A 52,612-nucleotide genomic window follows, 5' to 3' on the forward strand; every position below is an offset into this window, starting at 1 on the left:
CCAGCATGCGGGCGATCCGGTCGGTCGGCTGCGCGCCCTGGTCCAGCCAGTACTGGATGCGCTCCATGTTCATCTTCACGCGCTCTTCGCTGTCTTTCGGCAGCAGCGGGTTGTAGGTGCCCAGCTTCTCGATGAAGCGGCCGTCACGCGGCATGCGGCTGTCCGCTGCAACGATGCGGTAGAAGGGGCGCTTTTTCGAGCCGCCACGGGCCAGACGAATTTTCATTGCCATTGTGGTATCTCCTTTGGATGGCGTTGGCCGGATTGCTCCGGCTATTTCTGGTGTTTGTTGAACCTCGGGTTCACTTCTGGTGTTTCTTGTGGTGTCGGATGACTTCCTGAATGATGAAATTCAGGAAAGCCTTGGCAAAGTCGGGGTCCAGATCCGCCTCTTTCGCCAGGTCTTCAAGCCGTGCGATCTGCGCGGCCTCGCGCGAGGGATCGGACGGGGGAAGGTCGTGTTCGGCCTTGAGCTTGCCAACGGCCTGCGTGTGCTTGAACCGCTCGGCCAGCGTATAGACCAGAATCGCATCCAGCCGGTCGATGCTTTCGCGGTGGTCTTTCAGCAAGGCCGCGGCCCGCGTCACGGGATTGTTCATTGGCCGGTCCTTTCGGTGGTCAGATCGGTCGTTGACGTGTCGAGTTTCGGATGCCGCCAGATCTGTGCGGACTTGCCCAGCACTTCGCCCTCGCGCTCGTAGGTGGCGCCGAGACGCTGTGCCAGAGCGCGCGAGCGGTCATTGGCGTGGGCGATATAGCTGATGACGCCGTTCAGCCCCTGATGGCGCGCCGCATGGTCGCGGGCGGCCTGCGCGGCCTCAAAGCCAAGGCCCTTGCCCTCGGCCTGTTCCATCAGGGTCCAGCCCAGCTCGGGTTCGTCCCAGCCCGGCACATAGATCATGCCGGTCCAGCCCACGAAAGCACCGCTGGCCTTTTCGGTCAGGTGCCACAGGCCAAAGCCACGCAGCGCCCAATGGCCCAGACGGTTCGCCAGTCCGTTCCAGCAGCCCGCCGCATCCCTGGGGCCGCCCACCATGTGGCTGCGCTCGGTCGCGTAGAAGGCCGTCATGGCCGGCAGGTCGTCCGGATGCGGTGCCCGAAGGATCAGGCGCTCGGTCGCAATGGTCGGGATGGCGAAGGTCGTCATGCGTAGGCCTCCATCCCGCCATCGCCGTCGCCGGGCAGGTGGCGATAGACCAGAACCGGCTCGTCGAACCCGGCCTCGGCCTGCAGGTCGCGCTGGGCGCCTAGGCGCTCGGCCACGCTGGCCGAGGCTGCGTTGTTGGGGTCCACATAGCTGACCAGTGACGGCAGCGCCTGCGGCCCCAGCGCAAAGTCACGGGCAGCTTCGGCCGCTTCGGTTGCGATGCCACGCCCTTCGGCGGCTTCGGTCAGCAGATAGCCCAGCTCGTGTTCGCGGTCACCGAATTCCATGCCGATCGTCACGAAGCCCAGAACCTGACCGCCCGCACGGTCCTCGATGGCCCACATTCCCGCCCCGCGCAGCAGCCATCCCGCGACGTATTGCGAGAAATCCAGCCAGGCCGCCTGCCGGTTAAACGGGCCGTCCATGTGTTTGGCACGGTCCGACATCAGGATGTCGGCATAGGTGTCGAAATCCCCGATCCGCGGCGCGCGCAGCACCATCCGCGCGGTCTCCAGCCGCGGCAAGTCCGCAGCCAGCCGCGCCGACAGCGCGGCAGCGGGGCCGGTGGCCGGAGCCTCCCAGGGATATGCGACGGGCGCAGTCACTTACTTTTTCTTTCCGAATCCGCTCAGGCCGGGGGGCAGGGCCATGCCGCCGCCCATGCCGGGCATGCCGCCGGGCATCTTGCCGCCCATCGCCTTGGCCGCGGCTTCCAGCGCCTTGGGGTCCATGCCCGCGGCCATTTCCTCGGGGCTGGGCCCGCCTTTGCCGAACATGCCTTTCATGGCCTGTTTCAGCATCTTGCCTTTGCCCATCTTGCCCATCTTCTTCATCATGTCCGACATCTGTCGGTGCATCTTGAGCAGCTTGTTGATGTCGCTGACTTCCATGCCCGAACCGGCCGCGATGCGTTTCTTGCGGCTGGCCTGCAGCAGCGCGGGGTTGGCGCGTTCCTTCTTGGTCATCGACTGGATCATGGCGATCTGCTGGCGCAGGATCCGGTCGTCCAGCCCGGCCTGATCCATCTGCTTGGCCATCTTGCCCATGCCCGGCATCATGCCCATCATGCCCTGCATGCCGCCCATCTGGATCATCTGTTCCAGCTGCATCTTCAGGTCGTTCATGTTGAACTGACCCTTCATCATGCGCTTCATCATGCGCTCGGTCTGCTCGAGCTCCATGGTCTCCTGGGCCTTTTCGACCAGGGCCACGATGTCGCCCATACCCAGGATTCGGCCCGCGATGCGGTCGGGCTCGAAGGTTTCCAGCGCATCCATCTTCTCGCCCAGACCCACGAAGCGGATGGGCTTGCCGGTGACCGCGCGCATCGACAGGGCCGCGCCGCCGCGCCCGTCGCCGTCCATCCGAGTCAGGACCACGCCCGAGATGCCGACCTTGGCGTCGAACTCCTCGGCCACCTCGACGGCGACCTGACCGGTCAGGCCGTCGACCACCAGCAGGGTCTCGCGCGGGTCGACCACGTTGCGGACCTGCTCGACCTCGTCCATCAGCACTTCGTCGATATGCAGACGGCCCGCGGTATCCAGCATGTAGACGTCATAGCCGCCCAGCGTGGCCTGCTGTTTGGCGCGCTTGGCGATGTCCACCGGTTTCTGCCCCGGTACGATCGGCAGAGTGTCGACTCCGATCTGGGTGCCCAGCACCGCCAGCTGGTCCATTGCCGCCGGGCGGTAGATGTCCAGCGAGGCCATCAGGACCTTCTTGCCCTCTTTTTCTTTCAGGCGTTTCGCCAACTTGCCGGTGGTTGTGGTCTTGCCTGAGCCCTGCAGGCCGACCATCAGGATCGGCGCGGGCGGATTGTCGATCTTCAGCTTGCCGGGGTCTTCCTCGCCGCGCAGGGTATCGACCAGCGCGTCATGCACGATCTTGACGACCTGCTGGCCCGGCGTGATCGACTTGGTCACCGCCTGGCCGGTCGCCTGTTCCTGCACCTTCTTGACGAACGCACGCGCCACCGGCAGCGATACGTCAGCCTCTAGCAACGCCACGCGAACCTCGCGCAGGGCGGTTTTGACGTCTTCCTCGGACAGGGCGCCCTGTTTGGTCAGCCGGTCAAAGACGCCAGAGAGGCGTTCGGATAGATTTTCAAACATGCCTTCGGCCTCCTTCGCCGGTTCTCGGTTGGCGCCCCATAGATAGGGGCGGACGGGTCAATGCACAAACGCCCCCACGGGCGAAACTCGCTGGTGGGGGGCGATCCCTGAACGACTCAAGGGACCGGAAGAACAGACGCTTCCGGATGTTGAGTTGGCGTTTAGGCCCATTGGCTGCCTGAGTCAACCATCCGCGCTTGCCGGGTTGCATCGTCTGGCCCTGTCGGCCATCACTGGCGCGCTATTCAGGAGAAGACCATGGACGCCTCATCCGCCTTTCAGGACACATTGCCGCTCAGTTCGGACGCATTGCTGGCGCAGCTGGACGATTGGGGACTGCCCTATCGCCTGCACAGTCACGTCCCGCTGCGGACGGTCGAAGAGTCGAAGGCGGTCGAGGATCAGTTCATGGTGCCGGGCGAAAACGCGTTGCGGCTCAAGAACCTGTATCTGCGCGACAAGAAAAAGCGGAACTACCTGGTGACGCTGGAACAGAACCGCGAGATCGACCTCAAGGCGCTGGGCGCCGAACTGGGTGTAGGCAACCTGTCCTTCGGGTCGGCGGATCGGCTGATGCAGAACCTTGGCATCCGTCCCGGCGCGGTCAGCCCGCTGGCGATGATCAACGGCGTGGGCAACGATGTGCGGTTCTTCATGGACGACGCGGCGCAGCGCGCGGACGTGATCTATATGCATCCCTTGGTCAACGACCGGACGGTGGCCATGGCGCGCGACGACCTGATGGCCTTCTTCGACCGGATCGGGTGCGAGGTCACCTGGCTGCCGTGATCATTCGCTCAGCGCCTCTTTCAACGCGGCGGCGACATGGGCGGCCGAGGGATTGACGAACAGGTGCCCGTCGGCCTCAAAAACCGGGTCATCAAGATGTTGGGGAAAGGCCAGCGGCAATTCCGTGCAGGCCAGCAGGATCGCGGTTCCGGGGGCGGCGTGCCGATTGCAGAATGCCAGCAGACGGCCGCGGGCATTGGCCGAGGCACCGCCGTAGAACTCGGTGTCGATCATGGCCTGCATTTCCGCGATCTGGTCCTCTGGAAGCCGGTCATTGGCTGTGATGCCTTCAGCCGCCAGCCGTTCCGCATAGTGGCGCGCTTGCATCGTGACCGAGGTTCCCAGCACCAGCGCGCTTTTGGCGCCTGTCGTTTTGGTTGCCACGGCGGTTGCATCAAAGATACTCAGGATCGGGATGGTCACGCCCTGCCGGATCGCATGCAAACGGGCGTGAGGTGTGTTCGAGGCGATGATGCCGAAATCACATCCCGCCTGCTCAAGCGTCAGCAGTGCATCGCGGAAAACGGCATCGAACGCGGCCCAGCTTGCTTCGTCGCCGGCGGTTCCGCGCAGCGCGCGGGTTTTGGCCTGGGTGACGGACTCGATGGTCATCGGAGGAACAGGCAGCGGTGATCCGTGCCCACGGTCTGCAAAATGGCGTCCGGCGCCCTCGGCGATGGCGCGGTAGTAGTCTATTGTCGACGCCCAGCCGACCCCGCCCAGAATTCCGATCTTCTTCATGACAACCGTCCAATCTGCCGATCCCGCTCGGGGACAGATTGGACGGTTTGACCGGGGATGGCCAGTGGCCGGATCAGGCGGCCAGTTCGGCGACGGCTTTCTGGGCGTTGCTCAGAGTTGATTTCGGGTCCAGCGCCATGCGGTCAGCGGCCACCACATCCACGTCATGGATGCCGATGAAGCCCAGAACATGGCGGGCGTATCCGGTTGCAAAGTCGATCTCGGACCCCACTGCGGTACCGCCTGAAGCGATGGCGAGGATGGCGCGCTTGCCCTCCAGCAGGCCTTTGGGGCCATTCTCGGTATACGAGAACGTCAGGCCTGCACGGGCGACCAGATCGATCCAGGCCTTGAAGGCGGCCGGGACCGAGAAATTGTAGATCGGCAACCCGATCACCACCGTGTCAGCCTGCTGCAGTTCCTTGACCAACTCGTCCGACAGGGCCAGCAGGTCGCGCTGGGTGGCGTCGCGTTGATCGGCGGGGGTGAAGTTGGCGGTGATCCAGTCCTCGGTCAGCAGTGGCAGGGGGGTGGCCAGGTCGCGGCGGATGATGCGGCTGGCGCCCAGGTGCTGGACGATGCGGGCCGACAGGTCGCGGGTGGCCGAGCCGGTGCGGCGGGCCGAGGCGTCGATATGCAGGATGGTCTTTGTCATGGCGTGGCTCCTTCTCAGGGTTCGAATTCTGTGTCTGAGCCCAATATGAGTATTGCGTGAGCGAACGAAACAGGGATAAATCAACAGACATTGTTGGAAATTGCACAGAATTGGTTTTGTCATGGACAATTGGGACGAGGTCCGCACCGCCTATCAGGTTGCGCGAATGGGTACGGTCAGCGGCGCGGCCGAGGTTCTGGGGGTGCACCACGCCACGGTGATCCGCCATATCGACGCGATCGAGGCCCGGCTGAAGGTCAAGCTGTTCCAGCGCCACGCGCGCGGCTACACCCCGACCGAGGCGGGCGAGGATCTGCTGCGCGTGGCCCAGGCCACCGAGGATCAGTTCAACCAGCTGGTCGGGCGGCTGAAGGGGCGTGGAGACGATGTCTCGGGCGAGTTGGTGGTGACCTCGCTGGCCTCGCTGGCGCCGCTGGTGGTGCCTACGCTGACCGCGTTCCAGCAGGACCATCCCGACCTGATCGTGCGCTATCTGACCGGCGACCGTCTGTTCCGCCTGGAATATGGTGAGGCGCATGTGGCCATCCGCGCCGGCGCGGCCCCAGATCAACCGGACAACGTGGTGCAGCCCTTCATGACGCAAGAGGTCGGGCTTTATGCCAGTCAGGATTACATCGCACGGCGCGGCCTGCCTGCGGGCGTCGAGGATTTCCCCAACCACGCCTTCGTCGGGGCGGATGATGAAAACAGCCGCGCGCCTTTTTCACGCTGGCTGCGCACCAATGTCCCGGCCGAGGCGATCACCTTCCGCTGTTCCAACAACTTCACCGTGGCCGAGGCGGTTTTGGCCGGGGCGGGGATCGGCTTCATGGCCCGGTGGGAGGCCGCCCGCCATCCGCAGTTGCAGGAGGTGATGGAGCCGCTGCCGGAATGGGCCGGCAATCTGTGGCTGGTAACCCATGTGGATCTGCACCGCACCAACAAGGTGCAGACCTTTCTCAAATTCCTCAAGGAGCAGGCCAAGGACTGGCTGCCATGAGCCCGCAGGCGCGTGGCCACTTGGCCATGCTGGTGTTCTCAGCGCTGGTGGCGGGCAGTTTCTCGCTGGGTTCGATGATTGCCAACGAGATCGCGCCGGCGGCGTTGAACGCCGCGCGGTTTGCGATTGCCGGCGTGGTGATCGGCATCGCGGCGCTGATGACGACCGGTTTGCCGCGCAGCGCGGCGCGCGCGCCGTGGCGCTATCTGGTGCTGGGCGGGCTGTTCTCGGCCTATTTCGTGCTGATGTTCTACGGGCTGAAAACCGCGCCGCCGGTCAGCGCGGCGGCGGTGTTCACCCTGACGCCGATCCTGTCGGCGGTGGCGGGGTGGGTGTTGCTGCGCCAGATCACCACCCCGCACATGGCCCTTGCGCTGAGCGTGGGCGCGGTTGGCGCGCTGTGGGTGGTGTTCCGCGCCGATTGGCTGGCCTTTCGAGCCTTCGAGATCGGGCAGGGCGAGATCATCTATTTCTGGGGCTGCGTGGCCCATGCGATCTATACGCCCATGGTGCGCAAGCTGAACCGGGGCGAGCCGCCGGTCGTTTTCACCTTCGGCACGCTGGTGGCCGGGTGCGCAGTGCTGACGGTGTTCGGCTGGTCCGACATCCGCGCAACGGACTGGGCCAACCTGCCGGCGATCGTCTGGATCGGCCTGTTCTACGTCGCCATCTGCGCCAGCGCGGCCACCTTCGTTCTGTTGCAGTACGCCACGCTGCTGCTGCCGTCGGCCAAGGTCATGGCCTATACCTACCTGACGCCCAGCTGGGTGATCATCTGGCAGATCGCGCTGGGCCAGCCGGCGCCGGGCCTTCTGGTTCTAGTGGGGATCGGGCTGACGATCCTGGCCCTTGTGCTGCTGCTGAAAGGGGATGACCTGGGGGTGGCCCGGCAACAAACCGCGCCGGACTGACCTTTGCCAAAGCGCCCGTTCGTGGCAGGGTGGGGCAAACTCCGAAAGGACCGGAACATGCACAGACTGATTGCCTCGGCCACGCTAATGCTGGTTTTTGGATGTACGCAGGACACCGCCGACAATTCAACCCTTCAAGCCAGCTGCGAGGCATTGGTGGCTGCTGAGGCAAACCGGAGCCCCGCGGATGTCCAGGCTCTGTCGACAACTGCCGAACCGGCGGGAACCGTCACGCAGGTCGCAGTGGCCGGCGCTCAGGCACCCTGGCTGTGCCGCGCCGATCCCAGCGGCGTGGTCACAGGGGTCGAGTACAGCCAGCAAGGCTGATCCTCTTGGGTTGAGCCACATCAAGGGCCGGTTGTGTCAAACCCGCTAAGCTGTCGGCGTGAAAGGAGGGACTGATGTTCAAACACATAATGTTTCCCGTCGATCTGCATCTGCCACCCGAAGTGCGCAAGGCGGCCGAGGTTGCGGCACAAGTCGCCCGGTGGCAGGGGGCGCGGATAACCATCGTCAGCGTGACAAGCAATCAGCCCGGCGACCCCACGCAAACCGAATCCGCGATCAAGGACCATCTGTCCGATCTGGCGGACGAGTTGTCCCAAGCCAGTGGAGCGCAAGTTGATTTCCGCAACATTCATTCGGTGGATGTGGCGGTCGAAGTGGATGGTGACCTGGCCCGCACCGCTGAAGAGATCGGTGCCGACCTGATCGTGGTGGGCACCCATGCGCCGCGGATTACCGACTTTATACTGTCCAGTCATGCCGGATATCTGGCCAAACATGCCAGCATGTCGGTCTTCGTAGTGCGCTAGACCTCGTCCCCCGCGGAAAGCTGGTTTTCCAGGAACCGCTCGAACGCGTCCAGATTCACGGGTTCGAACTGCCCGAACCCTTGCATCCAGACCGAGGCCGCGCGCAACGCGTCGGGTTCCAGCTTGCACCATTTCACCCGGCCGCGCTTTTCCTGGCTGATCAGCCCGGCCCGGGTCAGGATCGTCAAGTGTTTTGAGATCGCCGCCAGTGACATCTCGAACGGCTCGGCCACGTCGGTGACGGCCATGTCATCCTCGAGCAGCATCGCCAGAATGGCGCGCCGCGTGGGGTCGGCCAGGGCCGCAAAGACGGTATCTAGGTCATCGGACATGATCCCGCTGAACCACAGCCGGAAAGTTTGGTCAACCATTTGGTTGAATATGCGGAATCCGGTGCTTCCAGCGGAATGGATTGCCAGTGACCCGATCGGCAGACAACGTACTCCCTTAATATACATTAGAAAACAAAGGTTTAAGCTGCGTCAATTGGAGCCATCAACAGCGTTGACTCTGCGCGCGAGGCCGCATAGCAACTGCGCCAAGACTGTGCGAGGGAAACGCCCGTGACCGATGACGACCCAAAGCAGCGCCTGACGCAGCTTGAGGCCAAGATCGACGCGGCAAAAAAGGCCAAAGCGCCGAAACCTCGTGCGGACGCTGACATATCCGGGGGCGAACTGGCCTGGCGGATGGTCATCGAGATGGTTTCCGGTCTGGGGATCGGATTTGGCATCGGGTACGGGCTGGACAGCCTGTTCGGGACGATCCCGATCTTCCTGGTGCTGTTCACATTGCTGGGCCTTGTCGCGGGCGTGAAGGTCATGCTCCGCAGCGCGCAAGAAGCTCAAGAGAAACAAGCGGCCTCGACACAGGCCGAGAAGGACGAGAGGGACTGAACGTGGCGACCGAGACCACCGCAGCAGAAGGCAGCAGCCTGGTTTTCCATCCGATGGACCAGTTCATCGTCAAGCCGCTTTTCGGCGGTGAGATGGCTTGGTACACGCCCACCAACGTGACCCTGTGGCTGTTCTTCGCGGTTCTGGCCATCATCGGCCTGCTGGTGCTGAGCACCTCGAAGCGCGCAATCGTCCCGACCCGCATGCAGTCGATCGCCGAGCTGGCCTACGGCTTCATCTACAAGATGCTGGAAGACATCTGTGGCAAGGAAGGCGTCAAATACTTCCCCTATGTCATGACCCTGTTCATGTTCATCGTCACCGCGAACTTCCTCGGCCTGATCCCGACCTCGTTTACCACGACATCGCATTTCGCGGTCACCATTCCGCTGGCGCTGGCCGTGTTTCTGACCGTGACCGTTCTGGGCTTTGTCAAGAACGGTGCTGGGTTCCTCAGCCTGTTCTGGGTGTCCAGCGCGCCGCTGGCGCTGCGCCCGATCCTGGCGATCATCGAACTGATCTCGTACTTCGTGCGCCCGGTCAGCCACTCCATTCGTCTTGCAGGTAACGTCATGGCCGGCCACGCCGTGATCAAGGTTTTCGCCGGCTTCGCCGCGGTCGCCGTGATCTCGCCCGTGTCCGTTCTGGCGATCACCGCAATGTACGGCCTCGAGGTCCTGGTGGCCTTCATCCAGGCCTACGTATTCACCATTCTGACCTGTGTTTACCTGAAGGACGCTCTGCATCCGCATCACTGATCAGGGGCGACCCTGAGCACAGGAACGATAACCCAAAATCGAAACTTCCAATTCGTAAGGAGATACATCATGGAAGGCGATCTCGCACACATCGGCGCAGGCCTGGCAGCAATCGGTTCCGGCGCGGCCGCAATCGGGGTGGGTAACGTGGCCGGCAACTTCCTGGCCGGCGCTCTGCGCAACCCTTCGGCGGCTGCTTCGCAGACCGCAACCCTGTTCATCGGTATCGCATTCGCAGAAGCCCTGGGGATCTTCGCATTCCTGGTCTCGCTGCTGCTGATGTTCGCCGTATAATCTGCGGAACCTGATCCTTACGCGCAGGTGGGCCCAAGCCATAGCGGCCCACCTGTTGTAAAGACAACGTTCCGACGGAGGACATCATGGCGACAGAACCCATAGCTGCAGAAGCAGTCGGCAAATGCGTCGATTCCCATGGCTCGGCCATCGGGATGCCGCAGCTCTGCTTCGATTGGTTCCCCAACCAGATCTTCTGGCTGGTCATTACGCTGGTCGTCATCTTTCTGGTCCTGTCCCGCGTGGCCCTGCCGCGCATCGCGGCGATCCTGGCCGAGCGTCAAGGGACCATTACAAATGACCTGGCTGCGGCCGAAGACCTGAAGGCCAAGGCGGTCGAGGCCGAAGAGGCCTACAACAAGGCGCTGGCCGATGCCCGTGCCGAGGCTCAGCGGATCGCAGCCGAAGCGCGCGCCGAAATCCAGGCGGACCTGGATGATGCGATTGCCAAGGCAGATGCGGAAATCGCGGCCAAGGCGGCAGAATCGGAGAAGGCAATTGCCGAAATCCGTGCCGGAGCGCTGGAGAGCATTCAACAGGTTGCCCACGATACGGCGGCCGAACTGGTGACTGCGCTGGGCGGCGAGGCGGATGCCAAAGCCATCGGCAGTGCCGTCAGCGCACAGATGAAAGGATAAGTGACATGCGGAATACACTTGCTCTTATCCTGACCGCAGGCTTCGCCAGCCCGGCGCTGGCCGCAAGCGGTCCGTTCTTCTCGCTGGCGAACACCGACTTCGTCGTGACGCTGGGCTTCATCGTATTCATCGCGGTCCTGTTCTATTTCAAGGTTCCGTCGATGATCGGCGGGGCGCTGGACAACCGCGCCGAAGGCATCAAGGCCGAGCTGGACGAAGCCCGTGCCCTGCATGAAGAAGCGCGCAGCCTGCTGGCCTCATACGAGCGCAAGCAGCGCGAAGTGCAGACTCAGGCCGAAGCCATCGTGGCCGCGGCGAAGGGAGATTCGGTTCTGGCTGCCGAACAGGCAAAGGCGGATCTGGAGAAATCCATCGCGCGTCGTCTGGCTGCCGCACAGGATCAAATCGCATCGGCCGAGGCCTCGGCGGTGAAGGAAGTGCGCGACCAGGCTGTTACTGCGGCCGTTGCGGCGGCCAAGTCCGTGCTGGCCAAGCAGATGACTGCGGCGCAAGCCAACAAGCTGATTGACTCGGCGATCTCCGAGGTCGGTGACAAGCTGCACTGAGCTGTTCGGCGTGAGCCAATCTCAATTTCCAAAACCCGAAAGCTACCTGCTTTCGGGTTTTTTGCTTGTAGCCCGTGTCATTGTCTGTTGATTCAGGGCAGTCAGCCTGTGGCGTTTCGGTGAGGTAAGATGACATCCGTACATACCAAGATTGTTGATCCTGCGCCTGTGTGCGTGTTCGCGTTCAACCGACCCGAACACACGCGGCGGACGTTGGATGCACTGGCCCAATCGCCCTTGGCCGCGTCGACATCCTTGACCGTATTCATCGACGGCCCCCGCAATGATGCCGAGAAGCCGATTGTCGACGCTGTTGCGCAGGTCGCCGAAACGCAGCAGGGCTTCGCCAGTATCGAGCTGCGCCGACGTGACCAGAATGCAGGGCTGGCCGTCTCGATCGAAGAGGGTGTTTCGCAGATGATGGCCGAGCACGGCCGCGCGATCATTCTCGAGGATGATATACTCACGTCGCCAGCCTTTCTGCATTATATGAACCTTGCGCTGGACCGCTACAAGGACGAGCACGCGGTCTGGCATATTGCCGGCTACAATGAGGACGTGCCTGCCTTTCGCCGAGCGAAGGGCGCATATCTGTGGCGTTTCATGAGCTGCTGGGGATGGGCAACCTGGGCGGACCGTTGGGCGTATTACAGCCGCGACCCCGACGCGCTGGTGGATGAGTTTTCAGACGCGGACATCGCCCGCTTCAACCTCGAAGGGGCTCAGGACTATTGGTCACAGGTTCTGGCGAACCAGACCGGCGAGCTAAAAACATGGGCGGTTTTCTGGTACGCAACCATTTTCCGGAATCTCGGATTGTGCCTGTCCCCGTATTTTTCCTATGTTGAGAACATCGGTTTTGATGGAACCGGCAGTCATGGTGTGGTGAACAAATCCTACACGCGCAGCCGCCTGAACACCGAACTGTCGCCGGGCCTACCTGCCCAGATTTCGGAGAATACCGATGCGGTGGAGCTGGCGAAACTGTATTATCTGACCAAACCCGGCAAACTGGAAAAGATTAGGCGGAAGCTGAACAGTTTTGTCGGCAGGCTCATGTCCACGAGGGAAAGATGATAAAGCGTGTAAGAAACTGGCTTCGCGAAAAGCGCTACAAGCGGCACAGGCTGCAGTCGGTTCGGGCCAGGCACGGTTTGCGCCTCGTCACTCTCGGCTCTGACTATGGTGGCTGGACTTTCCTCGAGGACGACAGTCTGCAGGGCTGCACGATCGTCAGCGCTGGTCTTGGGGAGGACTCGTCCTTCGACGTCGAGTTTGCGGACCGCTACAATGCAAGGGTCGTGATTATCGATCCGACACCTCGGGCCGTGGCCCATTTCAGCGCGATGAAAAAGCGTTTCGGTAAAAGGGGTGAAACGGGCTACGTTTCAAGTGGTTCACAGCCGGTTGAAGCCTACGACCTTAGCAACTGCAGTGAAGACAATCTTGTAATGGTCGATCGCGCCCTTTGGTGCCGCAACGAAACACTGCGTTTCTTTCTTCCCGAGAACCCAGAGCATGTTTCACACTCGATCGTGAACTTCCAAAACGATTATCGTCAGAATACCGATCACCTGATGGTCCTGGCCGGTACATTGCGGGAAATACTGCACGATCACGCAATTCCGGTCGAGAAAGTCCAGCTGTTGAAGCTCGACATAGAAGGCGCGGAAGTCGAGGTTATTGAGCAGATTCTCGCAGACGGGTTGCGGCCCCGGCAGATCTGCGTCGAATACGACGAACTCAACCGGCCTAGCAAGAAAGGCTTTCAGCGTGTTGACTCCGCAGACAAGGCACTTAGGGCGGCAGGGTATGTTTGCGTATATGGAAATGGCAGTACCGACTATTTGTACCTGCACGAGGAACAGCCCTGACGTGCTTCTTTCGCGTATTTCATGCGCTAGAAAACAGGTGGAACAAAACGTCGTGACTCTGGGGCTCGCGACGAGATTCTACGCCGGACAAATGGAGTCGCGGTGCTCAAGGTAAATCATATCAGTTTCAGTAGTTTTGAGGGGGGCGCGGCGATTGCGGCGCACAGGCTGCATATGGCCCTAAATGCCAGCGGCGTGAATTCGATCATGACCGTTGCGCGAGGTCAGGAAGGGCCGGGCATCACGACGTTCAAGCCGGCCAAGGGTCTGGGACGAATGATCCAACGGGAAATGGCGCGCAGTATCCGGCGCAGGCATGAAGCGGATTTCTCGGGTTTGATCTCGCTGGGTCAGGTCCGTTCGGGCTTGGCGCAGTACCTGAACCAACAGTCCTCGCAAATTCTGAACCTGCACTGGGTCAATTCGGATCTGATGTCGATCCGCGAGATCGGAAACCTGTCTCATCCGGTTGTATGGACCATGCATGACATGTGGCCGTTCTGTGGGGTGGAGCATTACTCTGAGCGCGATGCCTGGAAAAACGGTTACGCGACCCAGCAGGATAGCCGAGCGAGCAGGCTGAGCCGCCGTGTCTGGAAAAGAAAAGAGCAGTTTTGGACGCGGCCGTTCCATCTTGTTGCGCCCAGCCGCTGGCTGGCGGATTGCGCCCGGCAAAGCACCTTGACTCAGGACTGGCCCGTTTCAGTCATTCCCAACGCAATCGACACCGACGTCTGGCGCCCCACCGACCGAGACGTGGCCAGAGATCGATTGGGTCTGCCACGCGATTCTGCTGTCATCGGTTTTGGGGCCATGGGGGGCGACAGCGATCCGCGCAAAGGATTTCGGCATCTCAAGGAAGCTTTGTCGATTCTGAAACAGGAAAGATCTGATATCCGCGTTCTGATATTCGGCGCGGATGCGCATGAGGTCGATCTGCCCTTTCCGGCTCATTTCACTGGACAACATTCAGTGCCCGAGGAACTGCGGTCTGTTTACGCGTGCGCGGACGTTTTTGCGTTGCCGTCCCGACAAGACAACCTGCCCAACACCGGCGTCGAGGCGCTTTCTTGCGGTATTCCGATCGTCGGGTTCAAGATCGGCGGTTTGCCCGATCTGGTCCCGAACCCCGGGTGCGGGCGGTTGGCCAAGCCGTTTGATGCGCGGGACTTGGCGGATTGCCTAAAGGGGGTGATCGATGATCAGCGTTCCTGCCACGTTCAAGGACAGAAGCGCGACGGGAATGCCGCGCGCAAACATGCCCTGCAGAGCTACGCGATGCCAATCGTGGCCGAGCAGTACAGGCGCCTTTATGAAACGCTGGGGTTGAAGGCACAGTGAGAGGCGGAGGGCCTCAACCGTCCGAGTTGCCAACCTCATGTTCCAGCCGCTGCCGCGCGATCAGTTCGTTGCGCTGGGCCTTCTGCTGGTCTTCCATGCAGCGTTCGACGAAGCTCAGGTGCTGTTCCACCGCCTGCCGAGCGGCCTCGGGGTCGCGGGCCTGAAGGGCTGCGTTGATTGCCCTGTGCTGGTTCAGGATCGCGTCGCGCGTGGTGCGCTGGTGGAACATGATCTGACGGTTGTAGAATACGCCCTGCCGCAGCAGGTCGAACATCGACCGCATCATGTGCAGCATCACCACGTTGTGGCTGGCCTCGATGATCGCCATGTGGAACTGCGCGTCCAGATGGGCCTCGTCATCGGCCGCGTTGCGGGCATGGGCGACCTCCATCTTGTCGAAGATCGCCTGGATCACCTTCAGGTCGCTGTCCGAGCCCAGCCGCGCGGCGCGTTCGGCCGCCAGCCCTTCCATGTCGCGCCGGAACGACAGGTAGTCGAACACGGCCTCGTCATGGCTGCTGAACAGACGGATCAGCGCCGGCGAAAAGGCCGAGCCCAGAACCTCGGCCACATAGATGCCTGACCCGGCCTTGGCGGTCAGCAGGCCCTGCTCCTGCAGTTGCGAGATCGCCTCGCGCAGCGACGGGCGCGACACGCCAAGCCGGTCGGCCAACTCGCGCTCGGACGGTAGGCGCTCACCGGGGCGCAGGATCCCACGCAGGATCAGCAACTCGATCTGTTTGACCACGGCCAGGGACAGTTTCTCGGTCTGGACTTTCTGAAAGGGCATCGGATCATCGCTGAAAATTGGTCAAATCATATGACCACACATGCCCGGCCCGCGCAAGAACGGGCCGCGATCACATTGGCTGAAACACTAGGTCAGCATTATTGACTTTAAGCGCAGAGGTCATAGCGTCAGTCCGACCCAGCGGAGGAGGCTCGGCCCATGCACCAGCTATTTGCACCGCGCGCCGCGCGAATGAAGGCGTCTGAAATCCGCGAATTGCTGAAACTGCTGGATCAACCCGGCATCATTTCCTTTGCCGGCGGCATCCCCGACCCGGCGCTGTTTCCGGCCGAGGCCTTTGCCCAGGCATTCCAACAGGCGCTTGGCGCCGACAGCCGGGCGCAGGCGCTGCAGTATTCCGTATCCGAAGGGTATATGCCGCTGCGGGAATGGATCGCCGGCCACATGCGCCAGATCGGCATCGACTGCGGCCCCGACGACGTTCTGATCACCTCGGGCTCGCAGCAGGCGCTGGACTATCTGGGCAAGCTGTTTCTGTCACCGGGCGACACGGCGCTGGTCGGATGGCCGACCTATCTGGGGGCTTTGGCGGCCTTCAACGCCTATGAACCACGCTTTGACCAGTTGCGCGCAGGCGGCAATGCGGGCGCGGCGCAATACCGGGCCGCCGCGGGGCCGGGGGCGGTCAAATACGCCTATCTGTCCCCCGACTTTGCCAACCCGACCGGCGAGACCGTCGATCGGCAAGGGCGCGAGGCCCTTCTGGATCTGGCCGAAGAGTTGGACTGCGCCCTGATCGAGGACGGCGCCTATCAGGCCCTGCGCTATGACGGGCAGGCGATACCGCCGATCCTCGCGCTGGAACTGGCGCGGAAGGGCGATCTGCAAGCCTGCCGGACGATCTATTGCGGCAGTTTTTCCAAGACCCTGTCGCCCGGGCTGCGGGTGGGGTGGGTCGTGGCGGCGCGGCCCGTCATCGCGCAGCTTGTGCTGATGAAACAGGCCGCCGACCTGCATTCGGCCACCATCAACCAGATGGCCGTGCACCAAGTGGCCCAAACCTGTTTCGACAGCCACATCCCGAAGGTGCGCGCAACCTACCGTGCGCGCCGCGACGCGATGCTGGCGGCGTTGGACCGGCACATGCCCGAAGGTGTGCACTGGACCCGGCCCGAGGGGGGCATGTTCATCTGGCTGACCCTGCCGTCCGGCTCGGATGGCGCGCAACTGCTGGCCCGCGCGCTTGAGACGGTCAAGGTCGCCTTTGTGCCCGGTCAGGCCTTTCACCCCGATGGCAGCGGCGCCAACACGATCCGGCTGAGTTTCTCCAACTCGGACGAGGCTACGATTGCCGAGGGTATTGCCCGGTTGGGCGCGGTCCTGGGCGGCTGAGCGCGGGAAAGCTTTCGTTAACCATTTTGCCGCAAAACTGCGGCATGATCCGGTTCCTCGCCTTGCTGTTGCTGGCCGGCTGCTCGGCCGGCACGCCCCATTTCCGCGACGTGCCTGCGACCCGCGTGGCCGTGAACGGCAGCGTGTTCGACGTGCGCCTGTGCGGTGACCTGGCCGAGGCGGTCCGCGTCAACAGCCAATATGCCCCGCGGCTGGGGCCGATCCGGGATCGGGCCGCATTGGCCATGGCGCAAGTCTCGGGCTGTCCGGTCGCCGACGTGTTGGGCGATGCGGCGGTGACCGTGGGCATCCTCGCCTGCGACCGCAGGGCGTCGGACCGGCTGCTGCTGGCTGCGGTCACGCCGACCAACTATGAATGCATTGACTTCGGAACCTATGACAGCGGGTCGGACACCGGATACCAGGTGTTCGAGTGTTCGCCTTATTGACTCTGCGCAATTCCGCCCAAATCAGCAAGATATTGTGGATAACTCGGCTCAATATCCCATATCCTGCGCAACTGCGTTGACTCGCGGGCCTTCCCTTGTCCAGACTTTCAGGGAACGGGAATCATGGAAATCGGCCTTTGCGCTTTACCAAACTCAAACTCACCGGCTTCAAAAGCTTCGTCGATCCGACCGATCTGATCATCGCGGACGGGTTGACCGGTGTGGTGGGGCCCAACGGCTGCGGCAAGTCCAACCTGCTCGAGGCGCTGCGTTGGGTGATGGGCGAGAACCGCCCCAAATCGATGCGCGGCGGGGCGATGGAGGACGTGATCTTTGCCGGTGCCGCCACCCGTCCGGCGCGCAACTTCGCCGAGGTGGTCCTGACCATGGACAACTCGGAACGTCTGGCCCCGGCCGGGTTCAATGACAGCGATCAGATCGAGATCGTGCGCCGCATCACCCGCGACGTGGGCAGCGCCTACAAGGCCAACGGCAAGGACGTGCGCGCCCGCGACGTGCAGATGCTGTTCGCCGATGCCTCGACCGGCGCGCATTCACCCGCGCTGGTGGGGCAGAACCGGATCGCCGAGCTGATCAACGCCAAACCGCGCGCCCGCCGCCGCATTCTGGAAGAGGCCGCCGGCATCTCGGGTCTGTACCAGCGGCGGCACGAGGCCGAACTGAAGCTCAAGGGCACCGAGGCCAACCTGACCCGTGTCGATGACGTGCTCGAACAGTTGGGCACGCAGCTGGCGCAGTTGGCGCGGCAGGCCCGTCAGGCCGCGCGGTATCGTGAGATCGGCGAGCAATTGCGCCAGGCCGAGGGAATGTTGCTGTATCGCCGCTGGAAAGAGGCCGACATAGCCCGCCAGCAGGCCGAAGAGCGTCTGCGCGACCGCACGACCGAAGCCGCGCGCGCCGAGGCCGAGGCCCGCGCCGCCAGCGCGAAACGCGCCGAGATCGAAGAAACCCTGCCGCCGCTGCGCGAGGAGGAGGCCATCGCCGCTGCCGTCCTGCAGCGCCAGCAGGTGCAGCGCGATCAGCTGTCCGATCAGGAAACCCGCGCGCGCCAGACCATCGAAACCCTGACCGCCCGCATCCAGCAGCTGGGCCGCGACATCGAGCGTGAAACCGGTTTGAACCGCGACGCCGGCGAGATGATCGAACGGCTGGAATGGGAGGCCCGCGAACTGGCCAAGGCTGCCGAGGGCCATGACGACAAGCTGGCCGAAGCCGCCGAAATTGCCCGAGAGGCCGCCGCGGTTCTGCAGGAGCGTGAGGATCTGCTGGCGCAGGAGACCGAGGACACCGCCCGTCTGGTCGCGCGTCACCAATCGGCGCAGCGCCTGGTCGAGGACAGCCGCAAGACGCTGGCACGCTCCGAGGCCGAAGAGGAAAAGGCCCGCGCGGCCGTTGCCGAGGCCCGCGCCGCGCTGACCCGCGCCGACGAAGCGTTCGAGGCCGCGCAAGCCGCCGAGGAAGAGGCGCGCGAGGCCGCCGAAGCCGCCGAAGAATCGCTTGCCGCCGCCGACGAGCTGCGCGGTGAAACGCAGGCGCGCGAGGCCGAGGCCCGCGCTCAACGCTCCGAGGCCGAGGGCGAGTTGGGCGCGATCCGGGCCGAGACCACCGCGCTGGCCAAGCTGGTCGAGCGCGACACCGCCGAGGGCGGGCAGGTGCTGGACCTGCTGCAGGTCGAGCCGGGCTTTGAAAAGGCGCTGGGGGCCGCGCTGGCGGATGACCTCCGCGCCCCGCTGGTCGAAGGCGATGGGCCGTCGGGTTGGGTGCAGGTGCCGGGCTATGACGCCGATCAGCCTTTGCCGGACGGGGCCGAGCCGCTTGCGCTACACGTCTCGGGTCCGGACCGTCTCAGCCGCCGTATCGCGCAGATCGGCCTGATTGACGCCGATCAGGGCGCGCGGCTGCAACCCTTGCTGAAACCCGGCCAACGGTTGGTGTCGCGCTCTGGCGATCTGTGGCGCTGGGACGGGTTCCGCGCCTGGGCCGAGGATGCCCCCAGCGCCGCGGCGCTGCGGCTCGAGCAGCTCAACAAGCTTGAGGCGCTGAAACAGCAACTGGCGCTGGTCGAAGCACAGGCCGACGGCGCCCGCGCCGCGCACGAGGCCCTGTCGCGGCAACTGGCCGAGGTGACCGAGGCCGACCGTCGCGCCCGCGAGGCCCGCCGCGCCGCCGATCAGCGCATGGCCGAAGCGGCCCGCGCGCTCAGCCGGGCCGAGGCCGACCGCAACCTGGCGCAGGGCAAGCTGGAGAACCTGACGCTTGCGGTCGACCGCCACAAGCAGGATGCGATGGCGGCCCGCGCCCAGCTGCGCGAGGCCGAGGCCGCGCTGGCCGAGCTGGGCGATCTGGACACCGCCCGTGCCCGGGTCGAGGACATCAAGCAGACGGTCGAGGCCGCGCGGATCACCATGCTGACGCACCGTTCGACCCATGACGAGCTGCGCCGCGAGGGCGAGGCCCGCACCCGCCGCGCACAGGAGGTGGCCAAGGACCTGAGCGGCTGGAAACACCGTCTGGAAACAGCCGAGAAGCGCATCGCCGAATTGGCCGAGCGCAAAGCCAGTTCCGAGGAAGAGCTGACCGAAGCGATGGCCGCGCCCGCCGAGATCGCCGAGGCACGCGAAGAGCTGAACGAGATGATCGAGGCCGCCGAGGCCCGCCGCGCCGAAGCCGCCGACAAGCTGGCCCAGGCCGAAGCGCTGCAACGCGAGGCCGTGCTTTCCGAGCGCGAGGCCGAGCGCAAGGCCTCGGAGGCGCGCGAAGCCCGCGCCGCGGCTGAGGCGCGGTTCGAGGCGGCCAAGGAAAGTGTCGCCGCCGCTGCCGAGCGCATCGCCGAGGATCAGCAACTGACCCCGAACCAGTTGTTGAACCAATTGGACGTGAACCCTGACGACATGCCCGCCGCCGATGCCCTGGAAGCTGAGGTGAACCGCCACAAGCGCCAGCGCGACGCGATGGGTGCGGTGAACCTGCGGGCCGAGGAAGACGCCAAGGAGGTTCAGGAGGAGTTCGACACGCTCAACAGCGAGAAATCCGATCTGGAAGAGGCGATCAAGGCGCTGCGCAGCGGCATCGCCAGCCTCAACCGTGAGGGCCGCGAGCGCCTGCTGACTGCATTCGAACAGGTCAACGCGAACTTCGCCATGCTGTTCAAGCATCTGTTCGGTGGCGGCGAGGCCAACCTGGTGATGGTCGAGAGCGACGACCCGCTGGATGCGGGGCTCGAGATCATGTGCCAGCCGCCGGGCAAGAAGCTGTCGACCCTCAGCCTGTTGTCGGGCGGGGAACAAACCCTGACCGCCACCGCGCTGATCTTCGGCGTGTTCCTGGCCAACCCGGCGCCGATCTGCGTGCTGGACGAGGTTGATGCGCCGCTGGACGATGCCAACGTGACCCGGTTCTGCGATCTGCTGGACGAGATGTGCCGCCAGACCGACACGCGGTTCCTGATCATCACCCACCACGCGGTGACCATGGCCCGGATGGACCGTCTGTTCGGCGTGACCATGCAGGAACAGGGCGTCAGCCAGCTGGTCTCGGTCGATCTGAAAAAGGCCGAGCAGATGGTCGCCTGACCGCTCACCGCAACGTTATTCCGTGATCGGGCCGGGCCGGGCTAGTCTGGCTGCATGAAACACCTGTTGCTGATTGCCGCGGCCTGCGCCGCCTCGCCGCTCTGGGCTGTCGAATGGGTCACCCGCCCCGGCGATGTCCCCCTGAGCCCCGCTGAACTGGACGCGCTGGCCGGGCGGACGCTGACTTTCTATGACGACGGGCAGTCGAAATACTCGGCCGGTGGGGCCTATTCCTATACTTATTCGGCGGTCAATGGCGGCGGAACGGCCTTCGGAACCTACTCGATCGCCGCTGATGGCAGCATCTGTGTGCAGTACCGCAACGGGTTCGACCGCTGCGATCTGTACGTGCGCAACAATGGCCGGTTGATCCTGATCACCGAAAAAGGTGAACGTTACCCGGTGCGACCCGAGTGATCGGGGCCTCTCCTTCACCCGCCGTGCCCAACCAGGAATCGACCGATGACCCGACCCGCTCCGACCCTGCACATGCTTTGCGGCAAGATCGCCGCGGGAAAATCGACGCTTGCCGCCCAGCTCGCGAGGCAGCCCGGCACAGTTCTGATTTCCGAGGACGCCTGGCTGAAGCCGCTTTTTGCCGATCAGATGGTGACAGGTGCCGACTATCTGCGCTGTTCCACGCGTCTGCGCGCGGCGATGGGTCCGCATGTCACGACTCTGCTTGAGGCGGGCATGTCGGTTGTTCTGGATTTCCCGGCCAACACGGTCGAAACCCGTGCTTGGATGCGCGAAATTCTGGATCAGACCGATGCCGCGCATCAGATGCATGTGCTGACCACGCCCGACGCCGTTTGTCTGGCCCGACTGCAAGCACGTAACGCAGCGGGCGACCACGCCTTTGCCGCGACGGAAGAACAGTTCCGCCGGTTTTCCAAGCATTACGCGGAACCGACGCCTGAGGAAGGATTCACGCTGGTGTTCCACGACCCAACGGATTGAGCGGCTAGAGTCGGTTCAGCAAATCAACCGTCGGCCATGCGTCCGCAGGCAATCCCAGCCGGGCCTGTTCAGCCTGTACTGCAGCGCGCGTTCCGGCCCCCAAGATGCCGTCGATCTTGCCCACGTCATGCCCGCGCGCCTGCAGTTTCGCCTGCAGCTGTTTCATCTGGGCACCGGTCAGGCCCGGATCGGGGTTGCCCGCGGCATAGACTTGCGCGCCCTCGAGGCGCGTTCCGAAATAGGCTGCGGTCAGGACATAGACAAAGCTTTGGTTCCACTCGAAATAGACATCGAAATTCGGATAGGCCAGAAAGGCCGGCCCCTTGCGCCCCTGCGGCAGGATCAGCGAGGCCGGCAGGTTGGCCAATGACCCGCTGCGCGCCTGCACGCCCATCGCCCGCCAGTCCGAGACCGGGCGTGGTTTGCCCGGCCCGCTCAGCGACCAGTCCATCTGTGCGGGCACGGTCACCTCCTGCAGCCAGGGCTGACCCGGTTGCCAGCCCAGATGCGACAGCATCTTGCCCCCGGACATCAGCGCGTCGGGGGCCGACGTTTTCAACCGAACATGCCCGTCGCCATCACCGTCCACGCCGTTTTCCAGAATGTCGCGGGGCAGCATCTGCACCATGCCGATCTCGCCCGCCCATGCGCCCGTGGTGCGGTTCGGGTCGAAATCGCCGTTCCGGAACAGCTCGATCGCGGCGAAGATCTGCGGCCGGAACAGCTCGGGGCGGCGGCAATCATGGGCCAACGTCACCAACGCATTGCGGGTGTTGAAATCGCCTTGGAACGCGCCGTAATCTGTCTCGAACGCCCAGAAGGCCAACAGGACCCCGCGCGACACGCCGTATTCGGCCTCGATCCGGTCGAACACGGCATCGTATTTCTGTGCCATCGCCTGGCCGCGCCTGATCCGATCCTGCGAGATCAGGCGGCGCGAGAATTCGATGAACGGTTTCTGGAATACGCCCTGCGCGCGGTCGGCCTTCAGTACCTTGGGGTCCTGTTGCGCACCGTTGAAGAACGCATCGACCGTGGCCGTATCGAACCCCTGCTGTGCCGCTTCGGCCTTCAGTCCGCGAACGAAGGCGTTGAAGCCGCCGCCGCATTGGGCAAGGGCCGGGGCAGCGAACAGGCAAGCGGCCACAAGGCCCGAGACAAAGCGCATGACGAAAACCATCCTCAGAAAACCGTGTTCAGACCAACCCACACCGTCAGCCCCGCCAACGCAAGCCCCCAAACCTGCCAAAGCATTCCGCATGCGCGGAAAACCTCCGTTGCGCCGATCGTGCGCCGGGCTTCACCATTGACCCAGGCCAGATCGCGCAACTGCCCGTCATAGCTGCGGGGCCCGGCCAGTGCCACGTCCAGCGCGCGGGCCATGGCGGCCTCGGGCCAGCCGGCATTGGGCGAGATGTGGCGCTGCGCGTCTGCGACGATGGCCCGCCATTGGCGCCACTGCCCCGACAGGGCCAGGATCATCAGGCAAGTCAGCCGCGCCGGGATCAGGTTCAGCAGATCGTCCAGCCGGGCGGCGGCCCAGCCGAAGTCTCGGTACGTGTCGTTGCGGTAGCCGATCATGCTGTCGGCGGTGTTCACCGCCTTGTAGACCAGGAGCCCCGGCAAGCCGCCCAGCAGGAACCAGAAGGCCGGGGCGATCACCCCGTCGCTGAGGTTCTCGGCGGCGCTCTCGATGGCCGAGCGCGCCACCTGTGCCTCGGTCATCTGCGAGGTGTCGCGCGACACGATCATTGCCACCGCCGCGCGCCCCTCGGGCAGGGATTGCCGCAGCGCGACGCCCACGGCGCGGACATGCGCCACCAGAGAGTTCTGTGCCAACAGGATCGCGCAGACCACGACATCGACCGCCCAGCCAAGCCACGCCAGCGCCGCACCGATCACCCAGCCGCCCAAGACCAGCAGAAGGGCGACGAACACGCCCTTGGCATGTCGATGTCTGCCGTGGTTCAGATGGCGGTCCAGCAAGCCGATGGCGTTGCCCATCAGCACCGCCGGGTGCCGCAGACGCGACCACAGCCAATCGGGCTCGCCCAATGCCGCGTCCAGCAGCATCGCCAGGGCCAGCGTCAGCGCGATGCTCACAGCGCCGCCTCGAGCCGCGACCAGCCATGCTCGGGCGGCAGGCCCAGCCGCAGGAACCGATCGGAATAGGGGAAGATGCGGCTCCAGATATGGGCCTGTGCCAGCCGGTGCTGCCAGGCGGCGGCATCGTCCACTTCGTACAGGCGGAACAGCGTGGTGCCGCCGACCAAATGCGCGCCCTTGCCGGTTATCAGCGTATCCAGCCGTTCCGTATCACGGGCCAGTCGCGTACGCGTCGCTTCGGCCCAGGCCGTGTCATTCAAGGCCTGCGCGCCGATGCGCAGGGCCGGGCCGGACACGGCCCAGGGGCCGGTCAAATCGTTTAGCCTCGCGATCAGGTCGGGATGCCCGATGGCAAAGCCCAGCCGCAGCCCCGCAAGGCCCCAGAACTTGCCAAAGCTTTTCAGGACGATCACGCCGGGGCGCTCGGACAGGCTAATCAGCGAGGCATCGGGCGTCACGTCGCAAAAGCTTTCGTCGATCACGGTCAGCGGCGCGTCGGCGTCCTCGGCCTGCCAGATTCGGCCGTTGGGATTGTTGGGATGCACGATCACCCGCGCCTGTGCCGGGCCGTCGGGCTGCACCGCCCAGCCCTGCGCGGCAAAGGCGGCGGCATGTTCGTTGTAGGTGGGCGTGGTGATCTGGACCGCACCAACGGGGGCCAGCGCCGGGATCCGCGCGATCAGGGCCGAGGCCCCCGGTGCGGGCAGAATCGCCGCGCCGTCCGGCACACCCCAGAAGCGACGGGCCGTGGCGCTCAGCCGGGCAAAGGCCCCGTGGTCGGGCAGGGCGGTCCAGTCCTCAGACGTAAGGTCCGCCACAGGATAGGGGTTTGGGTTGATACCGGTCGACAGGTCGATCCATTCCGTTCGCGCGCCGCCATGACGGGCAATGGCGTCGTCCAGCCCACCGCCGTGGTCACGCTTGCCGCGTGGGTTCAAGTCGTCAGTGCGGTCAGTCATGCCGGAATCGTCCAAAACGCCGAATTTACCCCGCTTCAAGCGGATTTACGCCGTTTTTACAAGCAAATCCGGTTCATAGAGGAGCGCTGGAGCGACCGTTAACCCTTTGTTAACGAAATAACGTGATCACAGCTTATGGGGGTCGGCACCACTCACCTTATCAAGTGCCGAGGTTGTTGCAAATGAAAGTTCTGATTGTTGAGAGTAACCCCGACCTGGGTCGGGTCTGGCAGCGGCACCTGGAACGGCAGGGGGCTGAGGTTTCTCTGGTCGAAAGCCAGGAGGCAGCGATCCTTGCACTTTACGGCACGCCCTTCGACATCATAATCTTGGACCTGGTTCTGGATTCAGGCAGTGCGTTGGCGGTCGCGGATTTCGCCAGCTATCGCCGCCCGGATGCCCGGGTGATCTTCGTCACCAACACAACGTTCTTTTCCGACGGATCGATCTTTGCGCACAGCCCCAACGCCTGCGCCTATGTCCAGAGCGGAACGCCGCCCGAGGATCTGGCGGCGATGGTCGAACACTACGCCGCGGGGCGTTGATCGCGTCCGTGCGGCTCCCAATAGTCCAGGGTGGGGTTGATCGGGATGATCCGGTGCGGATTGATGCTGTCGTGACTGTAGTGATAGTGCCGCACGATATGGTGCATGTTTACCGTGCCCGCCACGCCCGGCCATTGATACAGTTCGCGCGTGTAGGCCCACAGGTTGGGATAGTCGATCAGCCGCCTGCGGTTGCACTTGAAATGCAGGTGATAGACCGGGTCGAACCGGATCAGGGTCGTGAATAGGCGCCAGTCGGCCTCGGTCAGGCGATCCCCCATCAGGTATCGGTGCGTGGACAGCCGATCTTCCAGCCAATCCAGCGTGTCGAACAGGGGGTGCACGGCCGCGTCATAGGCCTCCTGCGAGGTGGCAAAGCCGGATTTGTAGACGCCGTTGTTCACGTTTGAGTAGACCCTCGCATTGACCTCTTCGATCGCGTCGCGCATCTCGGCGGGCCAGTAGTCGTCGGTGTTGCCAGTGATTTGGTCGAAGGCCGAATTGAACATGCGGATGATTTCCGAGCTTTCATTCGACACGATGGTCTCTTGCACCTTGTCCCACAGGATCGGCACCGTCACCCGGCCCGAGTAGTTCGGGTCGGCGCGTGTGTAGACCTGATAGGCATAGTCCAGCCCATACAAAGCATCGCCGGTGGCGCCGTGATCGTCGGTCTGGAAAGTCCATCCGCGGTCCAGCATGTCCGGATGGACAACCGATACGGTGATCAGGTCCTGAAGTTCCTTGAGCTGGCGGAAGATCAACGTCCGATGCGCCCATGGGCAGGCCAAGCTGACATACAGGTGGTATCGACCGGCTTCAGCCTTGAAACCGTCCTTGCCCGAGGGACCTGCACTGCCATCGGCGGTGATCCAGTTTCGAAACTGGGCCGCCGAACGTTTGAACGCTCCGCCGGTGGATTTCGTGTCGTACCAGGTGTCGTGCCAGGTGCCGTCGACCAACAGGCCCATCTTGGATCCTCCGTTTCCGTGTCCGATTAAACCTTAGTGCGACAGCGCCGCAGTTCACATCGCCGACGGCGCGCAGCATCTCTGCGCAGTCGCACAGTGCCGTGCGGGATGTCTGTGCAACAAATCGCCCACAGGTCCACGGCAACAGTCGGGCTTCACTGGATTTTTACGAAGATACCCCCACAATAGATAGCATAGCTTGGGGGGAATTTTGATGAGTACTTATGTTTCCAAGGAAATTAGCGCCGAATTGGATGCGGCCCGAATCGCATCGCTCAAGAAGTCCAGCCGCCTGCGGGTGGAAATGGGCGACAATACCTACAGAATCCTCAAATTGTGGAAGGATGGATTCGCCGTCGAGGCCGAGACAACACCGCGTCTGCGTGGACTGGTCGATATTTTTGATGGCGCCAACCACCTTTATCAATGCCTGATCGTCGCTGACGAGGAAGACGGCGGCCAGATGCGATACGAGTTCAAGCGCAGCACCGTCGCGGCGGACAAGGCACCACTGGATTTCTATCGCGCGCCGGATGCCCCAATCGCCCTTCTCGGCAAAGACGACTAGGGCAGACCGTCCGCGCGGCCTTATTGAAGGTCGGAAAAAGCTAGTTTCAAACGGGCGCACGCGTCCTCGACTCGCGCCCGCTGAGTGGCGAGATTGAACCGTTCGAAGGTCTCGCCTCCCGTTCCAAAACCCGGGCCGGATGACGTTGCGATCCGGGCATCATCGCGCAAACGGCGCACGAATTCGGCGTGATCCATGCCGGTGCCCGAGAAATCGACCCAGGCCAGGTAGGTTGCCTGCAAGGGCATCGACCACAGACCGGGGATTTCGGAGATCGCTGCATCGAATATCGCGCGGTTGCCCCGCAGGTGGTCGATCTGGGCATCCACCCATTGCGCACCTTCGGGCGTGTAGGCCGCGGTGATCATCGCCACGCCAAGTGCGCTGGGGTCATAGTCCAACGTGTTCAGCCGGTGACGCATCTGCGCCCGCAGCGTGTCGTCGGGAATGATCATGTTGCCAGTGCGCTGGCCTGCGATGTTGAAGGTCTTGGACGCCGCTGTCAGCGTCACCGTCCAGGGCCGCGCATCCGGCGCGGCCACGTCCATCGGCACGAATTTGTGCCCGGGATAGACCAGATCGTGATGGATCTCGTCCGAGATCAGGATCAGCCCGTTGCGTTCGGCAAAGGCCGCCACCGCACGCAGCTCGTCCGGTGTCCAGACCCGCCCCGACGGGTTCTGTGGCGAACACCAGATCAACATCCGTTCCGACCCGTCCAGCCGCGACTGTGCGTCGTCCAGGTCGATCTCATAGGTGTCGCCGGCCCGCACCAGCGGGCATTCCACCACCCGGCGGCCGGTCTTGTTCACCTTGTGCGCAAACTCGTGATAGACGGGCGTGAAGATCACCACCCCGTCCCCCGGCTCGGTCCAGACATCGAGGCTCAGCGCGATGGCGTTGCCCAGACCTTGCGAGGTCAGGATCCAATCGGTGTCGATCGCCCAGTCGTGACGGTTCTGCATCCACCACCGCACCGCCTGCAGATAGGCCGGGTGCTGCCAGGAATAGCCGAACACCCCGTGATCGGCCGCGCGGCGCACCGCCTCGATCACGCAGGGCGCGGTGGCATAGTCGGAATCGGCGGTCCACATGGCCAGCCCGTCCTCGGGCGAGACGCCGAACAGCTGCTCCATCTTGTCCCATTTCGAGCTGAAGGTGCCCCGGCGGTCGATGAGGTCGTTGAAAGTCATGTCTGCTCCATTCGTTGGCCTGAAAGCTATCGGGAAATTCGCCCGGCGCAAGGGGGGCGTTGCGGCCACGCGCGCGATGACCTAAATCAGCCCCATGAAACGCAACATCCTGATCCATCCCGATCCCCGCCTGAAAAAGGTCTGTGCGCCCGTGGACGACCTGTCGGACGAGCTGCGCGCGCTGGCCGACGACATGCTGGAAACCATGTATGATGCGCCGGGCATCGGGCTGGCCGCGCCCCAGATCGGCGTGCTGGAACGGCTGATCGTTCTGGATTGCGTCAAAGAGGAAGGCGCCACCCCCCGCCCGCTGGTGATGTTCAACCCCGAGATCATCTCGGCCTCGGACGAAACCAGCGTCTACGAGGAAGGCTGCCTGTCGATCCCCGATCAGTTCGCCGAGGTCACCCGCCCGGCCGAGGTCGAGGTTGCCTGGATGGACAAGAACGGCAAGGCGCAGCGCGAAACCTTCGACGGGCTCTGGGCCACCTGCGTGCAGCACGAGATCGACCACCTGAACGGCAAGCTGTTCATCGACTATCTCAAGCCGCTGAAACGGCAGATGATCACGCGCAAGATGGTCAAGCTCAAGCGTGAGCTGGCCCGCGCATGACCGTCCGTCCCTGCCTGCCATGGCCCGACAAGCGCCTGCGTACCAAGGCCGAACCGGTGACTGAAATTACCGACGGGATCCGCGCCATCTGGGACGACATGATCGACACGATGGAGGCGATGCCCGGCGTCGGCCTGGCGGCGCCCCAGATCGGCGTGACGCTGCGGCTGGCGGTCGTGGACGGCTCGACCGAGCGTGGCCGCGCGGTGCGCCTGGCCAACCCCGAAATCCTGCACAGCTCGATCGAACTGCGCGAGCATGACGAGGCCAGCCCGAACCTGCCGGGCGTGTCGGCCAAGATCAAACGTCCGCGTGCGGTGACGGTCCGGTTCCTCAATGAAAAAGGCGAGATCGACCGGCGCGATTTCGTCGGCATCGAAGCCACCAGCGTGCAGCACCAGATCGACCATCTGAACGGCCGGATGTATTTTGACCGTCTCAGCAAGGTCAAACGCGACATGCTGCTGCGCAAGGCGAAAAAGGCGGGGTAGGGCGGCATGCGCGTCATCTTCATGGGAACGCCCGAGTTTTCGGTGCCGGTGCTGGATGCGCTGGTGCAGGCCGGGCACGAGATCGCCGCCGTCTATTGCCAGCCCCCGCGCCCGGCCGGTCGCGGCAAGAAGGACCGGCCCACGCCGGTGCATGCCCGCGCCGAGGCGCTGGGCCTGCCGGTGCGCCATCCCACCTCGCTGAAATCGCCCGAGGAACAGGCCGCCTTTGCTGCGCTGAAGGCCGATGTGGCCGTGGTCGTGGCCTATGGGCTGATCCTGCCGCAGCCGATTCTGGACGCACCCCGGCATGGCTGCCTGAACATACACGCCAGCCTGCTACCGCGCTGGCGCGGGGCCGCGCCGATCCACCGGGCGATCATGGCGGGCGATGCCGAGACCGGCGTCTGTATCATGCAGATGGAGGCCGGCCTGGACACCGGCCCCGTCCTGCTGCGTCAGGCCACCCCGATCGGTCCCGAGGAAACCACCGCCCAGCTGCATGACCGCCTGTCGGCGATGGGCGCCGATCTGATCGTGCAGGCTCTGGACCGCCTGCCCGAGCTGACTCCCGAACCGCAGCCCGAGGTCGGCGTGACCTATGCCGCAAAAATCGACAAGGCCGAGGCCCGCGTGGACTGGTCGCGCCCAGCTGTCGAAGTCGATCGCCAGATCCGCGGCCTGTCGCCCTTTCCCGGCGCCTGGACTCAGATTGAGGGCGAGCGCGTCAAGCTGCTCGCCTCGCGCCTGTCGGACGGGCAGGGCATGCCGGGCGAGGTGCTGGACGACGCGCTGCGCGTGGCCTGCGGCACCGGCGCAGTCGAACTGCTGCGCTTGCAACGGGCGGGCAAGGCGACGCAGGATAGGGAAACCTTCCTGCGGGGCTGGCCGATCCCGGCCGGAACCCGCCTCGGCTCGGAGACGTCCTGATGTTCATGGTGATGATGGGTACCGTCGTGATTGCCGGCATCGTCGGCTATCTGTCCGAGGTGACGGGCTTTACCCACAACGGTTATCTGCAATCCATCATCATCTGCGTGGGCGGGGCGTTCCTGTTCTATTTCATCCGCATCATGTTCGGCATCAGCTTTGGACCGCCTGGGCTGGATGCGGTGATCTCGTCGGTGGGGGCCTTGATCATCGTGCCCACGCACTGGAGGAAATGAGATGCCCGTCCTTGCCTTGATCGTCATCGGCGCCGCGGCCGGATTTCTGGCCACCCGCCTGATGCGGATCGAGGCGGACATCCCCACCACCCTGCTGATCGGTATCGCCGGGGCCGTGGTGGGCGGGCTGATCATGCGCGCCTTGCTGACGGTCATGGGCTGGATGCCCGGATTCGTCGGCGCGGTGCTGGGCGCGCTGCTGCTGATCTGGATCTGGAAGACCTATTTCCGGCGTTGATGCGGCAGGCCGCAGGCCACGCTAGACAGTGCTTTGGCAATCAACTAGGCATCGGCAATGAAAAACTATTTTTTCCCACAAGCTTATAACAACGCATGGGCCAACCACCGAATTCTGGAGGCTTGCGCGCAATTGCCCCCCGAAGAACTGGCGAAGCACCGTACTGGTTTCTTCCCGTCCATCATCGAGACTCTCAATCACATTTATACGGTTGATCTTTTCTACGTCACCGCTCTGGAAGGCCGGCCAATGGGATTGGACGCCTTCGACCCGGAAACTCCCTATCCCGACTTGCCCGAGCTTTCGGCGCACCAACGCGCCATCGACCGACGTTTCGTGGATGTTTGCCGCGATGAGAAGGTTTTGGATGAAACTGCACGCGTCAGGATTCCACGTGGGGAATTGGTGCAAGTCGAGCGGTACGACCGCACGATCCTGCACTTGCTGCAGCACCAGATTCACCATCGGGGACAAGTGCATTCGATGCTTTCGGGCACGATGATCGCTCCGCCGCAACTGGATGAATTCTTCATGGAGTGGGAGGCTGACAGATCATTGCGGGCCGAAGATTTCACGTCTCTGAACCTGACCGAGGAAGAGGTGTGGCGCGGCCTCTAGCTCCGCGGCGGGCGTGCCTTGTAGACCGGCAACTGCCAGCCGAACAGCAGCGATCCGGCCCGCAGCGCCCAGCAGGACAGCGCGCACAGGCCCAGTGCCAGCAGCGTCTCAAACCCCAGACGGGTGGCCACCACGGCCACCAGCGCCCCGGTGAAGGCGCACGAGACATAAAGCTCGCCCTGCTTGAGCACTAGCGGTACCTCGTTGCAGACCACGTCGCGCATCAGCCCGCCTAGGCAACCGGTGGTCACACCCATCAACACCACGATCACGCCCGACTGACCCAGCGCCAGCGCCGCGCCCGTTCCCGCGGCCGCGGCGATCGACAGCGCGAAACTGTCCAGCCAGACCAACCAGTTGTAGCGGCTTTCGACCAGATGCGCGGTGAAGAACACGACCACCGCCGCCGCCACCGCGATCAGGATATAGTCAGGTTGGCCCACCCAGAAGACCGGGTGCCTATCCAGCAGCAGATCGCGCACCGTCCCGCCGCCTACCGCCGTCAGGCAGGCGATGAAGGCGAACCCCACAAGGTCCAGCTGCGCCCGGCTGGCCACCAGCGCCCCGGTCAGCGCAAAGACCAGAACCGAGGCATAGTCCAGCAGGGCCAGACCGGTCATGTGCGGGCCTTTTTCGGCTTGAACGGGGCCATGCCCGCGCGCGCCAATTCGTCGGCGCGTTCGTTTTCGGGGTGGCCGGCATGGCCCTTGACCCATTCCCAGGTCACGTCATGGCGCTGTTGGGCTTCGTCCAGCCGCTGCCACAGGTCCACGTTCTTGACGGGCTTCTTGCTGGCGGTCTTCCAGCCGTTGCGCTTCCACCCGTGGATCCAGCCCGTCACCCCGTTTTTCACATAGGCGCTGTCGGTCACGATTGTGATCTTCGAGGGCCGCTCCAATGTTTCGAGCGCGCTGATCGCGGCCAGAAGCTCCATCCGGTTGTTGGTGGTCTCGGCCTCGCCGCCATTTAACTCGCGCTCTTTCAGGACGGTTTCTCCATCCATCGCCCGCAGCAGCACGCCCCAGCCCCCCGGGCCGGGATTGCCGGAACAGGCACCATCGGTATAGGCAAACAGATCAGGCATGGGCCAGCACCAGAATGAAACCGTCATAAGAACCGGCCAGCCCCTTTCCCATACCGGTGGTGACACGGTGAATGACGAACCCGGCCTCGACCAACGCGGTCTCGATCTCGGGGCGCGTGAAATAGGTGTAGTAGCGGTCCAGTTCGTCGCGATGCTCTCCGGTGCCCAGTTTGAGGCCCAGAAAGAACACGCCGCCCGGCTTCAGGGCCCGGTGGATGGCGGCCAGGTGTCGCGGGAATTCGGCGCGCGGGGCGTGCAGCAGGGAAAAGCTGGCATAGACCCCATCGTATTCGGCCGTTTCGGTCACGTCATCGAACGTGCCCAAATGCGCGTCCACGCCATTTGCGCGGGCGTGTTCGACAAAGGCAGGTGTGGCGTCCAGCGCCCGAACCCGCAGCCCCTGGCGCAGAAAGAAACCGCTGTCCGAACCCGGACCCGACCCCAGATCCAGCACCAGCCCGTCGCCGACTGCCTGCGCAAATGCTGCGCGCGCCTCGATCTGTTCGGGCGGCAGCGGCACTTTCAGATAGTCGTCCACACGGGTTGTGTAGGCGTCGATGGTTCGTTTGTCGCTCACAGGACTACTCCGACGGCCAGGCAAGTCAGCACGACGGCGCTCAGCAGCAGCCGCAGTTTCATCCACCAGCGCGGGGTCAGGCCCCAAGACCAGAACAGCGCGTCCAGCACCAGCAGCCCGGCAAAGCCAATCATCAGGTTGGTGCCCGCGTCGACCGGCCCGCCGCCGGTGGTGAAGAACGCCCACAGCGCCGGCAGTACCGACAACCCATAGCACAGCGCCGTCCGGCTGCCCGAGGTCTTGGTGGCAAAACCCCAAAGAACGCCGGACATGAAGCTGAGGATCACAGCGCCATAAAACAGCTGCACATAGGGCCCCACGAACCGGGGACCCAGCGCGCGGCTGCCCCAGTCGTTCAGGTCTCCGCTCAGGTAGGTCAGCGCGCCCCAGACGAAGGGGATCAGACCGGCCAGGCCCAGAACCAAGGGTGCGCGGGGGATGCCGCTCATGCGGGCACGCGCAGAATGCGGGGCACCTTGAACTCGACATTCTCGGTGGCGGTTTCGACGGTTTCGACGGTCACGTCATAGCGGTCGCGGAAGGCGTCGATCACCTCGTTCACCAGAACTTCGGGGGCCGAGGCACCGGCGGTGATGGCGATGCTGGAAATCCCCTCGAGCGCCCGCCAGTCGATGTCGGTGGCGCGCTGCACCAGCTGGGCATAGGTGCAGCCCGCCTTGGACGCCACCTCGACCAGGCGGCGCGAATTCGAGGAGTTGGGCGCACCCACCACCAGCAGCGCATCCGACCTGGGTGCGACGGTCTTCACCGCTTCCTGGCGGTTGGTGGTGGCATAGCAGATGTCTTCCTTGTGTGGGCCGACGATGGCCGGGAACCGGTCCTGCAGCGCGGCCACGATGTCGTGCGTGTCGTCCACCGACAGGGTGGTCTGGGTGACAAAGGCCAGTTTTTCGGGGTCGCGGACCTGCACCCCGGCCACATCGTCAACCGTTTCCACCAGCAGAACCTCGCCCTCGGGCAGCTGGCCCATGGTGCCGACGGTTTCAGGGTGGCCCTTGTGGCCGATCATGATCATCTGCAACCCGGCCTCTGCATGGCGCTGGGCCTCGATATGGACCTTGGACACCAGCGGGCAGGTGGCGTCGACATAGATCATCTCGCGTGCGGCTGCGGCGGCGGGCACCGACTTGGGCACGCCGTGGGCGGAAAAGATCACCGGCCGGTCATCGGGGCATTCGTCCAGCTCTTCGACAAAGACGGCACCCTTGGCCCGCAGCCCGTCCACGACGAACTTGTTGTGCACGATCTCGTGCCGGACATATACCGGGGCGCCCCATTTCTGCAGGGCCATTTCCACGATTTTGATCGCGCGGTCCACACCGGCGCAGAACCCGCGCGGGGCGGCCAGATATAGGGTCAGGGGGGGCTTGGTCATGCGTCTGTCTCCTTGAAAGGGACAGGTAAGGCTTTTCCACCTGTTGGTCCAGTCAGGACAGCTTTGTCATCATGCTGACATGAAGTCCTGTTAGCCAATACCCGTTTGAGCACGGGTTTTTGATTAAAGAAGCGCGGCCAGGACACGAAGTCCTGACCGCGCGATTGCTCCACATGTGTGAGTGGTGGATGGCGGAGATCTTATTTCCCTGCGACGGCTACCGTGCGCGGTTCATCGGACACGTCCCGCGGAGGGCGTCCGATCACGTCGCGCAGGTCGTCAAGCTCGATGAAATTGTCGGCCTGACGACGCAGCTCGTCCGAAATCATCGGCGGCTGGCTGCGGATGGTCGAGACGACCGACACGCGCACGCCCTGACGTTGCAGGCTGGCAATCAGCGGGCGGAAATCCCCATCACCCGAAAACAGAACGATATGATCCACGCGCGGCGCAAGCTCCATGGCATCGACAGTCAGTTCGATGTCCATGTTCCCCTTGACCTTACGGCGCCCCATGCTGTCGGTGTATTCCTTGGCCGGCTTGGTCACCATGGTGAAGCCATTGTAATGCAGCCAATCGACAAGCGGACGGATCGGTGAGTATTCGTCGTTTTCTAGCAGCGCTGTGTAGTAGAAGGCTCTGAGAAGCTTGCCTCGACGCATGAATTCCTGGCGAAGCAACTTGTAATCGATGTCAAACCCCAGTGCTTTTGCGGCGGCGTACAGATTCGAGCCGTCGATGAACAGCGCAAGCCGTTCGTCCTTGTAAAACATTAATTTGTCCTTCCGGTATCGCTCAACGCGCGGAGGTGTCTGTGAGTGAAAAAAATAAATTCGCGCATTGATGCCTTTAAAATAGGCTATTTGCCCTGTATCGCAAGTATTCTCTGAACGGAATACGGGGATAAAAGTGGTCAAATCCATGTCAAAAGTGGTCGTGGCGTTGGGGGCAAATCTCACCTTGAGAGGAAACGGGCCCAAGGTGACACTCGCGCAGGCTCTCGAGGTCATGGAGGCCAAGGGGCTGGTGATTCGGGCCAAAAGCCGACTGTTTTCGACCCCCTGCTTCCCTGCGGGCGCCGGCCCGGACTATGTGAACGCAGCCGCTGTGATCGAAGCGGAACTGGATCCGCGCGGTGTTCTGGACCTGCTGCACGAGGTCGAGGCCGAGTTCGGCCGCGCCAGGGTTCAGCGTTGGGGTATGCGCACACTTGATCTTGATCTTGTCTGCTGGGACGACCGCGTTCTGCCGGACCTGGACGGATACCGCCGCTGGTTGGATTTGCCGATGGACCAGCAGGTGCGATCCGCGCCCGAACAACTGATAGTGCCGCACCCGCGCCTGCAGGACCGGGCATTCGTGCTGGTTCCAATGGCTGACGTCGCGCCCGATTGGCGCCATCCGGTGCTGGATTTGACCGTCCGGGAAATGATCGGACAGCTGCCTGCGGACGAGGTTGCCGCCGTAACCCCCCTCTGAGCCGCCAATGCTGGGCATTTCCCGCTTGTCAAGGCAGAGAATCGCGCTTAGATAAACCCCTTCCTGACACGGATTCATTTGTGGAGAGCGCCTCATGGCCCGCGTGACGGTCGAAGACTGCGTAGACAAGGTACCGAACCGGTTCGAACTGGTGATGCTTGCCGCCCATCGTGCGCGCGAGATTTCCACTGGCGGATCGATCACCGTTGACCGCGACAACGACAAGAACCCCGTCGTGGCTCTGCGCGAGATTGCCGAAGAAACCCAGACGGCGGACGAGCTGCGTGAACGTCTGATCGAGGCCAACCAGACACAGATCGAGGTCGACGAGCCCGAAGAAGATCAGATGGCGCTGTTGATGGGTGCAGAGTCGGACAAGCCGGCAGATGACGACATGTCCGAAGAGAAACTCCTGCGTGCCCTGATGGAGGCCCAGGGGCAGGGGTAAGCCCTGCAAGCGAAGGTGCGGACCGGATGATTTCTGTTGAAGACCTGATTGCGCTGGTCCGCAACTACAACCCCAAGACAAATGCCGATCGCATCGCCCGGGCCTATGAGTTCGGAATGCAGATGCATGAAGGGCAGTTCCGGCACTCGGGCGAGCCCTATTTTTCGCATCCCGTCGCAGTTGCCGCCATTCTGACCGAGCAGCGCCTGGACGATGCCACGATCATCACCGCGCTGCTGCACGACACGATCGAGGACACCAAGGCAAGCTATTCCAAGATCGCCGAACTGTTCGGTGACGAGGTGGCGATGCTGGTCGACGGTGTCACCAAGCTGACCAACCTGCAGCTTTCCAGTCGCGAAACCAAGCAGGCCGAGAACTTCCGCAAACTGTTCATGGCCATGTCCAAGGACCTGCGGGTGATCCTGGTCAAGCTGGCCGACCGCCTGCACAATATGCGCACGATCAAGGCGATGCGCCCTGAAAAACAGGTGCAGAAAGCGCGCGAAACGATGGACATCTACGCGCCGCTGGCCGGCCGGATGGGTATGCAGTGGATGCGCGAAGAGCTTGAGGACCTGGCGTTCCGCGTCCTCAACCCCGAAGGCCGCCAGTCGATCATCCGCCGCTTCATCACGCTGCAGCGCGAAACCGGCGACGTGATTCACCGGATCACCGGCGACATGCGGCACGAGCTTGAGAAAGCGGGGATCGAGGCCGAAGTCTTTGGTCGCGCCAAGAAACCCTATTCGATCTGGCGCAAGATGCAGGAGAAGGATCAGGGGTTCTCGCGCCTGTCCGACATCTATGGCTTCCGCATCATTACCCAGACCGAAGAGGACTGCTATCGCACCCTTGGGGCCATCCACCAGCGCTGGCGCGCTGTGCCGGGACGGTTCAAGGACTATATCAGTCAGCCGAAATCGAACGGCTACCGGTCGATCCACACGACGGTCTCGGGTCGTGACGGCAAGCGGGTCGAGGTGCAGATCCGTACCCGTCAGATGCATGACGTCGCCGAGACAGGAGTGGCCGCGCACTGGTCCTATCGTGACGGTGTACGGACGGAAAACCCATTTGCGGTCGATCCGGCGAAGTGGATCGCCAACCTGACCGAGCAGTTCGATACAGAGGAAGACCACGAAGATTTCCTCGAGGCGGTGAAGCTCGAGATGTATTCGGACCAGGTCTTCTGCTTCACGCCCAAGGGCGACGTGGTGAAACTGCCGCGCGGGGCGACCCCGATCGATTTCGCTTACGCCATTCATACGCGTATCGGCCATGCCTGTGTCGGGGCCAAGGTTGACGGTATCCGCGTGCCGCTGTGGACGCGGCTCAAGAATGGCCAATCGGTCGACATCATCACGGCCGACGGCCAGACTCCGCAGGTAACCTGGCTTGAGATTGCCGTGACCGGCAAGGCCCGCACCGCCATCCGCCGCGCCCTGCGCGAGGTTGATCGTGAACGGTTCATCAAACTGGGGCGCGAGCTGGTCCGCGCGGGGTTCGAACATGTCGGCCGCAAGGCGACCGACAAGGCATTGGAAACCGCCGCCAAACACCTGCGCATCAAGAACAGCGATGAGTTGCTGGCCCGCGTCGGCAGTGCCGAACTGACCGCCCATGATGTGGTGGCCGCAGTCTATCCCGACCTGACCCGCGACGAGGGCGAAGCAATCCCCTTGCGTCGCGCCGTGATCGGGCTTGAGCCGGGGCAGGGGTTTGAACGCGCGCCATGCTGCCAGCCTTTGCCGGGTGAACGCATCGTGGGCATCACGTCTCGGGGCAAGGGAGTGGTGGTGCATTCCATCGATTGCGATCGCCTTGCCGAATTCGAGGATCAGCCGCAACGGTGGGTGAACCTTCACTGGCATACTGGCACGCATCCGGCCGCCTACGGCGCCACGTTGGAACTGACCATCGGCAACGACGCCGGCGTGCTGGGACGTATTTGCACATTGATCGGCGAGAAAAAGGCCAATATCTCGAACCTGGAATTCGTGGACCGGAAGCCAGATTTCTATCGTCTGCTGATCAGTATCGAGGTGCGGGATCTTGAACAGCTGCATTCGCTGATGCTGATGCTCGAGGCGGAAAGTGACGTGGCTGCGGTCGAACGGTATCGGGACATGACAAGCGCTGCGGTCGCAGCTGGCTGAGAAGGGGTGATCAGGAGTGGTTTTCAAGCGCCGTGATCGCCGCTCGGTACTCCAGGTCCTGTCCGAGTTGGTCTATCCTCGCGGCGGTTGGACCCGCGCCTTCCACTATGTCAAACACCGCGTCCGTCGTCTTCCGGACTCGCCCGAACGCATTGCCCGTGGGGTAGGGGCCGGGGTGTTCGCGTCCTTCACCCCATTCTACGGCCTTCATTTTCTGGTTGCCGCGGTCTTGGCCCGGCTGCTGAACGGCAACATCCTTGCCGCGTTGAGCGGCACCTTTTTCGGCAACCCGCTGACCTACGTTCCGATCGGCGTGGTCTGCCTGCAAACTGGGCATTTCCTGCTGGGCACCGAATACGAAGAGGGCGACACCAAGGGGCTGATGGGCAAATTTGCCAGCGCGATGGGGGACCTCAAGGATAACTTCCTGGCGATGTTTTCCGATCGGGTCGCTGACTGGCACGGGCTGTCGCAATTTTATGACGAAGTGTTCTTTCCCTACATGATTGGCGGCATCATTCCCGGCATCGTGGCCGGCGTGATCTGCACCTATATCAGCCTGCCGGTGATCCGAACCTATCAGATGCGCCGCCGCGCAAAGATCAAGGCGAAGTTCGAAGAAATCAAACGCTTGGCCGAAGCAAGCTCTGCCGTTCCCCGACCAAACCCGATAGGCTCGGGCGACGCGAACAAAAAGGATTCGAAGGATGTCTGACACCCCTCTGCGCCTGGGCGTGAATATCGACCATGTTGCCACCGTGCGCAACGCCCGTGGCGGCGCCTATCCCGACCCGCTTCGCGCCGCAAAGCTTGCCGAAGAGGCCGGGGCCGACGGCATCACTGCGCACCTGCGCGAAGACCGGCGGCATATCTCGGATGCGGATATCGACGGGCTGATGGAGGTTCTGACTGTTCCGCTGAACTTTGAAATGGCGGCTACGGATGAGATGCAGAAGATCGCTCTGCGCCACAAGCCGCACGCCGTCTGCATCGTCCCCGAGAAGCGCGAGGAACGTACCACCGAAGGTGGCCTGGAAGTCGCGCGCGAGGAAAACCGTCTGGCGCATTTCATCGCGCCGCTTCGTGACGTCGGTTGCCGGGTGTCGATCTTCATCGCCGCAGACCCCAAGCAGATCGAGGCCGCCCACCGCATCGGCGCCGAAGTGATCGAGCTGCACACTGGTGCCTATTGCGACGCCCATGCCGAGGGTCGGGTGGACGACGCGCAATGCGAACTGGAGGCTCTGCGCAAGATGTCCACCTTTGCCCATTCGCTGGGCCTTGAAGTGCATGCCGGCCATGGCCTGTCCTATGACACGGTCCAGCCCGTTGCCGCCTTTCCCGAAGTGCGCGAGTTGAACATTGGTCATTTCCTGATCGGCGAGTCCATCTTCCGGGGCCTCACCCCAGCCATTCAGGAAATGCGCCGCCTGATGGATGAGGCGCGCCAATGAGCCACTGCCTTGAAGCCTCCTTCTTCTGGATCTTCCGATGCGCTTGAACATTCCCAGGTTTCTTGTCGTCTTCGTGATCACCTCGATTGCGGTCCCGGCCGTTTTGTTTGGCGTTTCGGCGGTGTTCGGAATTGACTTGTCCAGCAGTTTCCTGCCGTTCATCCCCTTTTTGGCCGCTGCGACTTTCGAAGGACACCGACAGGTTCAGACACACCAGACCATGCCGGGCAGCGGCGACATGTGGAGCGCCGCACTATGGATGGGCATCGTCGGGATGTTGACCAACCTTGTCATGGCTGGGCTGTTCTTTCTTGTCGTTCCGGGCATGTCCGAGGGATTGGCCGGTATCCCGGTGAACTTTTTGGTGATCGGTTTCACGATCACCTTTGTCGTGGCGTTTCTCATTTCGCGGCTATTCCTGTGGGTGGGTGCCCGGTCTGCGTTCAAGGCTCTTGAAAGAGCAAAGAAAGAGTTGAACTCATGATACTCGGCATCGGTACGGATCTTGCGAATATCGAGCGCATTCAGGGCACGCTCGATCGGTTCGGTGACCGGTTCCGCAACCGTGTCTTCACCGAGACCGAGCAGCGCAAGGCCGAGCGCCGGCGGGATACGGCCGGAACCTACGCCAAGCGCTGGGCCGCAAAAGAGGCGTGCTCCAAGGCGCTGGGCACGGGGCTGCGTATGGGCATCGCCTGGAAGGACATGGCAGTTACCAATCTGCGCACAGGTCAGCCCGTGATGCATGTGACCGGCTGGGCCGCCGAACGGCTGAAGGAAATGACGCCCGAAGGGCACGAGGCGATCATCCACGTCACCTTGACCGACGATCATCCATGGGCGCAGGCCTTCGTGGTGATCGAGGCGCGCCCGCTCGGTGATCCCGACGCAGCGGCCTTGACACCCCCGCGACCGCGCCGCATGTAACCCCCCGAGCCGAGCAAGGACTGGAGAGCAGTATGGCCGAGCAAGCCAAATCCGGAAACGCCATCTGGGAGACGATCAAGACCATCGTCTATGCCCTGCTGATCGCGGGCGTTTTCCGCACTCTGTTCTTTCAGCCGTTCTGGATTCCGTCGGGGTCGATGAAACCCACGCTGCTGATCGGTGATTTCCTGTTCGTCAACAAGATGGCCTATGGCTATTCCTACGCGTCCTGCCCCAGTCTGATCATCCCCAGCGTCGGCCTCGATGTCGATGCCGAGGACATCTGCGGCTGGATGGGGGGCGACAATACCCGACTGCTGGGCGGCGAGCCCGAGCGGGGCGACGTCATCGTGTTCCGCCATCCGGTTTCGGGGCGTGACTACATCAAGCGACTGATCGGCCTGCCCGGAGACAAGATCCAGATCAAGGATGGCGTGGTCTACATCAACGGTACCGAAGCCAAGCAGACCCCGGATGGCACTTTTACCGAAATCGCCGAGCCGCAAGGGCCTCAACGTCTTCGGCCGCGCTGTGAAAATGGCCCGGTCGGTGTCGGCGGAACCTGTGAAAAGACCCGGATGATCGAAACGCTGTCGGGCGGCGTGTCGCATGAAATCCTGAATATCGGCAATCAGAGCACTGACAACACGGGTGTCTACACCGTGCCGGAAGGGCACTACTTCTTCATGGGCGACAACCGTGACAATTCCAGTGACAGCCGCGTGCCGCAGGTCGCAGGCGGCGTCGGCTACGTTCCTTATGAAAACCTGATCGGTCGAGCCGACCGCATCATGTTCTCGTCCGCCGGGCGTTCGATGCTGTTTTTCTGGACCTGGCGCGGTGACCGGTTCTTCAAGGCGGTAAATTGAAGCTGTCGACCGACATGAAGGCGTTCGAAAAACGCCTTGGACACAGGTTCGCCAATCCCGAACTACTGGTTCGGGCGCTGACCCATGGTTCGGTCTCGTCTTCGACGCGTCCGGACAACCAGCGGCTCGAGTTTCTGGGTGACCGTGTGCTGGGGCTTGTGATGGCCACCGCTTTGCTCGAGGCCGATCAGAAGGCCACCGAAGGCCAGCTGGCCCCCCGTTTCAACGCGCTGGTGCGCAAGGAAACCTGTGCCGACGTTGCCCGCCAGATCGATATCGGCGCGGTTCTGAAGCTGGGCCGGTCAGAGATGCTGTCGGGCGGGCGCCGCAAGCAGGCGCTCTTGGGCGACGCCATGGAGGCAGTTATAGCCGCGGTCTATCGCGATGCCGGTTTTGAGGCGGCGCAGCAAGTGATCCTGTCGCTGTGGGGCGACCGGATTCACACGGTCGAAGCGGATGCGCGCGATGCCAAGACATCGCTTCAGGAATGGGCGCAGGCGCGCGGGCAGAAACCGCCCGCTTATGTCGAGATTTCGCGCAGCGGCCCGGATCACGCCCCTGTTTTCACCATCGCGGCCCGGCTGCAGGACGGATCCGAGGCCCAAGCAACGGCCGGCTCCAAACGTCAGGCGGAACAGGCGGCTGCGCAGGCTCTGCTGGATCGTGTGACAAGCTGATCTCTTCGATCGCGGTGTTACCTGCTCTTGATCTGTCCGGGAATGTCCGCGAGGGCTGTCCACCTATCACGAACCACGTCTGCAACGGCTAGACCTTGCCGCTCAAACGACCCGCAAGAACCCGGTCAGCCCGGTCTTCTGGTGTTCGATCACATGGCAGTGAAAGGCCCAGTCGCCCGGATTGTCTGCGACCAGCCCGATTTCGACGACCTCGTCTTTCAACAGCAGCATGGTGTCCGTCACCAGCGGCGGCAATTCTCGCAGGTTTGATCGCAACGGCACAAAGACCAGCCCGTGCAGATGGATCGGATGCAGGTTCGGAGATTTATTGCGCAGCCTCAAGACGTAGCTTTTGCCCAGTTCCAGCGTCGCCAGTGGCCCGACGTCTGCGGCAGCATCTCCGGGCCAGGGAACCCGGTTGATCGACCAGAAATTGTATCCAAGAGACCCGCAGAACCCATTGTCCGGCAGTTCACCTTCTGGCGTCCAGCCGAAGACGAATTCGTGCACCTGAGCGTTGCCGAGATCGGGCAGGGCGACCGGGTTCTTCGGCAAAGGCTTCAGTTCTCTCAGGTCCCGGTGCGCGGATAGCCCGACCGATCGCAGGCTGGCCATCGTCCTCAAGGGCTGACCAGGCAGTTTGGCCACAAGGTCGACCTGTGCCCCTTCGCCGTCCGGCATCGCAACGGCAAAGTCTACACGCTGACCGGGGCCCACCAGCAAGGGATCATCTGCACTCGGCATCGGCAGTTCGACGGTGACCGGGTGACCGTCCCACGCGATGATCTGCGCGTTTCCGCCCGTCAGGTGCAACTTGTAGATCCGGGTCGTATCCGAATTGAGAAGTCGCAGCCGCACGAGGCTGCCGGCCGCGTGATCATAGACTGGATGCTGGAGCCAGTTCGCGGTCTGCACATTGCCGAAAGTTCCAGCTCTGGCCGCGCCCCGCTGGGTGTAGGCGGGCAGAAATGCCCCCGTCTCGTCCAGGCGAAAGTCCCGCAGGTTGATCACTTGCTCGCTGTCGAACCCGACGTCTTCAGGCTCGGCGATGACCGTCACTCCGGTCAGGCCGTGCGCCATCTGCTCCATCGTCATGCAATGCGGGTGATACCAGTAGGTTCCGGCGTCTGGGGGTGTGAACTCGTAGGTGAAGCTTTCGTTTTGTCCCAGCGGCATCTGGGTCAGATAAGGCACGCCATCCATATCATTGCGGATGCGCATCCCGTGCCAGTGCATCGAGGTATAGTCGGGCAGAGTATTTTTGACCGTCAGTCTCATCGCTTCACCCTGACGTCCAAAAAGGACGGGCGGAGGAGCGTCGGGGCTCAGGCTGACCATTCCTTGCGTAGGCTGGTCCCGAAACATGTAGCTGGCGCTTTGAACCACCAGGTCCTGATCAGTGCTATTGGAAGCGAATGCAAGTCCACCCAAGCCCGCGGCCCCTATTGCGGCGCCGCCCGATAAAAGAAACTCCCGTCGTTTCATGCCTGATCCTCAAGATGCGGGTCGCGGCCTGGCTGGGATCGGCTTGGCCTGTGCGCCTGTCCTGCCACTCCCGTACCGGTCCTGCAATGCGACAAATGCCTCTGGCCCGCTGTGCCTTTCTGCGATAGGGATGCGCACCTGAAAACAGGATCACCATACAATGACGACACGCGCCGGATTCATCGCCCTGATCGGAGAGCCCAACGCAGGCAAATCCACCCTTCTGAACCGCATGGTCGGGGCCAAGGTCTCGATCGTGACGCACAAGGTGCAGACAACGCGTGCCCGTATCCGCGGCGTCGCGATGGAGGGTGATGCGCAACTGGTCTTCGTCGATACGCCGGGCCTGTTCAAACCCCGCCGCCGGCTTGACCGCGCGATGGTCGCGGCGGCCTGGGGCGGCGCGGCCGATGCCGACATCATCGTGCTGATGGTCGAAGCACATCGCGGTATCACCGAAGGCGTCGAGCGCATCCTGGATGGCCTGTCCGAGATCGCGCAGGGCCGCAAGGTGGCGCTGGCGATCAACAAGATCGACCGGGTCGAGGCGCCCGCGCTGCTGTCACTGACCCGAGACTTGAACGACCGTTTTCCCTTTGCCGAAACCTTCATGATCTCGGCCGAGAAAGGCCACGGCGTCGACGACCTGCGTGTCTGGCTGGCACAGCATCTGCCCGAAGGCCCCTGGCTTTATCCCGAAGACCAGATCGCCGATCTGCCGCTGCGCATGATCGCGGCCGAGATCACGCGCGAAAAGCTGACCCTGCGCCTGCATCAGGAGCTGCCCTATCAGCTGACAGTCGAGACCGAGAACTGGGAAGAGCGCAAGGATGGTTCGGCTAAGATCGACCAGATCATCTATGTCATGCGCGACGGCCACAAGGGCATCGTGCTGGGCAAGCGCGGCGAGACGATCAAGGCCGTCAGCCAGGCCGCCCGGGCCGAGTTGGAGGAATTCCTTGATCGCAAGGTCCACCTGTTCCTGCAGGTGAAGGTCCGGCCCAACTGGCTGGAAGAGGCCGAGCGCTACTCGGAAATGGGGCTGGATTTCAAAGACGGCAACGCATGACCCGTCTGACGGCCGAGTTCTGGGTCCACGCCTATCTGGCCCGGCTGCGCCTGCACGAGATCCCCGCCTTTGTCGTGGCGCATGGCGACGACACAGCCGGCGCGGTTCTGGTCAAGCTCAACACGCTTGACGGCAATGCCACCGCCTTTCAGCGCAGCTTCGACCTGCTCAGCGGCGCACGCAAGTGGATCGAGCTCGCCAAAGGTCCCGAGGCCGAGGTGGACGAGGCCATTGCCCGTCAGCGCAGCTTTGACCCCGATCTTTGGGTGATCGAGGTCGAAGACCGGCAGGGCCGGCACCTGTTGGACGAAGAGGGGCTGGACTAGGGCTGCTTTACCACAAAGGCGACAGCGCCAGCCAGACGCCCGCGAACATGGCGATCCCGCCCAGGTTCACCCAGATGTGCCAGATCGCATAGCGGTAGGGCAGCGTCTTGCGGGCGTAGAACGCGGTTCCGATCACATAGCAGCCGGACCCGGCCAGAATGCACCACAGTGTCGCCACCGGTACGCCCCGCAGGTCGGGCAGGGCCAGCAGGCCCAGCGCGCCCAACCCCAGGTAGGATGCGGTTGACCAGCGCGATTTCACTGTTTCGTTGGTGATCTTGTTCCAGACCGCCACCGCCGTCAGCGCCCAACACACCACCAGCAGGCCCAAAGTCCAGGGCGTGCCAGCCAGAACGAAGAACGGCGTGAAGGTGCCCGTAATGCTGGGATAGATCGCCGCGTGGTCGATGCGACGCAGCAGTGTGCGCCGTGCGTGCAGCGGCAGAAAGTGATAGGCCCAGGACGCCAGGTTCGACGCCAGCGCACACAAGACGTAAACCACGACAGCGGCGACCAGCGGACCTTGCAGATGGGTTGCCGCCTTAGCCACCAGCAAGCCGCCAGCAATCAAGATCAACGCCAGGCCCACTGCATGCACCGCCATGTCCGCGCGGCGGAAGGCGGGAGAAATGCTGGGAAAGGTCGCGTCGGTCATGTCTGGTCTCGTGGCTGCCCGTTCTGGGTAATATCGCCCCGGGTCCAAGTCCACAATTCCGGCACGTCAGCCGGTGTCTTCCGATTGAATTTGCTTCTTTCCGCGCCGCGCTCTACCGTCGCGGTCCGACGCGACCTCAAGGCAACCCAAGGGCCCCGCATGGACTGGCGCGACCATGGCATTCTTCTGACCGCCCGCCGCCACGGCGAAACCGCGGCCATCATTGAGGTTTTCACCGAAACCCATGGCCGACACGCGGGCGTGGTGCGCGGGGGTACCAGCCGCAAAATCGCGCCCATCCTGCAGCCCGGCGCGCAGTTGGACGTGCTGTGGCGGGCGCGGCTGCAGGAACATATCGGCACCTTCCAGGTCGAACCGCTGCGCTCGCGCGCGGCAGCGGCGTTTTCGGGGCGGCTGGCCCTGTCGGGGCTGAACGCGGTCGTGGCGCTGCTGTCCTTTTGCCTGCCCGAACGCGAACCGCACCCCGGCATCTATCGACAGACCGAACAGCTGATGGATCTGCTGGGCCAGGATGAGATCTGGCCGCTGGCTTACCTGCGCTGGGAGCTGGCCCTGCTTGAAGAGCTGGGTTTTGGGCTGGACCTGACCCGCTGCGCCGTGACCGGCACGACCGAGGGGTTGGCCTATGTCTCGCCCAAGACCGGCCGGGCGGTCAGCGCTGAAGGCGCCGGGGATTGGGCCGACCGCCTGCTGCCTCTGCCGCCGGTGCTGCGCGGGCAGGGGGCCGCCCCGGATGACGAGATCGCCGCCGGGCTGCGCACGACCGGCTATTTCCTGGCGCATCGCGTGGCGCCATCGCTGGGTCATACGCCGCTGCCCGAGGCCCGCACCCGCTTTGTCGATCAGTTCACTCGGCGGCTCTGAACACCATCTCGTGCCCGTCCTCGTTGCGCAGGATCAGCACGTCGCCCGACACCTCGGACTGCGTCATCGCCAGCAGCGCTGCGAAATAGAACCCTTCGGCCTCAAGCCCGGCGCAGGCGGCGCGGGTGGCGGTCAGGTCGGTGATCTCGAACCACGGATAGGGCGCGTTCAATGTGCCCGAGTAGCTGTTGCAGGGCGCGTTTCCGGCAATCTTGCCTTCCTCGGGAAAGCGCAGCAGGGCGCTGGCCTCATAGGGCTGGCCGTTCACCTCCTGCAGCTCCCAGGTGCGGTCGGCCGCGCCATAGGCGGCGACGCTCTCGTCGCGGTCGCATTGCAGCAGGGCAAGGGCGGGCAGGATCAGGCTCAGGCGCAGCATGAGGGTTTTCTATCCTGACTTGGCGTCATTGCGCCAGCAGTTCGGCGCGCACTTCCATCCGGGGGCGCCAGTTGTAGCGTGTGTCCTCGCGTACTGGCGCCCAGAACAGGTCACCCCCGTTGCGCCAGCCGTCCAGCACGATCGCGTCATTGGGCCCATCGCCTTTGGCACTGATCGCGGCGGAATGGTGGATGATCCGAAACGGGGTCGGCGGCGAAGTGATCCAGTGCAGGTCCAGTGTGCGGAAGTTTTCCTGCCGCAGCCGCTTGAGCATGTCCTCGGCCCAGTCATTGCACAGCCCGCGCTCGCGAAAACCGTTGATGACTTTGGCGTTGTGGATGATCGCCGGATCGGTGACCCGGTACTCGGCCCTCAGCTGCAGCGCATAGTCATGGGCGATCTGCGCCGCGCGGGCGGCTTCCTGCGGATCGACGTCAGGGCTGAGGTTCTGAATGGCGCGGGTCAGACCGGCAACATCGCCCGAGGGTGTGCCCGACGGCGTGCTGCATCCTGCAAACAAGAGGCCAAGAACAAGGATCAGAAGGCGCGCCATGGTTTCTCCGCAAGGCTTGTTCGGGCATCTGCATTGCGGCGGCGCAGCATGATGCGGTTCGCAGGCTACTTAGCCGAAACCGGTGCCGGAACCCAAGGCATATTTTGTTCTCCGCCGGAGCGTACGGTCGAGATCAGGGATGTACAATCCGGAAGATCGGGGCCCGAGAACCTGTTTGTTTAGTAAAAAAGAAAAGACCCGGCGCTGGGCCGGGCCAAGTTGGGGAAACCGCGACGGGCGGGCGTTCAGGCCAGCAGACGCCGCGCGATGACTTGCGCCTGAATCTCGGCGGCACCTTCAAAGATGTTCAGGATGCGGGCATCACAAAGAACGCGGCTGATCTTGTATTCCAGCGCGAAACCGTTGCCGCCGTGAATCTGCAACCCGTTGTCGGCCGCAGCCCAGGCGACGCGCGCGCCCAGCAGCTTGGCCATCCCGGCCTCCAGGTCGCAGCGGTGGCCGTTGTCCTTCTCCCAGGCGCTGAAATAGGTCAGCTGGCGGGCGATCATGATCTCGACCGCCATCATCGCCAGCTTGCCGGACACGCGCGGGAAGTTGATCAGGGCCTTGCCGAACTGCTTGCGCTCCTGCGCGTATTGCATGGCGATGTCCAGCGCGCTTTGGGCAACACCGATGGCGCGGGCGGCGGTCTGGATACGCGCGGATTCAAAGGTTTCCATGAGCTGCTTGAAGCCCTTGCCCTCCTCGCCGCCCAGTAGGTTCTCGCCTTTGACGTGGAAGCCGTCGAAGGCCAGCTCGTATTCCTTCATGCCGCGATAGCCCAGCACCTCGATCTCGCCGCCGGTCATGCCGGGGGTCGGGAAGGGGTTGTCGTCGGTGCCGGGTGTCTTTTCGGCCAGGAACATCGACAAGCCCCGGTGGTCGGTGGTTTCGGGATCGGTGCGCGCCAGCAACGTCATCACATGGGTGCGCGCGGCATGGGTGATCCAGGTCTTGTTGCCCGTGATCTTGTAGTCGCCATTCTCGTCCTTGACCGCGCGGGTGCGCAGGCTACCAAGGTCCGAGCCGGTGTTGGGTTCGGTGAACACGGCCGTCGGCAGGATCTCGGCGCTGGCGATCTTGGGCAGCCATTGGGCCTTTTGGTCGTCGGTGCCGCCCGCGATGATCAACTCGGCCGCGATCTCGGACCGGGTGCCAAGGCTGCCCACGCCGATATACCCGCGCGACAGTTCTTCGGAGACGACACACATCGACGCCTTGGACAGGCCGAACCCGCCGTATTCCTCGGGGATGGTCAGGCCGAATACGCCCATTTCGGCCAGTTCCTCGATGATTTCCATCGGGATCAGCTCGTCCTTCAGGTGCCACTCATGCGCGTTGGGCTCGACCCGATCCAGCGCATAGCGGCGGAACTGCTCGCGGATCATCTCAAGCTCTTCGTCCAGGCCCGAGGCGCCGAACATGGTGGCCCCGGACTGGTCTTGCATCAGCTGAACCAGACGGCTGCGCGCGGCCTGGCTGTTGGCCTGTGCCATCAGAGTCTGCACCTCGGCGCATTGGAAGCCCGACAGCGCATCCCAGCCCAGCCCCAGATCCTGCAGGCGCACGACCTCACCCTGGTTCATCGGGATGCCGCCGGCGACCTGGTGCAAGTATTCACCAAAGGCGATCTGGTGCAGCAACTGTTCCATCTCGGCGAACTTGCCCTGGGCGTCCAGCGCCTCGGCCCATTTCTGCATCTGCTGCAGCGACTGGTTGTAGGTCGCCAGCCAGGCCAGCCCATGCGCGGCGGTCTGGTTCGCCTCGACCAAAGCGCCTGAGACGCGACCCTCGGCCGTGACCATCTCGCGCACCTCATCGCGTGCTTGGTCAAAGACGGACTGAACCGCCGGCAGCGCGGCCCCCGTCAGGGTCAGAAGATCAGGCAGAACCGGCTGAGAAGTCATGTTCGTCATATCTTGTCCGTCATGGGCCATGAATCACGTCCTTTGCTGGGTTGTCTGGTCATATCATGCTGCAACTGCAGCGCAACAAAAATTCACAAAATGCGTCGAATAGGTCCAAAAATTACGTAACGAATTTTGCGGTGCAGAGAAAATCTGCGGTGGTATGTAGGGGAAATGGATCTGTTTTCTTTGATGTCCCTGCCCGAACTCTGCCTTGCGTTCGCGGTCGCCTTTCTGGCCGGAGCGGTGAAAGGTATGGTCGGTTTCGCCATGCCGATGGTCCTGATTTCGGGGCTCAGCATGATGCTGCCGCCCCAGCTTGCGCTGGCCGGGCTGATCCTGCCAACAGTTGTGACGAACGGGATCCAGGCCTTGAGAGAAGGACGCGCGGCAGCGATGTCTTCGATCCGGCAGTTCCGGGTCTTTCTTTCCGTCGGGCTGGTCTTTTTGTTGGGGAGCGCTCAGCTGATCAGCCTGGTTCCATCGCAGGCTTTCCTTCTGATGATCGGAATTCCCGTCACGTTCTTTGCCACGATCCAACTGCTGGGCGTGAAACTGAGCCTGTCTGAACAATCGCCGAAGATCGAGGCCGCAGTCGGTGCGGTTACCGGGTTCATTGGCGGCATATCAGGCGTTTGGGGACCTCCGACCGTTGCCTATCTGACTGCGCTGAATACCCCCAAATCCGAACAATTGCGCATTCAGGGCGTAATCTATGGCTTGGGAGCCTTGGCTCTGGTCGTGGCGCATATTGGATCAGGCGTGTTGCGTGCTGAAACCGTGCCGTTCTCGGCCGCGCTGACCCTTCCGGCTTTGGCCGGCATGTGGCTGGGATTGCAGATGCATGATCGGATTGATCAGGCCACGTTCCGCAAGGCGACTTTGTTGGTTCTGATGATCGCAGGTGCGAACTTGCTGCGCAGGGGGGTGTTCGGTTGAACGCTCAACCTTTACGCTCAAAATAGCGGAAGGCAAAAAACAGTCCGAACATCAGGAACAGCAGTCCCGACAGATCGCCGATCAAAAAGGCAAAATACTCGGCCGTCGCGCTGCCAAAAGCCAGGTTGGTCAGGCCGGACACCAGGATTGACGTGATGACTCCGACCCCCATGATGCAGGCCCAGCAGGGCGCGCGATCAGCGGCGGGAAACAGATCCCACCCCAGCCATTTCAACAAATAGAATACGGCCGGCGCCGTCGTGACCGCAATCAAGATGGCCAACAGGCGGCTTGTCAGAAAAACGTCCGAGCCACCGAGTGTCGCGAAAACCAGAAAGACACCGGGCAGCATGGCCAGTATCGCACGCCACCCCAAGAGCCACGCCGCAAGGACCCGCACGCCGTGCGGAAGAAACAACAGGCTGGCGCGGCTGGGGTACTCTGGAAAGAACACGTTCTGCATGGGCATCAAAACCCAAAATGTCAGAAACGATGCGCCGATATAGGCCAAAGAAGCGTAAAACGTGTCAGAGGCCCACGATCGCATCACGTCATGCTTCTTTCAGGATTGCTCAGCGGTCAACGCGGGGCGTTGACGACATACCGTCCCCGGTTGGCGTTCCCGCTTTGGGACAAGTAGCCCTTCTGTACCAGCGACTTGAGGGCGCGGAAGAAGGTCGGGCGCGAAACGCTTTGCACCAAAGTGTGCTCGATCAGGCCATAGGTCCGGACTTCGCGCGTGTCTTTCGACAATTCTTCGGCCGCGTAATAAATGTCACGCTCTACCGGAGAAAGCTCTTCGAGCCCCAACGTGCGTTCCATGCTCTGCATCAACTTGCGCAGTTCCGCCAGTTTCGAGATCTCGGTCATTTCCATTCCTGATTTTACCAGTGCCACCAGTTGATATCCGCTTGGTCAAATGACCCATGATAGTCGCCTATCACACGGCATATCTCATGTTGACACTCATCCCCTTGATAATACACTACCGCCTTGATTAGGCTGCTCATCTTGCGAGTGTGAGTGTCCGCGCGCGAGCTGCCCAAAGGTTTTTTCAGTCTCGGCCCGGTGCATTTTGCGCCGGGCTATTTCCTTGTAATGGGTCCTGGATTTACTGCATGATTTTTAGGCGGGCAACGAATTTGTTCATGCCAATGTCACATTACAACTGCAGGAAGAACAAATAACTGCAAGGACCCGTTATTGTGCGCGCAGGGGCACGCAACCGCGCCCCTGCATGTCGGTTCAGCCGATTGCGACGGCTTTGATGTCTTCGTCGATGAACGGCAAATACTGTTCAAAGTTCTCGGCAAACATGTGCACCAGCTTTTCCGCCTGTTTGTCGAAAGCGGCCTGATCGTCCCAGGTACGGCGCGGATCCAACAGAACTTCGGGCACGCCGGGGACCGTCACCGGAACGTCGAAGCCGAAATTGGCGTCCTTGCGATACTCGGCATCGGCCAACGAGCCGTCCAGAGCCGCAGTCAGCAGGGCACGCGTGGCCTTGATCGGCATCCGGCTGCCCACACCGTATGCGCCGCCGGTCCAGCCGGTATTGACCAGCCAGCAGGTTGCGCCGTGCTGGGCGATCTTGTCGCGCAGCAGCTTGCCGTATTCTTCGGGGCGGCGCGGCATGAACGGGGCGCCGAAGCAGGTCGAGAAGGTGGGTTGCGGCTCGGTCACGCCGCGTTCGGTTCCGGCAACCTTCGAAGTGAAGCCCGACAGGAAATGGTACATCGCCTGCGCCGGGGTCAGCCGTGCGATCGGCGGCAGGACGCCGAAGGCATCACAGGTCAGCATGATGATGTTTTTCGGGTGCCCGCCCAGCGCCGTCTTGGAGGCGTTCGAAATGTATTCCAGCGGGTAGGCGCACCGCATGTTCGCGGTCAGGCTGTCATCGTTGAAATCCAGTTTCAGGGTTTCGGTATCAAAGACCATGTTCTCGATCACCGTGCCGAACTTCGACGTGGTCGCGTAGATCTCGGGTTCCGCTTCGGCGCTCAGATTGATGGTCTTGGCATAGCATCCGCCTTCGAAGTTGAAGGTCCCGCGATCCGACCAGCCGTGCTCGTCGTCGCCGATCAGAACACGTGCCGGATCAGCCGAAAGCGTGGTCTTGCCGGTGCCGGACAGGCCGAAAAACACGGCGGTGTCGACGGGGTTGCCCACCGCATGGTTGGCCGAGCAATGCATCGGCA

General features: G+C 62.9%; 67 protein-coding genes (2 of these 67 only partly in view). 39 read left to right on the forward strand and 28 right to left on the reverse strand.

Annotation, left to right across the window (positions count from 1 at the left end; genetic code table 11):
• The 5 genes from rpsP to ffh form a co-directional block, all read right to left on the reverse strand.
• Window positions 1-232, reverse strand: partial view of a 30S ribosomal protein S16 gene (rpsP, locus tag ACR0DA_RS17400; protein WP_093965193.1) — the 5' portion only. 164 nt of this gene lie to the left of the window's left edge; only the first 232 of its 396 coding nucleotides appear in the window; it begins with the start codon at window positions 230-232; its stop codon lies off the left edge, out of view.
• 70 nt (window positions 233-302) lie between these two features.
• Window positions 303-599: a chorismate mutase gene (locus tag ACR0DA_RS17405; protein WP_005981236.1), complete on the reverse strand. Its 297-nt coding sequence runs from the start codon at window positions 597-599 to the stop codon at window positions 303-305.
• On the reverse strand, window positions 596-1,147 hold the full coding sequence (locus tag ACR0DA_RS17410; RefSeq protein WP_480755079.1) for a GNAT family N-acetyltransferase: 552 nt from the start codon (window positions 1,145-1,147) through the stop codon (window positions 596-598). Before ACR0DA_RS17410 ends, ACR0DA_RS17405 begins: the two co-directional genes overlap by 4 nt.
• A complete protein-coding gene (locus tag ACR0DA_RS17415; protein ID WP_480755081.1) occupies window positions 1,144-1,752 on the reverse strand; it encodes a GNAT family N-acetyltransferase in 609 nt (202 codons plus the stop codon). Before ACR0DA_RS17415 ends, ACR0DA_RS17410 begins: the two co-directional genes overlap by 4 nt.
• Entirely contained in the window at window positions 1,753-3,261 is a 1,509-nt protein-coding gene (ffh, locus tag ACR0DA_RS17420; protein WP_480755082.1) for a signal recognition particle protein, read from the reverse strand. It lies immediately after the preceding gene.
• 258 nt (window positions 3,262-3,519) lie between these two features.
• Between ffh and ACR0DA_RS17425 the strand changes: the two genes are divergently transcribed.
• A complete protein-coding gene (locus tag ACR0DA_RS17425) occupies window positions 3,520-4,050 on the forward strand; it encodes a prolyl-tRNA synthetase associated domain-containing protein (RefSeq protein WP_480755084.1) in 531 nt (176 codons plus the stop codon).
• On the opposite strand, the gene ACR0DA_RS17430 is transcribed toward ACR0DA_RS17425, so the two are convergent.
• Window positions 4,051-4,791 carry an aspartate/glutamate racemase family protein gene (locus tag ACR0DA_RS17430; RefSeq protein ID WP_170442024.1) on the reverse strand — a complete coding sequence of 247 codons (741 nt, stop codon included), beginning with the start codon at window positions 4,789-4,791 and terminating at the stop codon, window positions 4,051-4,053.
• Between the two features lie 73 nt (window positions 4,792-4,864).
• Window positions 4,865-5,446 (reverse strand): FMN-dependent NADH-azoreductase, encoded by a 582-nt coding sequence (locus tag ACR0DA_RS17435; protein ID WP_480755085.1) that lies wholly within the window; start codon window positions 5,444-5,446, stop codon window positions 4,865-4,867.
• A gap of 121 nt (window positions 5,447-5,567) precedes the next feature.
• On the opposite strand from ACR0DA_RS17435, the gene ACR0DA_RS17440 reads away from it, so the two are divergent.
• The 4 genes from ACR0DA_RS17440 to ACR0DA_RS17455 all read left to right on the forward strand — a co-directional run bounded on the left by ACR0DA_RS17440 (window position 5,568) and on the right by ACR0DA_RS17455 (window position 8,172).
• Window positions 5,568-6,446: a LysR family transcriptional regulator gene (locus ACR0DA_RS17440; protein WP_170343390.1), complete on the forward strand. Its 879-nt coding sequence runs from the start codon at window positions 5,568-5,570 to the stop codon at window positions 6,444-6,446.
• Window positions 6,443-7,357, forward strand: coding sequence for a DMT family transporter (locus tag ACR0DA_RS17445; RefSeq protein ID WP_170343391.1), 915 nt, complete (start codon window positions 6,443-6,445; stop codon window positions 7,355-7,357). Before ACR0DA_RS17440 ends, ACR0DA_RS17445 begins: the two co-directional genes overlap by 4 nt.
• Before the next feature lie 57 nt (window positions 7,358-7,414).
• Window positions 7,415-7,684 carry a hypothetical protein gene (locus ACR0DA_RS17450; protein WP_141138530.1) on the forward strand — a complete coding sequence of 90 codons (270 nt, stop codon included), beginning with the start codon at window positions 7,415-7,417 and terminating at the stop codon, window positions 7,682-7,684.
• A 74-nt stretch (window positions 7,685-7,758) separates the two neighbouring features.
• Window positions 7,759-8,172 (forward strand): universal stress protein, encoded by a 414-nt coding sequence (locus tag ACR0DA_RS17455; protein ID WP_170361483.1) that lies wholly within the window; start codon window positions 7,759-7,761, stop codon window positions 8,170-8,172.
• On the opposite strand, the gene ACR0DA_RS17460 is transcribed toward ACR0DA_RS17455, so the two are convergent.
• Complete coding sequence (locus ACR0DA_RS17460; protein ID WP_170361571.1) at window positions 8,169-8,504, reverse strand: ArsR/SmtB family transcription factor; 336 nt, start codon at window positions 8,502-8,504, stop codon at window positions 8,169-8,171. The two genes, ACR0DA_RS17455 and ACR0DA_RS17460, sit on opposite strands and share 4 nt — an antisense overlap.
• 231 nt (window positions 8,505-8,735) lie before the next feature.
• On the opposite strand from ACR0DA_RS17460, the gene ACR0DA_RS17465 reads away from it, so the two are divergent.
• The 8 genes from ACR0DA_RS17465 to ACR0DA_RS17500 all read left to right on the forward strand — a co-directional run bounded on the left by ACR0DA_RS17465 (window position 8,736) and on the right by ACR0DA_RS17500 (window position 14,539).
• Window positions 8,736-9,068, forward strand: coding sequence for an AtpZ/AtpI family protein (locus ACR0DA_RS17465; protein WP_093965213.1), 333 nt, complete (start codon window positions 8,736-8,738; stop codon window positions 9,066-9,068).
• A gap of 2 nt (window positions 9,069-9,070) precedes the next feature.
• On the forward strand, window positions 9,071-9,826 hold the full coding sequence (locus tag ACR0DA_RS17470) for a F0F1 ATP synthase subunit A (RefSeq protein WP_093965215.1): 756 nt from the start codon (window positions 9,071-9,073) through the stop codon (window positions 9,824-9,826).
• A gap of 69 nt (window positions 9,827-9,895) precedes the next feature.
• The gene (locus ACR0DA_RS17475) at window positions 9,896-10,120 is read left to right on the forward strand and encodes a F0F1 ATP synthase subunit C (protein WP_005981269.1); all 225 of its coding nucleotides are present in this window, start codon (window positions 9,896-9,898) and stop codon (window positions 10,118-10,120) included.
• 86 nt (window positions 10,121-10,206) lie between these two features.
• Complete coding sequence (locus ACR0DA_RS17480; RefSeq protein WP_480755086.1) at window positions 10,207-10,758, forward strand: F0F1 ATP synthase subunit B'; 552 nt, start codon at window positions 10,207-10,209, stop codon at window positions 10,756-10,758.
• Between the two features lie 5 nt (window positions 10,759-10,763).
• Entirely contained in the window at window positions 10,764-11,324 is a 561-nt protein-coding gene (locus ACR0DA_RS17485; RefSeq protein WP_170601454.1) for a F0F1 ATP synthase subunit B, read from the forward strand.
• Between the two features lie 129 nt (window positions 11,325-11,453).
• Entirely contained in the window at window positions 11,454-12,401 is a 948-nt protein-coding gene (locus tag ACR0DA_RS17490) for a glycosyltransferase family protein (protein WP_480755087.1), read from the forward strand.
• Window positions 12,398-13,198 (forward strand): FkbM family methyltransferase, encoded by an 801-nt coding sequence (locus ACR0DA_RS17495; protein ID WP_170448857.1) that lies wholly within the window; start codon window positions 12,398-12,400, stop codon window positions 13,196-13,198. Before ACR0DA_RS17490 ends, ACR0DA_RS17495 begins: the two co-directional genes overlap by 4 nt.
• A gap of 102 nt (window positions 13,199-13,300) precedes the next feature.
• The gene (locus tag ACR0DA_RS17500; protein ID WP_480755088.1) at window positions 13,301-14,539 is read left to right on the forward strand and encodes a glycosyltransferase; all 1,239 of its coding nucleotides are present in this window, start codon (window positions 13,301-13,303) and stop codon (window positions 14,537-14,539) included.
• 13 nt (window positions 14,540-14,552) lie between these two features.
• Here the strand turns inward: ACR0DA_RS17500 and ACR0DA_RS17505 are convergent, their stop codons facing one another.
• Complete coding sequence (locus ACR0DA_RS17505) at window positions 14,553-15,329, reverse strand: FCD domain-containing protein (RefSeq protein ID WP_480755089.1); 777 nt, start codon at window positions 15,327-15,329, stop codon at window positions 14,553-14,555.
• Between the two features lie 159 nt (window positions 15,330-15,488).
• Here ACR0DA_RS17505 and ACR0DA_RS17510 point away from each other — a divergent pair, with 159 nt between their 5' ends.
• The 5 genes from ACR0DA_RS17510 to ACR0DA_RS17530 all read left to right on the forward strand — a co-directional run bounded on the left by ACR0DA_RS17510 (window position 15,489) and on the right by ACR0DA_RS17530 (window position 21,684).
• Window positions 15,489-16,682 (forward strand): aminotransferase-like domain-containing protein, encoded by a 1,194-nt coding sequence (locus tag ACR0DA_RS17510; protein WP_480755090.1) that lies wholly within the window; start codon window positions 15,489-15,491, stop codon window positions 16,680-16,682.
• Window positions 16,683-16,726: 44 nt separating this feature from the next.
• Window positions 16,727-17,131 (forward strand): hypothetical protein, encoded by a 405-nt coding sequence (locus tag ACR0DA_RS17515; protein WP_480755092.1) that lies wholly within the window; start codon window positions 16,727-16,729, stop codon window positions 17,129-17,131.
• 137 nt (window positions 17,132-17,268) lie between these two features.
• Window positions 17,269-20,724 carry a chromosome segregation SMC family protein gene (locus tag ACR0DA_RS17520; protein WP_480755094.1) on the forward strand — a complete coding sequence of 1,152 codons (3,456 nt, stop codon included), beginning with the start codon at window positions 17,269-17,271 and terminating at the stop codon, window positions 20,722-20,724.
• Between the two features lie 54 nt (window positions 20,725-20,778).
• Complete coding sequence (locus ACR0DA_RS17525) at window positions 20,779-21,141, forward strand: hypothetical protein (RefSeq protein ID WP_170421791.1); 363 nt, start codon at window positions 20,779-20,781, stop codon at window positions 21,139-21,141.
• Between the two features lie 45 nt (window positions 21,142-21,186).
• On the forward strand, window positions 21,187-21,684 hold the full coding sequence (locus ACR0DA_RS17530; protein ID WP_170439858.1) for a P-loop nucleotide/nucleoside kinase family protein: 498 nt from the start codon (window positions 21,187-21,189) through the stop codon (window positions 21,682-21,684).
• Window positions 21,685-21,688: 4 nt separating this feature from the next.
• On the opposite strand, the gene ACR0DA_RS17535 is transcribed toward ACR0DA_RS17530, so the two are convergent.
• Genes ACR0DA_RS17535 through cobD form a run of 3 tightly spaced genes read right to left on the reverse strand, consistent with a single transcriptional unit; the run spans window position 21,689 to window position 24,749 of the window.
• On the reverse strand, window positions 21,689-22,852 hold the full coding sequence (locus ACR0DA_RS17535) for a lytic murein transglycosylase (protein WP_480755096.1): 1,164 nt from the start codon (window positions 22,850-22,852) through the stop codon (window positions 21,689-21,691).
• Window positions 22,853-22,866: 14 nt separating this feature from the next.
• Window positions 22,867-23,787 (reverse strand): adenosylcobinamide-phosphate synthase CbiB, encoded by a 921-nt coding sequence (gene cbiB, locus ACR0DA_RS17540; RefSeq protein WP_170530299.1) that lies wholly within the window; start codon window positions 23,785-23,787, stop codon window positions 22,867-22,869.
• Window positions 23,784-24,749, reverse strand: a complete 966-nt coding sequence (gene cobD, locus ACR0DA_RS17545; protein WP_480755098.1) for a threonine-phosphate decarboxylase CobD — start codon at window positions 24,747-24,749, stop codon at window positions 23,784-23,786. Before cobD ends, cbiB begins: the two co-directional genes overlap by 4 nt.
• A 182-nt stretch (window positions 24,750-24,931) precedes the next feature.
• Here cobD and ACR0DA_RS17550 point away from each other — a divergent pair, with 182 nt between their 5' ends.
• A complete protein-coding gene (locus ACR0DA_RS17550; RefSeq protein WP_170342693.1) occupies window positions 24,932-25,294 on the forward strand; it encodes a response regulator transcription factor in 363 nt (120 codons plus the stop codon).
• On the opposite strand, the gene ACR0DA_RS17555 is transcribed toward ACR0DA_RS17550, so the two are convergent.
• A complete protein-coding gene (locus ACR0DA_RS17555; RefSeq protein WP_170601570.1) occupies window positions 25,276-26,265 on the reverse strand; it encodes a glutathione S-transferase family protein in 990 nt (329 codons plus the stop codon). The genes ACR0DA_RS17550 and ACR0DA_RS17555 overlap by 19 nt on opposite strands.
• 214 nt (window positions 26,266-26,479) lie before the next feature.
• Between ACR0DA_RS17555 and ACR0DA_RS17560 the strand changes: the two genes are divergently transcribed.
• Complete coding sequence (locus tag ACR0DA_RS17560) at window positions 26,480-26,833, forward strand: hypothetical protein (RefSeq protein WP_093965240.1); 354 nt, start codon at window positions 26,480-26,482, stop codon at window positions 26,831-26,833.
• 20 nt (window positions 26,834-26,853) lie between these two features.
• On the opposite strand, the gene ACR0DA_RS17565 is transcribed toward ACR0DA_RS17560, so the two are convergent.
• Window positions 26,854-28,026, reverse strand: a complete 1,173-nt coding sequence (locus ACR0DA_RS17565; protein WP_170367941.1) for a MalY/PatB family protein — start codon at window positions 28,024-28,026, stop codon at window positions 26,854-26,856.
• A 94-nt stretch (window positions 28,027-28,120) separates the two neighbouring features.
• Here ACR0DA_RS17565 and def (ACR0DA_RS17570) point away from each other — a divergent pair, with 94 nt between their 5' ends.
• The 6 genes from def (ACR0DA_RS17570) to ACR0DA_RS17595 are packed head-to-tail and all read left to right on the forward strand — an operon-like array spanning window position 28,121 to window position 31,149.
• Window positions 28,121-28,639, forward strand: coding sequence for a peptide deformylase (gene def / locus ACR0DA_RS17570; RefSeq protein WP_170361514.1), 519 nt, complete (start codon window positions 28,121-28,123; stop codon window positions 28,637-28,639).
• Window positions 28,636-29,130 (forward strand): peptide deformylase, encoded by a 495-nt coding sequence (gene def / locus ACR0DA_RS17575; protein WP_170601573.1) that lies wholly within the window; start codon window positions 28,636-28,638, stop codon window positions 29,128-29,130. Before def (ACR0DA_RS17570) ends, def (ACR0DA_RS17575) begins: the two co-directional genes overlap by 4 nt.
• A 6-nt stretch (window positions 29,131-29,136) precedes the next feature.
• Window positions 29,137-30,057: a methionyl-tRNA formyltransferase gene (fmt, locus tag ACR0DA_RS17580; protein WP_170601576.1), complete on the forward strand. Its 921-nt coding sequence runs from the start codon at window positions 29,137-29,139 to the stop codon at window positions 30,055-30,057.
• Window positions 30,057-30,293: a hypothetical protein gene (locus ACR0DA_RS17585; protein WP_005981317.1), complete on the forward strand. Its 237-nt coding sequence runs from the start codon at window positions 30,057-30,059 to the stop codon at window positions 30,291-30,293. The genes fmt and ACR0DA_RS17585 overlap by 1 nt, the downstream gene beginning before the upstream one ends.
• A gap of 1 nt (window position 30,294) precedes the next feature.
• Window positions 30,295-30,531, forward strand: a complete 237-nt coding sequence (locus tag ACR0DA_RS17590) for a GlsB/YeaQ/YmgE family stress response membrane protein (RefSeq protein ID WP_149776373.1) — start codon at window positions 30,295-30,297, stop codon at window positions 30,529-30,531.
• Window positions 30,532-30,588: 57 nt separating this feature from the next.
• Complete coding sequence (locus ACR0DA_RS17595) at window positions 30,589-31,149, forward strand: DinB family protein (RefSeq protein WP_480755100.1); 561 nt, start codon at window positions 30,589-30,591, stop codon at window positions 31,147-31,149.
• Here ACR0DA_RS17595 and ACR0DA_RS17600 read toward each other — a convergent pair.
• The 6 genes from ACR0DA_RS17600 to ACR0DA_RS17625 form a co-directional block, all read right to left on the reverse strand.
• On the reverse strand, window positions 31,146-31,769 hold the full coding sequence (locus tag ACR0DA_RS17600) for a trimeric intracellular cation channel family protein (protein ID WP_170407963.1): 624 nt from the start codon (window positions 31,767-31,769) through the stop codon (window positions 31,146-31,148). The two genes, ACR0DA_RS17595 and ACR0DA_RS17600, sit on opposite strands and share 4 nt — an antisense overlap.
• Window positions 31,766-32,233 (reverse strand): ribonuclease HI, encoded by a 468-nt coding sequence (gene rnhA / locus ACR0DA_RS17605; RefSeq protein ID WP_170342684.1) that lies wholly within the window; start codon window positions 32,231-32,233, stop codon window positions 31,766-31,768. Before rnhA ends, ACR0DA_RS17600 begins: the two co-directional genes overlap by 4 nt.
• On the reverse strand, window positions 32,226-32,810 hold the full coding sequence (locus ACR0DA_RS17610; RefSeq protein ID WP_170434839.1) for a class I SAM-dependent methyltransferase: 585 nt from the start codon (window positions 32,808-32,810) through the stop codon (window positions 32,226-32,228). The genes rnhA and ACR0DA_RS17610 overlap by 8 nt, the downstream gene beginning before the upstream one ends.
• Window positions 32,807-33,259, reverse strand: coding sequence for a DUF3429 domain-containing protein (locus tag ACR0DA_RS17615; RefSeq protein ID WP_480755102.1), 453 nt, complete (start codon window positions 33,257-33,259; stop codon window positions 32,807-32,809). The genes ACR0DA_RS17610 and ACR0DA_RS17615 overlap by 4 nt, the downstream gene beginning before the upstream one ends.
• Window positions 33,256-34,206, reverse strand: a complete 951-nt coding sequence (ispH, locus tag ACR0DA_RS17620; protein WP_170434837.1) for a 4-hydroxy-3-methylbut-2-enyl diphosphate reductase — start codon at window positions 34,204-34,206, stop codon at window positions 33,256-33,258. Before ispH ends, ACR0DA_RS17615 begins: the two co-directional genes overlap by 4 nt.
• Window positions 34,207-34,406: 200 nt before the next feature.
• Window positions 34,407-34,979 carry a LabA-like NYN domain-containing protein gene (locus ACR0DA_RS17625; protein WP_093965260.1) on the reverse strand — a complete coding sequence of 191 codons (573 nt, stop codon included), beginning with the start codon at window positions 34,977-34,979 and terminating at the stop codon, window positions 34,407-34,409.
• 148 nt (window positions 34,980-35,127) lie between these two features.
• Between ACR0DA_RS17625 and folK the strand changes: the two genes are divergently transcribed.
• The 9 genes from folK (at window position 35,128) to rnc (ending at window position 42,219) form a co-directional block, all read left to right on the forward strand.
• The gene (folK, locus tag ACR0DA_RS17630) at window positions 35,128-35,685 is read left to right on the forward strand and encodes a 2-amino-4-hydroxy-6-hydroxymethyldihydropteridine diphosphokinase (RefSeq protein ID WP_480755103.1); all 558 of its coding nucleotides are present in this window, start codon (window positions 35,128-35,130) and stop codon (window positions 35,683-35,685) included.
• 94 nt (window positions 35,686-35,779) lie between these two features.
• Window positions 35,780-36,133 carry a DNA-directed RNA polymerase subunit omega gene (gene rpoZ, locus ACR0DA_RS17635; RefSeq protein ID WP_170343419.1) on the forward strand — a complete coding sequence of 118 codons (354 nt, stop codon included), beginning with the start codon at window positions 35,780-35,782 and terminating at the stop codon, window positions 36,131-36,133.
• A gap of 26 nt (window positions 36,134-36,159) precedes the next feature.
• Complete coding sequence (locus ACR0DA_RS17640) at window positions 36,160-38,292, forward strand: RelA/SpoT family protein (protein ID WP_170343420.1); 2,133 nt, start codon at window positions 36,160-36,162, stop codon at window positions 38,290-38,292.
• 16 nt (window positions 38,293-38,308) lie between these two features.
• Window positions 38,309-39,007, forward strand: a complete 699-nt coding sequence (locus ACR0DA_RS17645) for a DUF2062 domain-containing protein (RefSeq protein ID WP_170361532.1) — start codon at window positions 38,309-38,311, stop codon at window positions 39,005-39,007.
• Window positions 39,000-39,746 (forward strand): pyridoxine 5'-phosphate synthase, encoded by a 747-nt coding sequence (locus ACR0DA_RS17650; RefSeq protein WP_480755105.1) that lies wholly within the window; start codon window positions 39,000-39,002, stop codon window positions 39,744-39,746. Before ACR0DA_RS17645 ends, ACR0DA_RS17650 begins: the two co-directional genes overlap by 8 nt.
• A gap of 37 nt (window positions 39,747-39,783) precedes the next feature.
• Complete coding sequence (locus tag ACR0DA_RS17655; protein ID WP_170530276.1) at window positions 39,784-40,230, forward strand: ABZJ_00895 family protein; 447 nt, start codon at window positions 39,784-39,786, stop codon at window positions 40,228-40,230.
• On the forward strand, window positions 40,227-40,673 hold the full coding sequence (gene acpS, locus ACR0DA_RS17660; protein ID WP_093965271.1) for a holo-ACP synthase: 447 nt from the start codon (window positions 40,227-40,229) through the stop codon (window positions 40,671-40,673). The genes ACR0DA_RS17655 and acpS overlap by 4 nt, the downstream gene beginning before the upstream one ends.
• 32 nt (window positions 40,674-40,705) lie before the next feature.
• A complete protein-coding gene (gene lepB / locus ACR0DA_RS17665) occupies window positions 40,706-41,542 on the forward strand; it encodes a signal peptidase I (RefSeq protein WP_170361538.1) in 837 nt (278 codons plus the stop codon).
• Window positions 41,539-42,219 carry a ribonuclease III gene (gene rnc / locus ACR0DA_RS17670; RefSeq protein ID WP_170366282.1) on the forward strand — a complete coding sequence of 227 codons (681 nt, stop codon included), beginning with the start codon at window positions 41,539-41,541 and terminating at the stop codon, window positions 42,217-42,219. The genes lepB and rnc overlap by 4 nt, the downstream gene beginning before the upstream one ends.
• 102 nt (window positions 42,220-42,321) lie before the next feature.
• On the opposite strand, the gene ACR0DA_RS17675 is transcribed toward rnc, so the two are convergent.
• Window positions 42,322-43,704, reverse strand: a complete 1,383-nt coding sequence (locus tag ACR0DA_RS17675; protein ID WP_170454044.1) for a multicopper oxidase family protein — start codon at window positions 43,702-43,704, stop codon at window positions 42,322-42,324.
• Window positions 43,705-43,864: 160 nt separating this feature from the next.
• On the opposite strand from ACR0DA_RS17675, the gene era reads away from it, so the two are divergent.
• Together era and ACR0DA_RS17685 are read left to right on the forward strand one after the other, a co-directional pair.
• The gene (era, locus tag ACR0DA_RS17680) at window positions 43,865-44,773 is read left to right on the forward strand and encodes a GTPase Era (protein ID WP_170372737.1); all 909 of its coding nucleotides are present in this window, start codon (window positions 43,865-43,867) and stop codon (window positions 44,771-44,773) included.
• Window positions 44,770-45,099, forward strand: coding sequence for a DUF1491 family protein (locus ACR0DA_RS17685; RefSeq protein ID WP_170372739.1), 330 nt, complete (start codon window positions 44,770-44,772; stop codon window positions 45,097-45,099). Before era ends, ACR0DA_RS17685 begins: the two co-directional genes overlap by 4 nt.
• Window positions 45,100-45,106: 7 nt before the next feature.
• Here ACR0DA_RS17685 and trhA read toward each other — a convergent pair whose 3' ends face one another.
• Window positions 45,107-45,754: a PAQR family membrane homeostasis protein TrhA gene (trhA, locus tag ACR0DA_RS17690; RefSeq protein ID WP_170372741.1), complete on the reverse strand. Its 648-nt coding sequence runs from the start codon at window positions 45,752-45,754 to the stop codon at window positions 45,107-45,109.
• A 159-nt stretch (window positions 45,755-45,913) separates the two neighbouring features.
• Here trhA and recO point away from each other — a divergent pair, with 159 nt between their 5' ends.
• Entirely contained in the window at window positions 45,914-46,639 is a 726-nt protein-coding gene (recO, locus tag ACR0DA_RS17695) for a DNA repair protein RecO (protein WP_480755108.1), read from the forward strand.
• Here the strand turns inward: recO and ACR0DA_RS17700 are convergent.
• The 3 genes from ACR0DA_RS17700 to ACR0DA_RS17710 all read right to left on the reverse strand — a co-directional run bounded on the left by ACR0DA_RS17700 (window position 46,623) and on the right by ACR0DA_RS17710 (window position 49,505).
• Window positions 46,623-47,015 (reverse strand): META domain-containing protein, encoded by a 393-nt coding sequence (locus tag ACR0DA_RS17700; protein ID WP_170448895.1) that lies wholly within the window; start codon window positions 47,013-47,015, stop codon window positions 46,623-46,625. The genes recO and ACR0DA_RS17700 overlap by 17 nt on opposite strands.
• A 25-nt stretch (window positions 47,016-47,040) precedes the next feature.
• A complete protein-coding gene (locus tag ACR0DA_RS17705; protein ID WP_480755109.1) occupies window positions 47,041-47,568 on the reverse strand; it encodes a hypothetical protein in 528 nt (175 codons plus the stop codon).
• Between the two features lie 245 nt (window positions 47,569-47,813).
• A complete protein-coding gene (locus ACR0DA_RS17710) occupies window positions 47,814-49,505 on the reverse strand; it encodes an acyl-CoA dehydrogenase family protein (protein WP_480755110.1) in 1,692 nt (563 codons plus the stop codon).
• Between the two features lie 144 nt (window positions 49,506-49,649).
• On the opposite strand from ACR0DA_RS17710, the gene ACR0DA_RS17715 reads away from it, so the two are divergent.
• On the forward strand, window positions 49,650-50,414 hold the full coding sequence (locus tag ACR0DA_RS17715; RefSeq protein ID WP_480755112.1) for a sulfite exporter TauE/SafE family protein: 765 nt from the start codon (window positions 49,650-49,652) through the stop codon (window positions 50,412-50,414).
• Between the two features lie 4 nt (window positions 50,415-50,418).
• Here ACR0DA_RS17715 and ACR0DA_RS17720 read toward each other — a convergent pair whose 3' ends face one another.
• The 3 genes from ACR0DA_RS17720 to ACR0DA_RS17730 form a co-directional block, all read right to left on the reverse strand.
• The gene (locus ACR0DA_RS17720) at window positions 50,419-50,961 is read right to left on the reverse strand and encodes a hypothetical protein (RefSeq protein WP_254430024.1); all 543 of its coding nucleotides are present in this window, start codon (window positions 50,959-50,961) and stop codon (window positions 50,419-50,421) included.
• A gap of 32 nt (window positions 50,962-50,993) precedes the next feature.
• A complete protein-coding gene (locus ACR0DA_RS17725; protein WP_093965332.1) occupies window positions 50,994-51,284 on the reverse strand; it encodes a hypothetical protein in 291 nt (96 codons plus the stop codon).
• 375 nt (window positions 51,285-51,659) lie between these two features.
• Window positions 51,660-52,612: the 3' portion of a phosphoenolpyruvate carboxykinase gene (locus ACR0DA_RS17730; RefSeq protein ID WP_480755113.1), read on the reverse strand. Its footprint extends 646 nt past the window's final position; the window shows 953 of its 1,599 coding nt (coding positions 647-1,599); its start codon lies beyond the right edge, outside the window; it ends in the stop codon at window positions 51,660-51,662.

The sequence above is a fragment of the Ruegeria sp. CI8 genome (genome assembly GCF_056536865.1).

Bases quoted from the DNA above. Each gene is read 5' to 3' on its own strand.
- ACR0DA_RS17550 (WP_170342693.1), top strand. From the start codon at position 24,932: ATGAAAGTTCTGATTGTTGAGAGTAACCCCGACCTGGGTCGGGTCTGG.
- ACR0DA_RS17450 (WP_141138530.1), top strand. From the start codon at position 7,415: ATGCACAGACTGATTGCCTCGGCCACGCTAATGCTGGTTTTTGGATGT.
- ACR0DA_RS17485 (WP_170601454.1), top strand. From the start codon at position 10,764: ATGCGGAATACACTTGCTCTTATCCTGACCGCAGGCTTCGCCAGCCCG.
- ACR0DA_RS17535 (WP_480755096.1), bottom strand. From the start codon at position 22,852: ATGCGCTTTGTCTCGGGCCTTGTGGCCGCTTGCCTGTTCGCTGCCCCG.
- rpoZ (WP_170343419.1), top strand. From the start codon at position 35,780: ATGGCCCGCGTGACGGTCGAAGACTGCGTAGACAAGGTACCGAACCGG.
- ACR0DA_RS17650 (WP_480755105.1), top strand. From the start codon at position 39,000: ATGTCTGACACCCCTCTGCGCCTGGGCGTGAATATCGACCATGTTGCC.
- cobD (WP_480755098.1), bottom strand. From the start codon at position 24,749: ATGACTGACCGCACTGACGACTTGAACCCACGCGGCAAGCGTGACCAC.
- ACR0DA_RS17565 (WP_170367941.1), bottom strand. From the start codon at position 28,026: ATGACTTTCAACGACCTCATCGACCGCCGGGGCACCTTCAGCTCGAAA.
- ACR0DA_RS17490 (WP_480755087.1), top strand. From the start codon at position 11,454: ATGACATCCGTACATACCAAGATTGTTGATCCTGCGCCTGTGTGCGTG.
- ispH (WP_170434837.1), bottom strand. From the start codon at position 34,206: ATGACCAAGCCCCCCCTGACCCTATATCTGGCCGCCCCGCGCGGGTTC.
- lepB (WP_170361538.1), top strand. From the start codon at position 40,706: ATGGCCGAGCAAGCCAAATCCGGAAACGCCATCTGGGAGACGATCAAG.
- ACR0DA_RS17525 (WP_170421791.1), top strand. From the start codon at position 20,779: ATGAAACACCTGTTGCTGATTGCCGCGGCCTGCGCCGCCTCGCCGCTC.
- trhA (WP_170372741.1), bottom strand. From the start codon at position 45,754: ATGACCGACGCGACCTTTCCCAGCATTTCTCCCGCCTTCCGCCGCGCG.
- ACR0DA_RS17590 (WP_149776373.1), top strand. From the start codon at position 30,295: ATGCCCGTCCTTGCCTTGATCGTCATCGGCGCCGCGGCCGGATTTCTG.
- ACR0DA_RS17700 (WP_170448895.1), bottom strand. From the start codon at position 47,015: ATGCTGCGCCTGAGCCTGATCCTGCCCGCCCTTGCCCTGCTGCAATGC.
- ACR0DA_RS17710 (WP_480755110.1), bottom strand. From the start codon at position 49,505: ATGGCCCATGACGGACAAGATATGACGAACATGACTTCTCAGCCGGTT.
- ACR0DA_RS17510 (WP_480755090.1), top strand. From the start codon at position 15,489: ATGCACCAGCTATTTGCACCGCGCGCCGCGCGAATGAAGGCGTCTGAA.
- ACR0DA_RS17560 (WP_093965240.1), top strand. From the start codon at position 26,480: ATGAGTACTTATGTTTCCAAGGAAATTAGCGCCGAATTGGATGCGGCC.
- acpS (WP_093965271.1), top strand. From the start codon at position 40,227: ATGATACTCGGCATCGGTACGGATCTTGCGAATATCGAGCGCATTCAG.
- ACR0DA_RS17435 (WP_480755085.1), bottom strand. From the start codon at position 5,446: ATGACAAAGACCATCCTGCATATCGACGCCTCGGCCCGCCGCACCGGC.
- ACR0DA_RS17640 (WP_170343420.1), top strand. From the start codon at position 36,160: ATGATTTCTGTTGAAGACCTGATTGCGCTGGTCCGCAACTACAACCCC.
- ACR0DA_RS17445 (WP_170343391.1), top strand. From the start codon at position 6,443: ATGAGCCCGCAGGCGCGTGGCCACTTGGCCATGCTGGTGTTCTCAGCG.
- folK (WP_480755103.1), top strand. From the start codon at position 35,128: ATGTCAAAAGTGGTCGTGGCGTTGGGGGCAAATCTCACCTTGAGAGGA.
- ACR0DA_RS17505 (WP_480755089.1), bottom strand. From the start codon at position 15,329: ATGCCCTTTCAGAAAGTCCAGACCGAGAAACTGTCCCTGGCCGTGGTC.
- ACR0DA_RS17585 (WP_005981317.1), top strand. From the start codon at position 30,057: ATGTTCATGGTGATGATGGGTACCGTCGTGATTGCCGGCATCGTCGGC.
- era (WP_170372737.1), top strand. From the start codon at position 43,865: ATGACGACACGCGCCGGATTCATCGCCCTGATCGGAGAGCCCAACGCA.
- ACR0DA_RS17460 (WP_170361571.1), bottom strand. From the start codon at position 8,504: ATGTCCGATGACCTAGATACCGTCTTTGCGGCCCTGGCCGACCCCACG.
- ACR0DA_RS17530 (WP_170439858.1), top strand. From the start codon at position 21,187: ATGACCCGACCCGCTCCGACCCTGCACATGCTTTGCGGCAAGATCGCC.
- def (WP_170601573.1), top strand. From the start codon at position 28,636: ATGACCGTCCGTCCCTGCCTGCCATGGCCCGACAAGCGCCTGCGTACC.
- ACR0DA_RS17595 (WP_480755100.1), top strand. From the start codon at position 30,589: ATGAAAAACTATTTTTTCCCACAAGCTTATAACAACGCATGGGCCAAC.
- rnhA (WP_170342684.1), bottom strand. From the start codon at position 32,233: ATGCCTGATCTGTTTGCCTATACCGATGGTGCCTGTTCCGGCAATCCC.
- ACR0DA_RS17615 (WP_480755102.1), bottom strand. From the start codon at position 33,259: ATGAGCGGCATCCCCCGCGCACCCTTGGTTCTGGGCCTGGCCGGTCTG.
- ACR0DA_RS17555 (WP_170601570.1), bottom strand. From the start codon at position 26,265: ATGGGCCTGTTGGTCGACGGCACCTGGCACGACACCTGGTACGACACG.
- def (WP_170361514.1), top strand. From the start codon at position 28,121: ATGAAACGCAACATCCTGATCCATCCCGATCCCCGCCTGAAAAAGGTC.
- ffh (WP_480755082.1), bottom strand. From the start codon at position 3,261: ATGTTTGAAAATCTATCCGAACGCCTCTCTGGCGTCTTTGACCGGCTG.
- ACR0DA_RS17405 (WP_005981236.1), bottom strand. From the start codon at position 599: ATGAACAATCCCGTGACGCGGGCCGCGGCCTTGCTGAAAGACCACCGC.
- ACR0DA_RS17425 (WP_480755084.1), top strand. From the start codon at position 3,520: ATGGACGCCTCATCCGCCTTTCAGGACACATTGCCGCTCAGTTCGGAC.
- ACR0DA_RS17725 (WP_093965332.1), bottom strand. From the start codon at position 51,284: ATGACCGAGATCTCGAAACTGGCGGAACTGCGCAAGTTGATGCAGAGC.
- ACR0DA_RS17715 (WP_480755112.1), top strand. From the start codon at position 49,650: ATGGATCTGTTTTCTTTGATGTCCCTGCCCGAACTCTGCCTTGCGTTC.
- ACR0DA_RS17410 (WP_480755079.1), bottom strand. From the start codon at position 1,147: ATGACGACCTTCGCCATCCCGACCATTGCGACCGAGCGCCTGATCCTT.
- ACR0DA_RS17655 (WP_170530276.1), top strand. From the start codon at position 39,784: ATGCGCTTGAACATTCCCAGGTTTCTTGTCGTCTTCGTGATCACCTCG.
- ACR0DA_RS17430 (WP_170442024.1), bottom strand. From the start codon at position 4,791: ATGAAGAAGATCGGAATTCTGGGCGGGGTCGGCTGGGCGTCGACAATA.
- ACR0DA_RS17480 (WP_480755086.1), top strand. From the start codon at position 10,207: ATGGCGACAGAACCCATAGCTGCAGAAGCAGTCGGCAAATGCGTCGAT.
- ACR0DA_RS17625 (WP_093965260.1), bottom strand. From the start codon at position 34,979: ATGTTTTACAAGGACGAACGGCTTGCGCTGTTCATCGACGGCTCGAAT.
- ACR0DA_RS17455 (WP_170361483.1), top strand. From the start codon at position 7,759: ATGTTCAAACACATAATGTTTCCCGTCGATCTGCATCTGCCACCCGAA.
- recO (WP_480755108.1), top strand. From the start codon at position 45,914: ATGGACTGGCGCGACCATGGCATTCTTCTGACCGCCCGCCGCCACGGC.
- ACR0DA_RS17720 (WP_254430024.1), bottom strand. From the start codon at position 50,961: ATGCGATCGTGGGCCTCTGACACGTTTTACGCTTCTTTGGCCTATATC.
- ACR0DA_RS17515 (WP_480755092.1), top strand. From the start codon at position 16,727: ATGATCCGGTTCCTCGCCTTGCTGTTGCTGGCCGGCTGCTCGGCCGGC.
- ACR0DA_RS17675 (WP_170454044.1), bottom strand. From the start codon at position 43,704: ATGAAACGACGGGAGTTTCTTTTATCGGGCGGCGCCGCAATAGGGGCC.
- ACR0DA_RS17600 (WP_170407963.1), bottom strand. From the start codon at position 31,769: ATGACCGGTCTGGCCCTGCTGGACTATGCCTCGGTTCTGGTCTTTGCG.
- ACR0DA_RS17475 (WP_005981269.1), top strand. From the start codon at position 9,896: ATGGAAGGCGATCTCGCACACATCGGCGCAGGCCTGGCAGCAATCGGT.
- ACR0DA_RS17705 (WP_480755109.1), bottom strand. From the start codon at position 47,568: ATGGCGCGCCTTCTGATCCTTGTTCTTGGCCTCTTGTTTGCAGGATGC.
- fmt (WP_170601576.1), top strand. From the start codon at position 29,137: ATGCGCGTCATCTTCATGGGAACGCCCGAGTTTTCGGTGCCGGTGCTG.
- ACR0DA_RS17495 (WP_170448857.1), top strand. From the start codon at position 12,398: ATGATAAAGCGTGTAAGAAACTGGCTTCGCGAAAAGCGCTACAAGCGG.
- ACR0DA_RS17685 (WP_170372739.1), top strand. From the start codon at position 44,770: ATGACCCGTCTGACGGCCGAGTTCTGGGTCCACGCCTATCTGGCCCGG.
- ACR0DA_RS17440 (WP_170343390.1), top strand. From the start codon at position 5,568: ATGGACAATTGGGACGAGGTCCGCACCGCCTATCAGGTTGCGCGAATG.